Origin of the sequence: Pseudomonas sp. Irchel s3h14, assembly GCF_900187425.1 — a bacterium.
In the GTDB taxonomy this organism is placed as follows: domain Bacteria; phylum Pseudomonadota; class Gammaproteobacteria; order Pseudomonadales; family Pseudomonadaceae; genus Aquipseudomonas.
In genome coordinates this window covers 1-55,584 of sequence record NZ_FYDJ01000016.1, presented here as the reverse complement: position 1 = coordinate 55,584, position 55,584 = coordinate 1, and the positions used below count along the sequence as shown (strand labels likewise).

General features: G+C 60.4%; 54 protein-coding genes (1 of these 54 only partly in view). 29 read left to right on the top strand and 25 right to left on the bottom strand.

What is annotated here, in order from left to right:
* Nucleotides 1-647, top strand: the 3' portion of a protein-coding gene (locus CKW16_RS24115) for a M20/M25/M40 family metallo-hydrolase (protein ID WP_095131278.1). 595 nt of this gene lie to the left of the window's left edge; only the last 647 of its 1,242 coding nucleotides appear in the window; its start codon lies beyond the left edge, outside the window; its stop codon occupies nucleotides 645-647.
* A 276-nt stretch (nucleotides 648-923) separates the two neighbouring features.
* Nucleotides 924-1,226 carry a hypothetical protein gene (locus tag CKW16_RS24110; protein ID WP_095131276.1) on the top strand — a complete coding sequence of 101 codons (303 nt, stop codon included), beginning with the start codon at nucleotides 924-926 and terminating at the stop codon, nucleotides 1,224-1,226.
* 65 nt (nucleotides 1,227-1,291) lie between these two features.
* Here CKW16_RS24110 and CKW16_RS24105 read toward each other — a convergent pair whose 3' ends face one another.
* The 8 genes from CKW16_RS24105 to CKW16_RS24070 form a co-directional block, all read right to left on the bottom strand.
* Nucleotides 1,292-2,161 carry an oxaloacetate decarboxylase gene (locus tag CKW16_RS24105; RefSeq protein ID WP_095131274.1) on the bottom strand — a complete coding sequence of 290 codons (870 nt, stop codon included), beginning with the start codon at nucleotides 2,159-2,161 and terminating at the stop codon, nucleotides 1,292-1,294.
* A 130-nt stretch (nucleotides 2,162-2,291) separates the two neighbouring features.
* A complete protein-coding gene (astA, locus tag CKW16_RS24100; protein WP_095131272.1) occupies nucleotides 2,292-3,326 on the bottom strand; it encodes an arginine N-succinyltransferase in 1,035 nt (344 codons plus the stop codon).
* Nucleotides 3,327-3,387: 61 nt separating this feature from the next.
* Nucleotides 3,388-4,404 (bottom strand): arginine N-succinyltransferase, encoded by a 1,017-nt coding sequence (locus CKW16_RS24095; protein WP_095131270.1) that lies wholly within the window; start codon nucleotides 4,402-4,404, stop codon nucleotides 3,388-3,390.
* A 119-nt stretch (nucleotides 4,405-4,523) separates the two neighbouring features.
* Nucleotides 4,524-5,873 (bottom strand): APC family permease, encoded by a 1,350-nt coding sequence (locus tag CKW16_RS24090; RefSeq protein WP_095131268.1) that lies wholly within the window; start codon nucleotides 5,871-5,873, stop codon nucleotides 4,524-4,526.
* Nucleotides 5,874-5,930: 57 nt separating this feature from the next.
* A complete protein-coding gene (locus CKW16_RS24085; RefSeq protein WP_095131266.1) occupies nucleotides 5,931-6,683 on the bottom strand; it encodes an N-formylglutamate amidohydrolase in 753 nt (250 codons plus the stop codon).
* Nucleotides 6,667-7,998 carry a glutamine synthetase family protein gene (locus CKW16_RS24080; RefSeq protein WP_095131264.1) on the bottom strand — a complete coding sequence of 444 codons (1,332 nt, stop codon included), beginning with the start codon at nucleotides 7,996-7,998 and terminating at the stop codon, nucleotides 6,667-6,669. The genes CKW16_RS24085 and CKW16_RS24080 overlap by 17 nt, the downstream gene beginning before the upstream one ends.
* The gene (locus CKW16_RS24075; protein ID WP_095131262.1) at nucleotides 7,995-8,639 is read right to left on the bottom strand and encodes an isochorismatase family cysteine hydrolase; all 645 of its coding nucleotides are present in this window, start codon (nucleotides 8,637-8,639) and stop codon (nucleotides 7,995-7,997) included. Before CKW16_RS24075 ends, CKW16_RS24080 begins: the two co-directional genes overlap by 4 nt.
* A gap of 2 nt (nucleotides 8,640-8,641) precedes the next feature.
* On the bottom strand, nucleotides 8,642-9,496 hold the full coding sequence (locus tag CKW16_RS24070; protein WP_095131260.1) for a MurR/RpiR family transcriptional regulator: 855 nt from the start codon (nucleotides 9,494-9,496) through the stop codon (nucleotides 8,642-8,644).
* Nucleotides 9,497-9,837: 341 nt separating this feature from the next.
* On the opposite strand from CKW16_RS24070, the gene CKW16_RS24065 reads away from it, so the two are divergent.
* Both CKW16_RS24065 and cobF read left to right on the top strand, forming a co-directional pair.
* Nucleotides 9,838-10,410, top strand: coding sequence for a histidine phosphatase family protein (locus CKW16_RS24065; protein ID WP_095131258.1), 573 nt, complete (start codon nucleotides 9,838-9,840; stop codon nucleotides 10,408-10,410).
* Complete coding sequence (gene cobF / locus CKW16_RS24060; protein ID WP_095131256.1) at nucleotides 10,410-11,165, top strand: precorrin-6A synthase (deacetylating); 756 nt, start codon at nucleotides 10,410-10,412, stop codon at nucleotides 11,163-11,165. The genes CKW16_RS24065 and cobF overlap by 1 nt, the downstream gene beginning before the upstream one ends.
* 138 nt (nucleotides 11,166-11,303) lie before the next feature.
* Here cobF and ftrA read toward each other — a convergent pair whose 3' ends face one another.
* On the bottom strand, nucleotides 11,304-12,278 hold the full coding sequence (ftrA, locus tag CKW16_RS24055; RefSeq protein WP_095131254.1) for a transcriptional regulator FtrA: 975 nt from the start codon (nucleotides 12,276-12,278) through the stop codon (nucleotides 11,304-11,306).
* Nucleotides 12,279-12,379: 101 nt separating this feature from the next.
* Between ftrA and CKW16_RS24050 the strand changes: the two genes are divergently transcribed.
* Entirely contained in the window at nucleotides 12,380-12,814 is a 435-nt protein-coding gene (locus tag CKW16_RS24050; protein ID WP_095131252.1) for a rhodanese-like domain-containing protein, read from the top strand.
* Here the strand turns inward: CKW16_RS24050 and CKW16_RS24045 are convergent.
* A complete protein-coding gene (locus CKW16_RS24045) occupies nucleotides 12,782-13,456 on the bottom strand; it encodes a type 1 glutamine amidotransferase (RefSeq protein WP_095131250.1) in 675 nt (224 codons plus the stop codon). The two genes, CKW16_RS24050 and CKW16_RS24045, sit on opposite strands and share 33 nt — an antisense overlap.
* Before the next feature lie 235 nt (nucleotides 13,457-13,691).
* Between CKW16_RS24045 and CKW16_RS24040 the strand changes: the two genes are divergently transcribed.
* From CKW16_RS24040 to CKW16_RS24030, 3 genes are all read left to right on the top strand, one after another.
* Complete coding sequence (locus CKW16_RS24040; protein ID WP_095131248.1) at nucleotides 13,692-14,471, top strand: ABC transporter substrate-binding protein; 780 nt, start codon at nucleotides 13,692-13,694, stop codon at nucleotides 14,469-14,471.
* Between the two features lie 98 nt (nucleotides 14,472-14,569).
* Entirely contained in the window at nucleotides 14,570-15,682 is a 1,113-nt protein-coding gene (locus CKW16_RS24035; protein ID WP_095131246.1) for a succinylglutamate desuccinylase/aspartoacylase family protein, read from the top strand.
* 181 nt (nucleotides 15,683-15,863) lie between these two features.
* Entirely contained in the window at nucleotides 15,864-16,580 is a 717-nt protein-coding gene (locus CKW16_RS24030) for an alpha/beta hydrolase (RefSeq protein WP_095131244.1), read from the top strand.
* Nucleotides 16,581-16,583: 3 nt separating this feature from the next.
* Here the strand turns inward: CKW16_RS24030 and CKW16_RS24025 are convergent, their stop codons facing one another.
* Complete coding sequence (locus tag CKW16_RS24025; RefSeq protein ID WP_095131242.1) at nucleotides 16,584-17,171, bottom strand: hypothetical protein; 588 nt, start codon at nucleotides 17,169-17,171, stop codon at nucleotides 16,584-16,586.
* Between the two features lie 200 nt (nucleotides 17,172-17,371).
* The gene (locus CKW16_RS24020) at nucleotides 17,372-17,563 is read right to left on the bottom strand and encodes an antitoxin (protein ID WP_095131240.1); all 192 of its coding nucleotides are present in this window, start codon (nucleotides 17,561-17,563) and stop codon (nucleotides 17,372-17,374) included.
* Between the two features lie 556 nt (nucleotides 17,564-18,119).
* Here CKW16_RS24020 and CKW16_RS24015 point away from each other — a divergent pair.
* Nucleotides 18,120-18,488, top strand: coding sequence for a DUF6124 family protein (locus CKW16_RS24015; protein WP_095131238.1), 369 nt, complete (start codon nucleotides 18,120-18,122; stop codon nucleotides 18,486-18,488).
* A gap of 82 nt (nucleotides 18,489-18,570) precedes the next feature.
* Here CKW16_RS24015 and CKW16_RS24010 read toward each other — a convergent pair whose 3' ends face one another.
* The 4 genes from CKW16_RS24010 to CKW16_RS23995 form a co-directional block, all read right to left on the bottom strand.
* Entirely contained in the window at nucleotides 18,571-18,897 is a 327-nt protein-coding gene (locus CKW16_RS24010; protein ID WP_095131236.1) for a putative quinol monooxygenase, read from the bottom strand.
* A gap of 28 nt (nucleotides 18,898-18,925) precedes the next feature.
* Nucleotides 18,926-19,600, bottom strand: coding sequence for a glutathione S-transferase family protein (locus CKW16_RS24005; protein WP_095131234.1), 675 nt, complete (start codon nucleotides 19,598-19,600; stop codon nucleotides 18,926-18,928).
* 165 nt (nucleotides 19,601-19,765) lie between these two features.
* Entirely contained in the window at nucleotides 19,766-20,560 is a 795-nt protein-coding gene (locus CKW16_RS24000; RefSeq protein ID WP_095131232.1) for a hypothetical protein, read from the bottom strand.
* 234 nt (nucleotides 20,561-20,794) lie between these two features.
* Nucleotides 20,795-21,691: a LysR family transcriptional regulator gene (locus tag CKW16_RS23995; RefSeq protein WP_095131230.1), complete on the bottom strand. Its 897-nt coding sequence runs from the start codon at nucleotides 21,689-21,691 to the stop codon at nucleotides 20,795-20,797.
* Nucleotides 21,692-21,802: 111 nt separating this feature from the next.
* Here CKW16_RS23995 and CKW16_RS23990 point away from each other — a divergent pair, with 111 nt between their 5' ends.
* On the top strand, nucleotides 21,803-22,405 hold the full coding sequence (locus tag CKW16_RS23990; protein WP_095131228.1) for an NADPH-dependent F420 reductase: 603 nt from the start codon (nucleotides 21,803-21,805) through the stop codon (nucleotides 22,403-22,405).
* Nucleotides 22,406-22,630: 225 nt separating this feature from the next.
* Here the strand turns inward: CKW16_RS23990 and CKW16_RS23985 are convergent, their stop codons facing one another.
* The 3 genes from CKW16_RS23985 to CKW16_RS23975 are packed head-to-tail and all read right to left on the bottom strand — an operon-like array spanning nucleotide 22,631 to nucleotide 25,224.
* Nucleotides 22,631-23,812 (bottom strand): acetyl-CoA C-acetyltransferase, encoded by a 1,182-nt coding sequence (locus tag CKW16_RS23985; protein WP_095131226.1) that lies wholly within the window; start codon nucleotides 23,810-23,812, stop codon nucleotides 22,631-22,633.
* Nucleotides 23,813-23,823: 11 nt separating this feature from the next.
* Nucleotides 23,824-24,489, bottom strand: a complete 666-nt coding sequence (locus tag CKW16_RS23980; protein WP_010455523.1) for a CoA transferase subunit B — start codon at nucleotides 24,487-24,489, stop codon at nucleotides 23,824-23,826.
* A 36-nt stretch (nucleotides 24,490-24,525) separates the two neighbouring features.
* Nucleotides 24,526-25,224 (bottom strand): CoA transferase subunit A, encoded by a 699-nt coding sequence (locus CKW16_RS23975; RefSeq protein WP_095131224.1) that lies wholly within the window; start codon nucleotides 25,222-25,224, stop codon nucleotides 24,526-24,528.
* Nucleotides 25,225-25,375: 151 nt separating this feature from the next.
* Here CKW16_RS23975 and CKW16_RS23970 point away from each other — a divergent pair, with 151 nt between their 5' ends.
* A complete protein-coding gene (locus CKW16_RS23970) occupies nucleotides 25,376-26,272 on the top strand; it encodes a LysR family transcriptional regulator (protein WP_095131222.1) in 897 nt (298 codons plus the stop codon).
* A gap of 27 nt (nucleotides 26,273-26,299) precedes the next feature.
* Here the strand turns inward: CKW16_RS23970 and CKW16_RS23965 are convergent, their stop codons facing one another.
* The gene (locus tag CKW16_RS23965) at nucleotides 26,300-27,142 is read right to left on the bottom strand and encodes an NAD-dependent protein deacetylase (RefSeq protein ID WP_095131220.1); all 843 of its coding nucleotides are present in this window, start codon (nucleotides 27,140-27,142) and stop codon (nucleotides 26,300-26,302) included.
* Nucleotides 27,143-27,274: 132 nt separating this feature from the next.
* On the bottom strand, nucleotides 27,275-28,321 hold the full coding sequence (locus tag CKW16_RS23960) for a class I SAM-dependent methyltransferase (protein ID WP_095131218.1): 1,047 nt from the start codon (nucleotides 28,319-28,321) through the stop codon (nucleotides 27,275-27,277).
* Nucleotides 28,322-28,741: 420 nt separating this feature from the next.
* Between CKW16_RS23960 and CKW16_RS23955 the strand changes: the two genes are divergently transcribed.
* The 3 genes from CKW16_RS23955 to CKW16_RS23945 all read left to right on the top strand — a co-directional run bounded on the left by CKW16_RS23955 (nucleotide 28,742) and on the right by CKW16_RS23945 (nucleotide 31,808).
* The gene (locus CKW16_RS23955) at nucleotides 28,742-30,076 is read left to right on the top strand and encodes an acetamidase/formamidase family protein (protein WP_095131216.1); all 1,335 of its coding nucleotides are present in this window, start codon (nucleotides 28,742-28,744) and stop codon (nucleotides 30,074-30,076) included.
* A 144-nt stretch (nucleotides 30,077-30,220) separates the two neighbouring features.
* Entirely contained in the window at nucleotides 30,221-31,060 is an 840-nt protein-coding gene (locus tag CKW16_RS23950) for a DUF692 domain-containing protein (protein ID WP_095131214.1), read from the top strand.
* Nucleotides 31,053-31,808 carry a DUF2063 domain-containing protein gene (locus tag CKW16_RS23945; RefSeq protein ID WP_095131212.1) on the top strand — a complete coding sequence of 252 codons (756 nt, stop codon included), beginning with the start codon at nucleotides 31,053-31,055 and terminating at the stop codon, nucleotides 31,806-31,808. Before CKW16_RS23950 ends, CKW16_RS23945 begins: the two co-directional genes overlap by 8 nt.
* Before the next feature lie 57 nt (nucleotides 31,809-31,865).
* Here CKW16_RS23945 and CKW16_RS23940 read toward each other — a convergent pair whose 3' ends face one another.
* Complete coding sequence (locus CKW16_RS23940; RefSeq protein ID WP_095131210.1) at nucleotides 31,866-33,260, bottom strand: HAMP domain-containing sensor histidine kinase; 1,395 nt, start codon at nucleotides 33,258-33,260, stop codon at nucleotides 31,866-31,868.
* Nucleotides 33,238-33,921, bottom strand: a complete 684-nt coding sequence (locus CKW16_RS23935) for a response regulator transcription factor (RefSeq protein WP_095131208.1) — start codon at nucleotides 33,919-33,921, stop codon at nucleotides 33,238-33,240. Before CKW16_RS23935 ends, CKW16_RS23940 begins: the two co-directional genes overlap by 23 nt.
* Before the next feature lie 324 nt (nucleotides 33,922-34,245).
* Between CKW16_RS23935 and CKW16_RS23930 the strand changes: the two genes are divergently transcribed.
* A complete protein-coding gene (locus tag CKW16_RS23930) occupies nucleotides 34,246-35,184 on the top strand; it encodes a hypothetical protein (protein ID WP_095131206.1) in 939 nt (312 codons plus the stop codon).
* Between the two features lie 295 nt (nucleotides 35,185-35,479).
* Here CKW16_RS23930 and CKW16_RS23925 read toward each other — a convergent pair whose 3' ends face one another.
* Both CKW16_RS23925 and CKW16_RS23920 read right to left on the bottom strand, forming a co-directional pair.
* Nucleotides 35,480-36,091, bottom strand: a complete 612-nt coding sequence (locus tag CKW16_RS23925; protein WP_095131198.1) for a glutathione S-transferase N-terminal domain-containing protein — start codon at nucleotides 36,089-36,091, stop codon at nucleotides 35,480-35,482.
* Nucleotides 36,092-36,168: 77 nt separating this feature from the next.
* Complete coding sequence (locus tag CKW16_RS23920) at nucleotides 36,169-37,089, bottom strand: MurR/RpiR family transcriptional regulator (protein ID WP_033057626.1); 921 nt, start codon at nucleotides 37,087-37,089, stop codon at nucleotides 36,169-36,171.
* Between the two features lie 311 nt (nucleotides 37,090-37,400).
* Here CKW16_RS23920 and iolC point away from each other — a divergent pair, with 311 nt between their 5' ends.
* From iolC to CKW16_RS23850, 14 genes are all read left to right on the top strand, one after another.
* Complete coding sequence (iolC, locus tag CKW16_RS23915) at nucleotides 37,401-39,338, top strand: 5-dehydro-2-deoxygluconokinase (protein ID WP_095131196.1); 1,938 nt, start codon at nucleotides 37,401-37,403, stop codon at nucleotides 39,336-39,338.
* Between the two features lie 161 nt (nucleotides 39,339-39,499).
* Nucleotides 39,500-40,393, top strand: a complete 894-nt coding sequence (iolE, locus tag CKW16_RS23910; protein ID WP_095131194.1) for a myo-inosose-2 dehydratase — start codon at nucleotides 39,500-39,502, stop codon at nucleotides 40,391-40,393.
* The gene (gene iolB, locus CKW16_RS23905; RefSeq protein ID WP_095131192.1) at nucleotides 40,390-41,199 is read left to right on the top strand and encodes a 5-deoxy-glucuronate isomerase; all 810 of its coding nucleotides are present in this window, start codon (nucleotides 40,390-40,392) and stop codon (nucleotides 41,197-41,199) included. The genes iolE and iolB overlap by 4 nt, the downstream gene beginning before the upstream one ends.
* A gap of 44 nt (nucleotides 41,200-41,243) precedes the next feature.
* A complete protein-coding gene (locus tag CKW16_RS23900; protein WP_095131190.1) occupies nucleotides 41,244-42,746 on the top strand; it encodes a CoA-acylating methylmalonate-semialdehyde dehydrogenase in 1,503 nt (500 codons plus the stop codon).
* 25 nt (nucleotides 42,747-42,771) lie between these two features.
* Nucleotides 42,772-43,593 (top strand): TIM barrel protein, encoded by an 822-nt coding sequence (locus tag CKW16_RS23895; RefSeq protein WP_095131188.1) that lies wholly within the window; start codon nucleotides 42,772-42,774, stop codon nucleotides 43,591-43,593.
* Between the two features lie 172 nt (nucleotides 43,594-43,765).
* Entirely contained in the window at nucleotides 43,766-45,697 is a 1,932-nt protein-coding gene (gene iolD / locus CKW16_RS23890; RefSeq protein WP_095131186.1) for a 3D-(3,5/4)-trihydroxycyclohexane-1,2-dione acylhydrolase (decyclizing), read from the top strand.
* 42 nt (nucleotides 45,698-45,739) lie between these two features.
* The gene (locus CKW16_RS23885) at nucleotides 45,740-46,765 is read left to right on the top strand and encodes a Gfo/Idh/MocA family protein (protein ID WP_095131184.1); all 1,026 of its coding nucleotides are present in this window, start codon (nucleotides 45,740-45,742) and stop codon (nucleotides 46,763-46,765) included.
* Between the two features lie 143 nt (nucleotides 46,766-46,908).
* On the top strand, nucleotides 46,909-47,769 hold the full coding sequence (locus tag CKW16_RS23880) for a sugar phosphate isomerase/epimerase family protein (protein WP_095131182.1): 861 nt from the start codon (nucleotides 46,909-46,911) through the stop codon (nucleotides 47,767-47,769).
* Nucleotides 47,770-47,907: 138 nt separating this feature from the next.
* Nucleotides 47,908-48,960, top strand: a complete 1,053-nt coding sequence (locus tag CKW16_RS23875) for a Gfo/Idh/MocA family protein (RefSeq protein ID WP_095131180.1) — start codon at nucleotides 47,908-47,910, stop codon at nucleotides 48,958-48,960.
* A gap of 156 nt (nucleotides 48,961-49,116) precedes the next feature.
* Nucleotides 49,117-50,043, top strand: coding sequence for a sugar ABC transporter substrate-binding protein (locus tag CKW16_RS23870; RefSeq protein WP_095131178.1), 927 nt, complete (start codon nucleotides 49,117-49,119; stop codon nucleotides 50,041-50,043).
* 70 nt (nucleotides 50,044-50,113) lie between these two features.
* Nucleotides 50,114-51,679, top strand: coding sequence for a sugar ABC transporter ATP-binding protein (locus tag CKW16_RS23865; RefSeq protein ID WP_095131176.1), 1,566 nt, complete (start codon nucleotides 50,114-50,116; stop codon nucleotides 51,677-51,679).
* A 57-nt stretch (nucleotides 51,680-51,736) separates the two neighbouring features.
* Complete coding sequence (locus tag CKW16_RS23860) at nucleotides 51,737-52,759, top strand: ABC transporter permease (protein WP_095131174.1); 1,023 nt, start codon at nucleotides 51,737-51,739, stop codon at nucleotides 52,757-52,759.
* A gap of 327 nt (nucleotides 52,760-53,086) precedes the next feature.
* Entirely contained in the window at nucleotides 53,087-53,491 is a 405-nt protein-coding gene (locus CKW16_RS23855) for a TraR/DksA family transcriptional regulator (protein WP_007907888.1), read from the top strand.
* Nucleotides 53,492-53,671: 180 nt separating this feature from the next.
* Complete coding sequence (locus CKW16_RS23850; RefSeq protein ID WP_371918050.1) at nucleotides 53,672-55,297, top strand: methyl-accepting chemotaxis protein; 1,626 nt, start codon at nucleotides 53,672-53,674, stop codon at nucleotides 55,295-55,297.
* Nucleotides 55,298-55,584 lie beyond the last annotated feature (287 nt).

Here is a 55,584-nt window from a genome sequence, read left to right as displayed (position 1 = left end):
TCAACCTCGAACCCGGCCGCCCGGCGGATGGTCTGGTGGTGTGGCGCAAAGGCAGTGCCACCGCCGTGGTCGAGGTCAAGGGCAAGGCCGCTCATGCCGGTGTCGCGCCGGAGCTGGGACGCAACGCCGCCATGGAAGCGGCGCACCAGATTTTGCAGCTCGGCAAACTGGGCGACGCCGAGAAGAAAACCACCATCAACTTCACCGTGCTCAAGGCCGGCGACCGCACCAACGTCATTCCGGATCAAGCCACCGCCAAGGCAGACGTGCGGGCGGCGGTGCCGGAAGAGTTTGACCGGATCGAGAAGGACCTGGCGCGGGTTTCGAAAGACAAGCTGATTGCTGACACAGAAGTCACCACCACACTTCAGCGCGGATTGCCGCCGATGCCGCAAACGCCGGAATCCGATCGGTTGATGGCCATGGCTCAGGGGGTTTACGGGGAGATTGGCCGTAAGTTGACGGAAGAGGGCAGTGGTGGGGCGGCGGATGCGAGTTTGTCCGCGGGTGTGGGCACACCGACGCTGGATGGATTCGGGATTGTTGGCGGGAATATTCATACGCCGGAGGAGTACGCGGAGGTTGAGAGTGTGGCGCCGCGGATTTACTTGTTGTCGCGGATGATTATGGAGTTGGCTAAGCACTAATCATCACCGCTGATCGTTCCCACGCTCCCGCGTGGGAATGCCTCTACGGACGCTCTGCGTTCGGCTTCGGAAGGGACGCGGAGCGTCCCGGGCTGCATTCCCACGCAGAGCGTGGGAACGATCAACTTGTGGCGCACAACTTTCCAAGACGTTTCCCACAGAACTGCTCGTTGCAGTGCTGCAAGTTGGCCCTTTATGATCCCGGCTCGCGGTCAATCCCGCGACGATTTTGGCCGGTCGAATCCCAGGAATCCTTATTTATCAGGAGATGTTTCCATGTTCGACCAAGTCATGCCTCGTTACCTCCCCATCGACACCTACGACGCCGAAACCCCGGTGCTCTTCATCAACACCCACGAAGAACTCAGCGACATCGCCGCTTGTGCTGCACATCGCTTCACCGTGGTTCGCGATCTGGCGGACACCTTGTCCAGCCTGAACCTCAAAGACATTTCCGATTGCGATCTGACGCGCGTTACCCGGGCGGTTCATCTGCTGATGCGCGAAGGCTGCGCGATGCTGAATGTGGTTCAGGCGCGGGCGTTGCAGCGGGAGGTGGAGTTCAAGACTCCGGCCTGACAGGCGAGTAGTTCTGTGGCGAGGGAGTTAAGCTCCGTCGCCACCGGTAAACAATCTCGCTGTAGTTACTCCTTAACGCTCATAAACTCTTCCGCCCAACGGATGTATTCCTCAGGCTGCGTATAGGTATGAGTCAATTCGGTAGCGCTTAGGTCCGACGCCTGAGTAAAGATCTGCCGTTGTTCTCGCAGGCTGTCATACGTGGCCTTGATCGCGGCGAAGTAGGCACCATGGCCGTCGATGGTCACCCGCACCCCCAGCTCGGCCAGGCGTTTATCGTCGCGCAGCAGCGGGTTGCCGTAGGTGACCAGCATCAGCGGTACGCTCAGGTGCTCGGCGATTTGTTCGAGGTGGTCGAAGTCCCGCACGCCCACCATGCAAATCCCGTCCGCACCGGCCTGCTGGTAATGACAGGTACGGCTGATGACTTCCTGCACCGGCAGAATCCCGGCGTTGGTGCGGGCGATGATTGCCATTTCCGAGTCGACCCGTGCTTCCAGCGCCGCACGAATCTTGCCGACGCCTTCCGCCACCCCGATCAGGTCGGTGGACTTGCGGCCGAACTGGGCGGGCAGCAGCGTATCTTCGATGGTCAGGGCGGCCACACCGGCGCGTTCGAGTTCGACGATGGTGCGCATGACGTTGAGCGCGTTGCCGTAGCCGTGGTCGGCGTCGGCGATGACCGGCAGTTGGGCAACACGGCCAATGCGAGTGGCCTGCTCGGCAAACTCGCTGAGGGTGATCAGGGCGAAGTCAGGCGCACCCAGTACCTGCAACGATGCGACTGAACCGCCCAGGATCCCCACTTCAAAACCCAGGTCAGCGGCAATGCGGGCCGACATCGGATCGAAGACCGACGCCGTGTGGTAGCAGGCGTTGGAAGCGAACAGCTCGCGAAAGTTACGGCGCAAATCTTGATGAGAAAGCCTGGACATATGAGTTCCACCACTGCAATGGGAATGGAAGGGCTTGAGCAAAAGTGTCAACGCCGAAGGAACAAAAGGCTATCACGCGAGCGGAGGAAGGATGATGACGAATTTGCAGAGGCGGATGGACCACCGTCGGTCACGCCGCCACCGACTGCTGTTGTTGATTGAGCAGCAGCACGGCGCGTACCGAGTTGCCGGGTTGCAGTTGCAGGCGTTTGGCGGTGAGGCGGTCGACAATCAGGCTGTTGCCCACTTGCCTGGCCTGGGCGGCGGTGATGCGGCAGTTTTCCAGGCGACGGTTGTGGATCAGCCACACCGGGGCCTGCTCGTCGGGTGTGCCGATGGCCAGCAGCAGCGGTTGGCTGTCGCGCACGGTGCGGATATTCGAGATCGGGGCTTCGATCACCGGGCCGGCGTCGAAGATGTCGATGTAACCCTTATGGGCAAACCCTTCGGCGGTGAGGATTTTCAGTGCCGGTTCCGTGTTCGGGTGCGCCTTGCCGATCACGGCCTGGGCCTGTTCGGTGAGCAGGCAGGTGTAGAGCGGTTGGCGTGGCATCAGTTCAGCGATGAACGACTTGCTGCCCAGGCCCGACAAGTGATCGGCGTGGCTGAAATCCATCTTGAAGAAGTGCCGGCCCAGGCTGTCCCAGAACGGTGAACAGCCTTGTTCGTCGGCACTGCCACGCAGTTCGGCGATGAGTTTGTCGCCGAACAGGTGCGGAAACTCGGCAACAAACAACAAACGCCCCAACGACAGCAATCGACCGTTACTGCCCTGGCGTTGATCGGGTCGCAGAAACAGCGAGCAAATCTCCGATTGGCCGGTCATTTCATTGTTCAGGAACAACGTCGGAATCTGTCGCTGGATACCCAGGTCCGGTGACGAACTGACCGTGAGCCCGACCCGATAGTTGTACCAGGGCTCGCGCAGGCCCACGGCACCCACCAGGGCACTGACGCCCACCAACTGCTGATCGTCGTCTTCGAGTACGAAGAGGTAATCGGCATCGGCGCGTTCGACCTGTTCAGCGAAGGTTCGTTGGGCCCAGCGTACCCGGTGGGTCAGGCGTTCCTCGTTGGCCGGCAGGGTGGTGAAACCGGGGCCAGCCTGGTGCACCAGATTCAGCAAGGCGGGCAGGTCGGTTACGCGAACCGGGCGGACAATCATGATGCAACTCCTTCTGCACGCCTGCTCGGGCGCTGTCGTTGGGCACGGGGCCGGGTGATGCTCACAGGGCGATCAGCCGGATCGGGCTGCCTTCGGTGACGTTCAGGGCGGCGCACATCTCGGCGCTCAACCCCACAGGTTGCCCAGCCTGGTAATCCAGATCGGCGACGATGGCGCGATAGTCCTTCAGCGAATCGTTGCTCACCAGATAGCTGCCAAGGGCATCGATGGACGCACCCGGTTTTGCCGTGCCGGTCTGGCTCTGGGCGATAGAGCGGATGCCGGGAGTGCGCGCATACAACGTCGGACCGCCGTCGAACAGGTCGATGTAGCTGTTGGTTTCGAAGCCTTCGCGCTCGAGGATATCGAAGGCCTCCTGGCCATCGGGGTGGATACGGCCGATGCAGTCCTGCGCCGCCTTGGGCAGCATCGGCACGTAGATCGGGTATTGCGGCATCAGTTCGGCGAGGAAGGTTCGGCTTTCCAGGCCGCAAAGTCGCTCGGCTTCGGCGTAGGGCAGGTCGAAGAAATGCTTGCCCACCGCATCCCAGAACGGCGAGTGCCCTTCATCGCTGCTGAAGCCGACGATTTCGGTGATGACGGCTTCCGAAAAGCGCTGCGAGTGGGCGGCGATGAACAATAGCCGCGCCCGGGACAGCAGTTCAGAGAACCGTGTCCGCACCAGCGCTGCGTCAATATGAAAACCCCGCAGCAAGGTATGGCCGCTGAGGTCGTGGCACAACGACAACGCGGGTACGCCGTGCTCGATGTTCAGCTCCCGCGAGGCGCTGGTGAAGTGCCGGTTGCGCAGGCTGTAGAACGGCTCGCTGAAACCGGCGGTGGCAAGGATCTCCGAGCAGCCGACCAAGCGCTCTCGGGTCAGATCTTCCAGCACGAAGAAGTAGTTCTCCGGGCCATGACCCTCAACGTCTTTTTCGAATGAGGCGCAGGAGTCGAGAATCTTCTCGCGCAGGCATTCGGTGTCGTCCGGCAAGGACGTGACGCCTATCAGACTTTCGCGCGCCAGTTGCTGCAACTGGGGCAGGTCGGTTAACTCGACTGGGCGTAAGACCAGCATGGATGCACTCCTGTATCAAAGGGTTCGGCGGTTGGCACCGAACCTGACTATCACTGTCGGTTTCCACGCAATACATCGGCGGTCGCCTGAATGTTTGTCAGACGCCGCTCTTTTTCTTGTCAGCCGTTGCTTGGGTCGGGCAGTACCGTGCTGGCGCCCAGTTTGTTGAGTACAAACAGGTAGACCAGGCCCAGGGCAATCCAGATCAGGCCGAGTTTCTGTGCATCGACGCCCATGTTGTACATGATCGCCGCGACGATGATGAAGCCAATCACAGGGCAGATCAGGTGACGGATTACCTGTCCGGATTTCTGCCGCCGCCAGTAGTAGTTGATGACCGTCAGGTGCAGCAACATGAAACCGCTCAGTGCGCCGAAATTCACCAGCGAGGTGAGGGTGTCCACCGAGTTGATGAACAGGTAGCAGATCACCAGCGACAGCACGGCCACCAGGTAGATGCTCACGTACGGCGTGTTGTGTTTGGGGTGAACCTTGGCCAGTACCTTTGGCAGCTTGCCGTCTCGGGCCATGCCGAACAGCAGACGAGACACTGCCGCTTGGGAGGTGATTGCCACCGCCACACCCCAGGCCAGCGCCGTCGCCACGGCGGTCAGGGTTGCCAGCCAGCTGCCGGCCGCGAGTTCAGCGATGTCATAAAACGCCGTGTCAGCCGATTTGAAACCCATGCCGGCCGCCAGATCTGTCGCAATCCAGGTCTGCACGACGAAGATCACGCCCATGACCACCAGCGTAATCAGCGCGGCCTTGCCGACGCTGCGGCCCGGGTCACCCTTGATCTCTTCGGCGAGGGTGGAAATCGCATCGAAACCGAGGAACGACAGCACCGCAATCGACACCGCTTGCATCAGCAGGACGAAGTTGAACGTTTCGGGGTTGTACAACGGCGCCAGTGTCAGCTGACCGTTACCGCCGCCGCTGTGCAGCGCGTTCCAGGCGTAAAACAGGAAGATCCCCAGCACCACCAGTTGCGCCAGCAGAAAGATGATGTTCATCCGCGCGGTGAAAGTGATTCCCCGCAAATTGACGAAGGTCGCGCTGACCAGGAAGGCCAGGATGAAACCGACCTTCGGAATGTCCGGGTACAAATGATTCAGGGCCATGGCCGCGTACACATACAGCAGCGGCGGAATCAGCAGGTAATCGAGGAGCATCAGCCAACCGGCGATAAATCCTACGTGCTGGTTCAGGCCCCGTTGCGCGTAGGAATAAACCGAACCGGCAATCGGAAAGGCCCGAGCCATGCTGCCGTAACTCAGGGCCGTGAAGAGCATCGCCACCATGCCGATGATGTAGGCCAGCGGTACCAGCCCCGGGGCTTCGGCGTTGACGTAGCCATAAACACCAAACGGTGCGATGGGGATCATGAAGATCATCCCGTACACCACCAGATCGGTCAGCGACAGGCTGCGTTTCAACTCTTGCTTGTAGCCGAATTCTTCTATTTCCATGAAGCCCTTCTCCTTGGGATGAAAGCAGCTGCACGCTGCGAGTTTGAAGCGATTGTTTTACAACAGCGGCGCCAGGTATTCGGTAAAGCGAGTGACGTCTTCAGGCGTGCGCAGCAGGTCGTTGCGCACCTCGATCAACACTGATTCCAGGCCGCGTGCATCGCCGTGGACCGGCACGGTCATGTCGCCCAGCGGGTTGATTTTGTACGGCTCATTGCCGGCAACCTTCAATGGATGCTGGCTCAAGCCATCGATCAATCGCTGGGCATATTCCTTGGCCTCTCTATACAACACGCCAACTTCAAGCACGCGGGGCTGGCCGTGATAGACCGGCGTGAAACTGTGAATCCCCACCACCCGCACCGGCCGGCCTTGAGCGACACGCTCGTCGATCAAGTCTGTCAGGCGCGAGTGAAACGGCTCGAACAGGGATTGCCGACGGTACTCTTGGGTGGCTTTGTCCAGGTCCCGGTTGCCCGGTATCTGATAAATCTCGCTCTGCGCCGGAATGCTGTCCGGCGCTTGGCGCGGTCGGTTGAGATCGACCAACAGTCGCGAATAATTGGCCGCCAACAGGGTTGCGCCCAATGCTCGGGACAAACCCTCAGCCAGCGCCAGGGCGCCGATGTCCCAGGCGATGTGCTCGCGGGCCGCTTCGTGACTCAGGCCCAGGTTATTTAACCCGGCCGGAATAAAACGGCTGGCGTGCTCGCACACCAGAATCAACGGGTGGCCGGAGTCTTCCCGGCTCAGGGTGTACGCGGGCTCGGTGTATAGACCGAGCTCTGCAGATTCAGTACAGGCGCGCATAGTGTTCACAGCGTTCGGCGGACGACAGTTGTTCCGTCAGTGTCAGTTCCTCGGTTTTAAGGGCGAAGTAGGTATCCAGCAACGCGCTCGGCAGGGCTTCGATCAGTGCCTCGCTGTTGCGCAGGCAATCCAGGGCCTGGGCAAGGGACGCGGGCAGGGCGACGATGCCGCGCGCCTGGCGTTGTTCTTCGTTCAGGGAGTCGGGGACTTCATCGGTGATTGCGTTCAAGGCCAGACGCTGCTCGATGCCCAGCCGACCGGCAATCAGCAGCGCGGCCATGGCAAGGTGCGGTGAGGACGTGGCGTCCATGGCGCGAAATTCCAGGTTGTATTGCGACGCCACCGATTTGCCGCCCAGGCTTGTCGTCGGGCAGATTCTCAGCGCCGCTTCGCGGTTGCGTTGCCCGAGGCAAGCATAGGACGCGCTCCAGTGATGGGGCTGCAAACGCTCGTAGGACACCGGCGTCGGCGCGGTAAACGCACAGAGTGCGGGCAGGTGATGCAGGATGCCGGCGGCCCAGTGCTGGCCGAGAGTCGACAAGCCATTGGTGGTGCCGGCGTCGTACATCACCGGTTGGCCAGCCAGGTCCAGCAGGCTGACGTGCAGGTGCACGCCGTTGCACACCGCGTGCTCCGAGGTCTTGGGCGCGAAGCTCAACGCCAGGCCCATTTGCCGGGCGATCTCGCGGGTGATTTCACGAACGTTCACCGCGCGGTCGGCAGCGGCCACCCCAAGGGTCGGGCGACAGGTGATTTCGTATTGATGCTTGCCGTACTCGGGCAGGAACATTTCCGGCTCGACGCCACCGGCACGCAGGGCGCTGAGCAGCCAACCGCCAAACTCGGCACCCTGACGCTGGGCTTGCAGCGAAAACGCCAGGTGTTCAACTCCGCCGGTGTTCAAGTTGAATTCATGCTCGAACGCTGCATTGACCTGCAAGCCCAACTCGGCGCGATAACGTTCTACCTCGTTGCGCAACACCGTTCGCGGGCAGGCACCCCACGGGCGGCCATCGGTTTCGCGGATGTCGCTGTGAATAAAATCCAGCGCCGGCGCGTTGGCATCCGGGCCGTTACTGACCGTCACTCGGCTGACCGGATCGGGCATCAGCCGCAAATCTCCATAAGCGCCCCACGGGTTGGCGTAGGCGATGATGTCTTGCGGGGTCAGCGCGCTGTTGGCCGGCACCCAGCCACAACCCGTCTTTTGATAGTGCTCGAGTTCGTCCGTGGGAAAGGAGCGCCCGCGTGTCACACCGATCAGGTCGGTGGTGACGAGGGTGGTCATGGGCAGTGGCAACAGGCGCTCGCTCATGGCTGCATCTCCTGCAACCGGCCGAGCACAGTCTGGGTGTCGGTGATCCAGCAGTAACCCTTGATTGCATTCAGGCAGGCCTGATGCCGCGCGGGTGTGTAAGTCGCGCAGGCATCTTCCACCAGCGTCACCAGATAACCGCGGTCCGCGGCATCACGCACGGCCATGTCCACGCACTGGTCGGTGACGATGCCGGCGATGATCAGGTGCCGCGTCCCGAGGTTGCGCAGCACGTAGTCGATGTTGGTGGAGTTGAAGACTCCGGACGAGGTCTTGGGCAGCACGATTTCGTTTTCTGCCGGGGTCAGGTCGTCGATGATCCGCGCTTGCGGGCTACCCTTGGGCAAGTGCATGTCCGAGAGTTTGTGGTCCAGCGAGCGGTCGCGGCCATCGGCGGTGAGGCTTTCGATGATCGTGTGCAGTACGTTTTGCCGGGCGCTGCGAAAGGCGCTGAGCAACCGGCGTTGATTGGGCACCACCTGCATGTGGGTGCGGGTCAGGAAGTACTCGGCGTCCGGTCCGTTGAGGTGCGGGTCAAACTGCGGTTCAAGCCAGGCGCGTTGCATGTCCACCAGCAACAGCGCGGTGTGATCGGTGACGAATGGCAAATCCCGAGGCGAGTGGTGGGGGAGCGTGAACATCCTTATTTATCCTCCAGCAGGTGGGTGTCGAAGTCGGTCCGCAGGGCGTCGATGCCCTCCAGGCGATCGGCCAGATCCGGACTGCGCAGGGTCAGGCAGGCAATCAGCGCCTCGACCTGGGCCAGCGCCGGAACCATGGAGTCGAAGGCCGACACCGATTCCACCGGCGCACTGATAATCAGGTCGGCCATTTCCCGCAACGGTGAAGCATAGATGTCGGTGAACAACACCACGCGTGCATATCGACTTTTCGCCGCATTGGCCACGCGCAGGGCTTGTGACTGGTAGCGGCGATAGTCGAACACCAGCACCACGTCCTGACGCTGCACGTCGAACAATCGGTCGGGCAGTTGCGCGTTGTCTTCCAGGGCGAAACAGCCCCGACGCAGCAGGCGCAAGTGGTTGAGCAAATAATTGGCGAGGAAGCTGCTGAAGCGCCCCCCGAAGCAATGCACCTGATGGCGGGTGTCGAGCAGCCATTCCACCAGAATCCGCACATCTTCGGGTTGGGTCAGCGCATGGGTGTCCACCAGCGCTCGATGGCTGTCTGCCAGATAATGGCTCCAGGCGTCGCCTTTCTGAAGATGAGCACGAGGTTGCAACAGGGCACTGGGGGAGCGGAGGCGGTGGTCCATGTCGCTGAGCAGGGCATCCTGGAAATCGGCATAACCGCTGAAACCCAGTTTTTTGACCAGTCGCACGATGGTGGGATCGCTGACACCGGCATGTTCGGCCAAACGTGACATCGGGCCCAGTCCGTTACGCGGGTACTGGTCCAGCAAGGCACGGATGACTTTGCGTTCCGACGGCGTAAGGTCCAGGCCGGGATCGGTGATCAGGTCTCTGAGAGAAGGCATCCGGGCTCCTGCTGGATGGATATGTCGGTTTCATTTCATAAATTGCTAAAACAGTATTTATGTAGCGGACTCAACATGTCTAGTGAATTTTTCCATGGTTTTTTAAAGCCCCAAAACAGGGCGAAAAGCCCGTGGGGCTTGGGCTACATGGATGTCGACTGAGGTTGTAGGCCATTGCCCATAGTGGTGTCGGATATCGCCGATTTTTTCAGGTGTATTAAGTTTTAGAACCTGTATGGCCGGATCAAACGAAACGCCCTGGATCGCGCTTCTTGCGGCACAATTGGGCAATTATTTTCGGCGTGACGCCGTTTCAATTTCCATCGACAGAGTGATCCTTCGTGCAGGCGACCCGTTTGACCCTGATGTGCCACGCTCGAACCTTCGCACAAAAATTGGCGTGTTTTCCTACGAATGAGCCCATAGAGATGGATTGGCAATCGGCAAAGGGATCGCGTCGTGCTCAGTTCAAGGGGACGCCGCGACTGATGTGTGGCCCTGAACTGCGAACCCGGCAAACCGCCGAGCTGTTCGGCAGCGACGTGGAGATTGTCGAGGCATTGAGGGATTGCGATTTCGGGAACTGGAAAGGCGCGCGGATTGACGATCTGCAAAAATCCGCAGCCCAAGCGCTGCAGATCTGGCTCGATGACCCAAGCTTGGCGCCCCACGGTGGCGAGTCGGTGGTGCAACTCGGTGAACGGGTGGCCGCTTGGCTGAAAACACTGGAGGCCAAACCAGGACACATCGTTGCCATCACCCATCCGTTTGTCATGCGCGCCGCGCTGACGCAGGTGCTGCAAGGCGCAGCGTTTAACCTGATCGACGTTGAACCGCTGTCGGCCATCGAATTGCGGTTCAACGGCCGCTGGCGCTTACGCTTGCTGGGCACGGACCCTGAGGAAACACGTTGATGAAAAAACTTCTGGTCATCGGCATCGGCGCCGGCAACCCCGACTACATCACGATGCAGGCCGTGAAGGCGCTGAACCTCGTCGACGTGTTTTTCCTCATGGACAAGGGCCAGAGCAAAGACAAACTGATCGACCTGCGCCGCGAGATCTGCGAGCGCTACATCACCGATCGCGACTACCGCTTCGTCGAAGCCCACAGCCCGGAGCGCGAGCGCGGTGATGTGGACTACAAGGCCAGCGTGGAAGAGCTGAATCTGGCCAAGCAGCAGACCTTCGAACGGTTGATCAGCGAGGAAATGACTGATGACCAGTGCGCCGGTTTTCTGGTGTGGGGTGATCCGGCGTTGTACGACAGCACGATCCGGATCTTGCAGGCGATTCTGGCGTCGGGCCGATGCGTCTTCGAATTTGAAGTGATCCCCGGTATCACCAGTGTTCAGGCGCTGGCGGCGCAGCATAAGGTGCCGCTGAACCGCATTGGCCGCTCGATTGAAATCACCACGGGTCGACGGCTGGCGGCGGGGCAGGTGAGCGATGCCGACAGTTTGGTGGTGATGCTGGATGCAGAAGATTCCTACTATCGGGTGGCGGATCAGGAGACAGAGATTTACTGGGGGGCCTACCTGGGGACGCCGGATGAAATTCTGATCAGCGGCAAGCTCAAGGATGTGGCGGATGAGATCGAGCGGGTGCGCAAGGCGGCCCGGTTGGCCAATGGGTGGATTATGGATACGTATCTGCTGCGCAAGCCTTGAGAGCAGCGGTGTTTGGGCTGACGCCTTCGCGAGCAAGTCGGATCGCCGCACCGCCGCTCCCACAGTTGACCGAGTTGTATTGACGGACGCGGTCTATGTGGGAGCGGGCTTGCTCGCGAAGAGGCCCTAAAGAACACCTCAAGAAATCGCTTTTACCTCCCGCCCAAACCGCTCCCGATACACCGACGGCGGCACGCCGACCACGCTGCGAAACGCCACCCGAAAACTCTCCACCGAGCGATAACCGCAGCGCTGGGCAATCTGGTCGGTGTTCTGGCTCGTACTCTCAAGCAGCTCTCGAGCCCGGCCCAGGCGCTCATGCTGCAACCACGCCTTGGGCGGCATACCGGTGGCTTCAGTGAAGCGGCGCAGAAACGTCCGTTCGCTCATGGCCGCCTCACTCGCCAGCTCACGCACCTCCAGCGGTTCGTGCAAACGCTCGCGTGCCCACTGCATGACGCGCGACAAATCGCTACGCGGCGTAGGACTGACCGGTGTCGGAATGAACTGCGCCTGACCGCCGGTGCGTTGCGGCGACATCACCAGCCGCCGCGCCACCGAGTTGGCCACTTGCGTACCGAAGTCCCGCGCCACCAAGTGCAGACAGGCATCGATACCGGCGGCGCTGCCGGCCGAGGTGATCAGCTGACCTGAATCGACATAGAGCACGTCCGGGTCCACCAGAATGTTCGGAAAACGCTCGGCCAACTCAGCGGTGTAGCGCCAGTGCGTGGTGGCGCCGCGACCGTCAAGCAAACCGGTGGCCGCCAGCACGAACACCCCCGAGCAGATCGACAGCAGCCGCGCACCCCGCGCATGGGCCTGGCGCAGGGCCGCGATCAATGCCTCAGGCACCGGGGCGCTGCGATCGCGCCAGCCGGGAATGATGATGGTCCGGGCGTCCTCGAGCAGTTCCATGCCGCCATCGGCCAATACCTGAATGCCGCCCATGGCGCGCATCGGGCCTTGATCAACGGCGGCGATCCGGTGCTCGTACCAGGGGAAGTCGAACTCTGGACGTGCCAGGCCAAAGATCTCCACAGCGATGCCGAATTCGAATGTACAAAGGCCGTCGTAGGCCAGAATCGCGACCAAGCCAGGGGTGGGCTGCATTTGGCGGAAAGTTCCCGGTGAGTGTCTTGTGCGCCACTGTAGCCGCAAGCGTCGGGCGGATAAAGTCTTCTCACACCCACACAGACTTTGGAGTACAGCCCATGACCAGCCTGGTTCGCGAGATTCCCGCCGCCCCATCGGCCATCGCCCTGATGCATTTCAGCAACCGTCTGACCTTCGAAACCGACTGTTCCGACGTTCACGGCAGCCAACAGGCCGGCGAAGTGGATTTTGTCCTGGTGGACGTGCGCGGCCCGCTCGCGTTCGAGCGTGGCCATGTGCCGGGAGCGATCAATATTCCGGGGCGACTGCTGAGCGCTGAAGGTCTGGCGGCTTACCCGAAAACCAGCGTGTTCGTAGTGTATTGCGCCGGGCCCCACTGCAACGGCGCCAACAAGGCTGCTGTGAAACTGGCGGCGCTGGGTTACCCGGTCAAGGAAATGATCGGCGGGGTGACCGGGTGGCTGGATGAAGGGTTTGAGTTGAGTGTGAGGGTGCAACAGTCAGTGAGTGCCGTGATCGGTTGTGAGTGCTGATCGGGCCGAGACCTGCGCTGACCACCAACCATCCAGCGTCGCCTGCAACCACTCGAACACGGTTGCGTAGGCGGCGCTGTTCTGTTGACCCCGAGGCAGCGGTGATTCGTCGCCAAAGTGTTCATTGAGCGTGGCCACCGATTCAGCCGTCCACTCGGGATGAAACTGCAAACCCACCCGCGTCGGCCCGACGCAATACATCTGCTGCTCGCACTGATCACTGCTGGCCAGCAACTGCGCGTTTTGCGGCAGGTCGATGGCGTCCTCGTGCCATTCCAGCACCTGCAACGTCTGGCCATCGACAAAGGTCACGGGCGTCCATCCGGTTTCCGTACGATCCATCCGCCGCACATTCCCGCCCAGACTCAACGCCAGCAACTGCGCCCCCAGACAAATCGCAAACACCGCCGCGCCTTGATCCAGGCTGCCCGCCAACCACTGACGTTCGGCTTCCAGCCAGGCCGGCCCGCCGTTGGACTCATAAGGCCCGCCCAACAGAATCACGGGTGCTGCACTCACTGGCGGCAACTGGCCGAGGTCGGCGCGAAACACGTCCAGGGTCAAACCTCGGGACGCAGCCCACGTGGCAATGGCGCCGGGACCTTCGGCGGGGTGGTGCTGGATCAGGTTCAACGTGGGCATAAGGGCTCTCTTGTAGTTTTTGCTTGTAGGTTTTGTCTGAAAAAAGGGCTTGTCCTACAGTCTTTGCACCGGCTTGGCGCACGCTTCAAGGGACTTGAATCCGTCGGCCACTTTTCTATAACTATTTGTCGCTTAAATACAATTGACCCTCCGTGAGCCGCTCTAGACTGCCGGCCACTTCGGTCTTCACCTACCGAAAGCTGCCAATAAAAGCCTCCGCACACAGGAGTTATAAATGAAGAAGCTAGTGATGTTCGGTGCCCTGGCACTGTCGATGTTGTCCCTGACGGCTGTGGCCGAAGACGCCAAGCCGATCCGCCTCGGTATCGAAGCCGGTTACCCGCCATTCTCGATGAAAACCCCTGACGGCAAACTCACCGGTTTCGACGTGGACATTGGCGACGCGCTGTGCGAGCAGATGAAAGTGAAGTGCACCTGGGTCGAGCAAGAGTTCGACGGCCTGATCCCAGCGCTGAAGGTCAAGAAAATCGACGCGATCCTGTCGTCTATGACCATCACCGACGATCGTAAAAAGAACGTCGATTTCACCATCAAGTACTACCACACCCCGGCGCGCTTCGTGATGAAGGCAGGCTCCGACATCAAGGACCCGCTGACCGAACTCAAAGGCAAGAAAGTCGGTGTGCTGCGTGCCAGTACCCACGACCGCTTCGCCACTGAAGTGCTGGTGCCGGCCGGTATCAATCTGGTTCGCTACGGTTCCCAGCAGGAAGCCAACCTGGACATGGTCGCCGGTCGTCTGGACGCGATGCTGGCCGACTCGGTCAACCTGGACGACGGTTTCCTGAAAACCGACGCCGGTAAAGGTTTCGCTTTTGTAGGCCCGACCTTCGAAGACGCCAAGTACTTCGGCGGCGGCGCCGGTATCGCTGTGCGCAAGGGTGATACCGCCCTGGCAGAGAAATTCAACACCGCCATCACCGAAATCCGCGCCAACGGCAAGTACAAGCAAGTGCAAGACAAGTACTTCGACTTTGACGTTTACGGCCAGTAATCACGCCGTTCAAAAAAGTGGCAACCGTTGACGCGGTTGCCACTTTTTTTATGCCTTGATGATTTATTCTGCGCAGCACGCGAACACAGGAGCACCCCATGCAACGCATCGACCATTCACTGCCCTGGAGCCACTTGGGCACCGAACGCACCCTCAGCGTGTTTCGTTATGGCGCGGGCACTCGCAAGGTCTACATCCAGGCCAGCCTGCACGCCGATGAACTGCCGGGCATGCGCACGGCGTGGGAGCTGAAGAAGCGTCTGGCCGAACTTGAAACCCAGGGTCAGTTGCAGGGCGTGATCGAACTGGTCCCGGTGGCCAATCCCATCGGCCTCGATCAACACCTGCAAGGCAGCCACATGGGTCGCTTCGAGCTGGGCAGCGGCAAGAACTTCAACCGCTCCTTCGTCGAACTCAGCGCACCGGTGGCCGAGTTGGTTGGTGATCGCTTGGGCAGTGACGCGGCTGCCAACATCGCGCTGATTCGCCAGACCATGGGACAGGTACTCGACGGCCTGCCGGCATCGACCTCGCAGCTTGAAGCCATGCACCGTTTGCTTCTGCGCCACGCCTGTGAGGCCGATATCACCCTCGACCTGCATTGTGATTTCGACGCGGCGATTCATCTGTATGCCTTGCCGCAACACTGGCCGCAGTGGCAATCCCTGGCGGCGCGTTTGAAGGCTGGGGTGGCGTTGCTCTGTGAAGACTCCGGCGGCAGCTCATTTGATGAGTCGTGTTCAACGCCGTGGTTGCGCCTGGCCAGGGCTTTCCCTGAGGCCGCGATCCCGCCGGCCAACCTGGCGACGACGCTGGAGCTGGGCAGCATGGGTGATACACGAGTCGATCAGGCTCAAGCCAATTGCGAGGCGATTCTCGGCTTCCTCGCCGAGCAGGGTTTCATCAAAGGCACTTGGCCCGCGGCACCGAGCGAATGCTGCGAAGGCATGCCGTTCGAAGGCACTCAATGCCTGTTCGCGCCGCATCACGGGGTCGTCAGTTTCCTGCGCGATTCGGGTGAATGGGTGGAGAAGGGCGATGCGCTGTTTGAAGTGGTCGACCCGCTGAATGATCGAGTTACCACGGTTTGCGCCGGGACCAGTGGCGTGTTGTTTGCCATCGATCGTGGGCGCTACACCCAGCCGGGCACCTGGCAGGCGAAGGTCGCGGGGCGCGAGCCGATTCGGGTTGGGAAACTGATTAACGACTAAGGGGCTTTTTCACCGATCGTTCCCACGCTCTGCGTGGGAATGCAGCCCGAGACGCTCCGCGTCCCAGAAGCCGAACGCGGAGCGTCCGTTGAGGCATTCCCACGCAGAGCGTGGGAACGATCAAGCTGTCTCTCATAGTGTTAGGCTCTGCCCCGAATCCTGCACTTGTGAAGGAAGGTTTATGTTGAAGTTTCTCGCTCTGCTGACACTCTTGGCGTCCGCCGCCGTCCACGCTGAAACTCCGCTGCAAACCGATCTGCCGCTCAAGTACCTGGAGCAGGCCAGCCCCGAATCGCGCAATCAGCCCCTGGTGATTTTCCTCCACGGTTACGGCAGTAACGAGGAGGACTTGTTCGACATCAAGGATGAGTTGCCCGCGCCCTACAACTACCTGTCGGTGCGGGCACCGATGGTGATAGAGGAGGGCCGTTATCAGTGGTTCCGCCAGAAAGGTGATGGCGCCTACGACGGTGAGACGGATGATCTGAAGACCAGCGGCGCCGTATTGCTGGATTTTGTCGCACAGGCGGCGAAGAAGTATCACACCGAACCCAACAAGGTATTCCTGGTGGGCTTCAGCCAGGGCGCGATGATGTCCTACGAGGTGGCCCTGCGTCACCCCGAGGCGGTGGGCGGGATCGCAGCGTTGAGCGGGCGGATTCTGCCGGTGCTCAAGTCCGGACTGAAACCGGATGAAAAACGCCAGAAGCTGGCGATTTTCATTGGTCATGGCACCGCGGACACACTCCTTCCCTACAATGACGGCACGGACGCCGACAGCCTGTTGCAGAGCCTGTCACTCAAGCCTGAGTTTCATGCCTACCCTGGCGTCGGTCACAGCATCAGTGCTGTCGAAATGCGGGACTTGAGCGCCTGGTTGCAGCGTCTCAATCCCTGACGCTTACTTGCCGGTGACGATTTGTTTGACCAGCGTCTCGTGGCCAGCATTGTCGCTGAGGCGGGAAATCACCTGAACGATCGCCATGCGCGTGTTGGACGCGGCCATCACTGTGGTGTCGAGGGTTTTGCCGCCGCCCTGGGTGGCGGTGCTGTCGATCTGCCGCAGCCCCAGTCCGGTGCCTTTCTGGGTCAGGCTTTTTTCGCTGAGCTTGGTGAAGTCCGGCAGCGCGGTGGCTTGTTGGGTGGCGAAGTCAGACGCCACGGAGTCGAGGAACTGACCGTCGTTGTCTTTGACGTTGACGCCGCCGGGGATGGTGTTTTCAGCGGCGATCACCACGGTTTTAGTTGTCTGATTGGTGTACATGGTGCCCGTTGCCCCGGCGGTGCCGGTGGCTGCGTCGCCAGCAGGCAACGGGTTGGCGACGAAGCCTTTAGGCAGGGTGAACGTGAACTTGCCGCCGAGCATCGAGACTTTCTGTGCTGGCGCGGTATCGCTGGCAGTGGCCTTGGCAGCCTGCGCATTCAGCGCTCCCAGACTGGCAACCGCCGTCAACAACAGGACAGCGGCTTTTTTACTCAACAATGACATTCAGAACTCCAGGGGATGGTCGGTCTCGCGGTGGGGGGCGATCATCCCATGGAGGTTGCGGCGCATTCCAGCGCAGTCTAACGGACGGTCACGTTCCTTTGGCCAGCGCAATTACCTATGGCTACTTCTGGGCCAGCTCCAACCAACCACTGTTGGGTGGAGCTGGTGCCACAGTTCAGCCCGTGCTTCGGCGCCGCCACTCAACCAGCATGGCGCTTAGTGCGCTTGGCTTCGAGAAGGGATCGCATATCAGCCATTACCTGATCGTGCGGGATATTCGGGCGTGGATCATCGAGCGACGCCTGCACTTTGGCACGGAACCAACGGTCGTAGCTGGCGGCCAGCTCTTCGGTTTTAAACTCTGAAACGATGGGGGAAAGTTCGGCGTTCATAGTGCCCCTCCGGGATCAATACCTAGCAATCTCATCGGTATGTGGCTCGTTGTCGTGGGTATCAAGATGAAGTGCACCCCTGCCAAGTACCACGTGGCGCCATCTCTCTACCTGATGGGCGCCACCACACTAAACCTCTCGCTTGCGACAGCCAACCCCTAAAAAATGTCGGACGCCTCCTCAATTTTTTGAACGCCTTCATGCGTTTAATGGACGCGTTTAAAGACACCCGCTGTTACGTCCTAACGGCTACAACGCCTTGCGTCGTTGCCTACGCGTACGCCAGAATCCGCTGGCTTGTGCGCTTTGACCCCGGCCTCTATCGTTTACCTGCCACTGCTCATCAGTGGTCGGGTTTAGTCGCCCGGTGGTTATCGGTAAGGTGCATAAGCGCCATTCAGTCAGGTCGTTCTATGCCTGTACTTGATGGTGGTTGTGCGCAGGGCGCCCTTGGGCGCGCCGGGCTTGCTGATTCCACCGGTCGACTAACCTGCGTACAGCCGCCACCCTCTTTTAGTCGAGAGCGGTAGCGGCCCCAACTCTGGAAATCAGATCTATGTTCAAAGTAACGCCGAATCCCCCGAATACCCGTCCGGTACCCTACGACGTCTTTCGTGATCTTGACCCCAAGAAAATGACAGAGGCGGCCGACCGCGCACTCAGCTTCTACCTCGACCCCGGGGCGTCGAAAACGCAGATACCGCCCCGCAAGCCCAGCGCCATTTTCACCATCGACGCAGCGGTGGATGACGAAACGTTGCTCGTCGAGGCCTGCGAATCGTTGGCATCAGCCAGCGCCATGGTCAACGATCTCACCGACATAACGGACGGCCCACGACGCCAAACGATGCTGGTGCTACAACGGGTCATTATGTTGGGTGAGTTAGCGGTCAATCGATTACTGGACAACCACAAGCCTGGGTAGTCGCCAGGCGGGTAGCGAGGGCGCTTGCGCCCTCGCTGTTTCGCAGCATTCACGCGGCTCGTGGCCACGCTGGAAGGTCCGTTCAGACCCCACGTCGCACCGGATAGCTCTTGATCACATCCAGAAACTCAATGCGACGTTCGCTGACCAGCAACTGCGGGAGCAGTTGTTCATACGCTTGTCGATACGGCTTGCTCAGGTGACGCGTGATGAAGTCGTCCTTGCTGCAGTTCCAGGTTTCGTAAAGCACCAAGGTGTTCGGGTCGTCCTGGAGTTGGTGGACCCAGGTGTTGACGAAGTCCGGCTCGGCCGACATCTGGTGCACCACGTCCAGCAGCCGTTCTTTCATTTCGGCGAAACGTTCCGGTTTGGCCGGCAGGTAAACGATAAACGCGACTTGATCACTCATTTCATCACCTTCGAATGCTGTGAATGGGTTACTGCGCCTGGTTTTGCGGAAAGAGGTTGCGACGGGTTTCTTCGTCGAACTCGGCCTTCAACACCAGTTTCTCTTTAATACAGTGGGCACGTTGGGCGGCCGGACGGGCGCTGATTTCATCGAACAGGCGCTTGACGTTCGGGTACGCCGCCAAGCCGTTCTCGCCGAGGATGTACGGCGCGTAATTGGCCCAACCCCAGAGCGCCATGTCGGCGATGCTGTAGGTGTCGCCGGCCAGGTACTGATGGTCGGCCAGACGCTGATCGAGCACGCGATAGTGGCGTTCGACTTCCTTGAGGTAGCGGTTTTTCGCGTAAGGCAGGTCTTCCGGCGCGTGGTGCAGGAAATGCACCGCCTGGCCGGAAAATGGTGACAGCCCTGTCGCGATGAACATCAGCCAGGACAGTAGCTCGGCCTGACCTGCGACGGAGGTCGGCAGGAAGCGCTGATGTTTTTGCGCCAGGTGCAGCAGGATTGCCTGGGAGTCGAAGACGGTTGCGTCGCCATCGACCAGGGCTGGCACCTTGGCGTTCGGGTTGATTGCCAAAAAGGCCGGCAGGTGTTGCTCACCCTTGAAGGTGTCGACGCCGATCAATTCGTAGGGCGTTTGCAGTTCTTCAAGCAGCAGGGCGACTTTCATCGGGTTGGGCGAAGGGTGGAAAAAGAACTTCATGGTGTAGGCCTCAGTCAGTGGTTGGTTTTGAACTGAGGCTGATGTTGAAGTAAACCTGTTCGAATGACGTGCGAGCTATTTGCTTTACTCGTTCGAAACTATCGAACGTGTTATCGGCTCAGCGCGATGAGCGGGCGACATCCTGGCCCGATGACATCAAGGAGCTTAGCGTTTGATCGCCGTACGTCCTGCATCCGGCACCGGGCTCGCCGGCTTGGCCAACAAGCGCTTGGTCACCCCGAGCATACCCACTGACACCGCGACGCCCAGGGCAAACGCGGTCAGACCCATGCCTGGCAAGGCCAGCGCCAATACCAGGCAAAACGCGGCGAACGAATACATCCCGGTCGCGGTGGCCCGCAACAACGCGGCGGTAAACGCCGGTCCGCGGGTTTGCTGGGAGAACACCGCCATCACGCTGCCCAGCACCGGGAACACCGCGAGCAGGCCGCTCCAGCGTTCGCCAACGGTGCTGGCCAACAACGTGACCGCGAGGGTGAGCAGGGCGCCGGCAATCATGCGCAACAGCAATTTGTCGGACTTCGGCGCCGGGCCTGAAACAATCGGCTGTACCGAGGGAAACAGATACGGCGCCGCCAGCAGGGCGGTCGCGGCGGCGATCACCGAGAACACCAGGGACGGCGGAATCAACGACAGCACAACGGCCGCCGTGGCCCAGACCAACAGCGAAATCACCAGCGCCCACGGCCACTTCGCGCGTTGTGCAACCTGAGCGTAGGTCACGCAAAAGGCAATCATCGCGAACATTGCGGACAGTGCTGCCGTCGCCGATTGAGCGGCGAACACCTGGCCTTGTTCGATGGCGAGAAAAAACAGAATCGGTCCGACCACCACCGGCAACCCCGACAGCCAACCGGCGACACTGGGTCCCCAGCGTTTACCGGCCAGGGAAATCAGCAAGAGAAATCCTGGGATGACCAGCAGTTTGAGTATCAGCACGCACGCACCTCCGACCTGAGTGAGGCGGCAACGTTAGCATTGCGGGTGAGTGATTGCTCTATAGATGTCGTGATTTTGTATACAAAAATCAAGGTTTCAGATTCTGCAGTTTTTTTGCAGTGATCGTTCCCACGCTCTGCGTGGGAATGCCTCAATGGACGCTCCGCGTCCGCTTCGGCAGGGACGCGGAGCGTCCCGGGCTGCATTCCCACGCAGAGCGTGGGAACGATCAGTTCAGCGGGGTGAAAACGCCTCGACCACAAAGTCGATAAACACCCGGGTCTTGGCCGGCATTAACGTCCGGCTCGGGTAGTACAGCGAAATAGGCCCCGCGTCAGCGTGCCAGTCGGGCAGCAGGCGCACCAGTTCGCCACGCTGGATATTCGCCAGCACATCCGGCAACACCAGCAGCGTCACGCCCAGGCCGAGTATCGCTGCTTCGCGCATGGCGGCCGGGTCATTGAGCACAATGTTTTCATTCAGATTGGCCGGTGCTTCGTTGCCCGCGCCATCTTGCATCAGCCATTGGCGAATCCGCCCGGTGCGGGTGCCGCGCATCACAATGCCGGTGTGTCCGGACAGGTCTGTCGGACTGTCGGGCAGGCTGCGTTCTGCGAGGTAGGCGGGAGAGGCGACCGCCACCACATCCGCCGCCGCCAACGTCCGCGACACCACCCCGGGCGTCAACTTGAAGCCGCCGCCAATGGCCGCGTCATACCCTTCGGCAATCAAATCCACAGGGCGGTTTTCGAAGTGCCATTCCGGGCGAATCAATGGGTAGCGTGCCAGGAACGCCGGCAGCAGCGGCAAGACATGACCGATGCCAAACGTCGGCGCCAGACTGACCTTGAGCACGCCCGCCGGCTCGCCTTGGTCGCTGCTTACCGTGCTGATCGCTGTCTGCAACGCTTCCAGATTGCCGCCGATACTCGTCAGAAAGCGTTCCCCGGCTTCGGTCAGGGACAGCTTGCGGGTCGAGCGCTGGAACAGCCGCACGCCGATGTTGCGTTCGAGCATCGCTACGTTGCGGCTGACAGCCGCAGGGGTCAGCGCGAGCACCCGCGCGGCGGCGGAAAAACTGCCGGTTTCGGCACTGCGGACAAAAGATTCGAGGTTGGCGAGGGTTTCCATGGCAGGCACCTGCTAGTCATGCTTGAAGATCATTCAAGGCATTACCCGCTAATCAAGTGCTAATGGCAAGCGCAGTATTCACTCCAACGACAACCTTCGGAGTGAACAACCATGAGCACCATCGGAATCATCGGCGCCGGCGCAATCGGCGCAGCTTTTGCCAGAGCACTGTCGCGTCAAGGCATTGAGGTGGTTATCGCCAACAGCCGTGGTCCGCAAAGCCTGGCCTCGCTGGTGGCAGAACTTGGGCCAACGGCGCGTGCCGGAACCCGCGAGGAGGCCGCCGCACAAGCTATCGTGCTGGTTGCGGTCAACTGGTCGAAGTTGCCGACCGCGCTTGCCGGTCTGCCGGATTTTGGCGGACGGATTGTCATCGATGCCAACAACTCAATCGAGGCGCCGTCGTTCAAGGCGGTGGATTTGCAGGGGCGGACGTCCAGTGAAGTGTTTGCTGAGTGGGTGCCCGGTGCGCGGGTGGTGAAGGCGTTCAATCACCTTCAGGCGCGGTTTCTGGAAAGCGATCCGGCGGCGGAGGGCGGACAGCGGGTGCTGTTTCTCTCGGGTGATGATGCCGATGCGAAAGCTCAAGTGGCGGCGCTGATCGAACAGCTGGGTTTCTTCGGGATTGATCTTGGGGAATTGAGCATCGGGGCGCGGCTGGTGCAGTTTCCAGGAGGTCCGCTGCCGGTGCTGAATCTGGTGAAATTTGCCTGACGAACAGACAAAAAGAACCCGGTGCGACGTGAGTCGCACCGGGTGTTTTGCCAGACAGCGAACGGATATTCGTGGGTCCCCGCGCCGTCTGTTGAACGCTGTTTGATGTAGATCGTTCCCACGCTCTGCGTGGGAATGCCTCAACGGACGCTCTGCGTCCGCTTTGGGACGCGGAGCGTCCCGGGCTGCATTCCCACGCGGAGCGTGGGAACGATCATGTAAGGCTTATGCCCGTTCGATCGCCAGTGCCACGCCCTGACCACCACCGATGCACAGGGTGGCGAGGCCTTTCTTGGCGTCACGCTTGATCATTTCGTGCAGCAAGGTCACCAGCACCCGGCAACCCGACGCACCGATCGGGTGGCCCAGGGCGATAGCGCCGCCGTTGACGTTGACCTTGTTCAGGTCCCATTCCAGGTCCTTGGCCACCGCCAGAGATTGCGCAGCGAAGGCTTCGTTGGCTTCGATCAGGTCCAGTTGGTCGATGGACCAGCCGGCCTTGTCCAGGCAACGACGAGTTGCGCTGACCGGGCCGATACCCATGATCGCCGGGTCGACGCCCGCATTGGCGTAAGCCGCGATTTTCGCCAGCACGGGCAGGCCGAGGGCCTTGGCTTTTTCCGCGCTCATCAGGATTACGGCGGCGGCACCATCGTTCAGGGACGAGGCGTTACCGGCAGTCACCGAACCGTCCTTTTTGAAGGCAGGTTTCAGTTTGCCCAGGGAGTCGGCGGTGGTACCTGCTCGAGGTTGTTCGTCAACCTGGAAAGCAACCGGATCGCCTTTGCGCTGAGGAATCAGGATCGGCGTGATCTCATCGGCAAAACGCCCGGCTTCGATGGCGGCCGTGGCTTTCTGTTGCGAGGCCGCGGCGAAGGCGTCTTGTTGCTCGCGAGTCAGGCTGTATTTTTCAGCCAGGTTCTCGGCGGTGATGCCCATGTGGTAATCGTTGAACGCATCCCACAGGCCGTCGCTGATCATGGTGTCGACGATTTGCGCGTTACCCATGCGCAGACCGGTGCGAGCGCCCGGCATGACGTAATTGGACAGGCTCATGTTTTCCTGGCCGCCGGCAATGATCACGTCGGCATCGCCGCAGCGAATCGCCTGAGTGGCCAGATGCAGCGCTTTGAGGCCCGAGCCGCAGACCTTGTTCAGGGTCATCGCAGGCACGGTGAAGGGCAGGCCGGCCTTGATCGCGGACTGGCGCGCAGGGTTCTGCCCGGCGCCGGCGGTCAACACCTGGCCCATGATCACTTCATCGACTTCAGCAACGTCCAGACCGGTTTGCGCCAGCAGCTGACGGATCACCGCAGCACCGAGGTCAACTGCGGACACGTTGGCCAGGGCACCCTGGAAACTGCCGATGGCGGTGCGGGTGGCGGCGACAATGACGACTTCTTGCATGGAATGATTCCTCACTGGGCAGCGAACTGCATTTCCGGAACGTGATCCGGCACGATCAGTTTACCGGCGGTCTTGGCGACAATCTCCTCGACGCTGACGCCCGGTGCGCGTTCCTTGAGAATGAACGCGCCGTTTTCGATTTCCAGGTACGCCAGGTCGGTCAGCACGCGCTTGATGCACCCGGCGCCGGTCAGCGGCAGGCTGCATTTGGACAACAGCTTGGACTCACCGTCCTTGGACGCGTGGGTCATGATAACGATGATGTTGTCTGCGCCGGCCACCAGGTCCATTGCGCCGCCCATGCCCTTGACCAGTTTGCCGGGGATCATCCACGAGGCGATGTTGCCTTGCACGTCTACTTCAAAGGCGCCCAGCACGGTCAGGTCGACATGACCACCGCGGATCATCGCGAAGGACTCGGCCGAGGAAAAGATCGACGCGCCGATACGCGCGGTCACCGTTTGTTTGCCGGCGTTGATCATGTCGGCATCGATGGTTTCTTCAGTAGGAAAGGGGCCCATGCCCAGCAGGCCGTTTTCCGACTGCAGCATGACTTCCATGCCTTCAGGGATGTAGTTGGCGACCAGGGTCGGGATGCCGATGCCCAGGTTTACATAGAAGCCGTCCTGCATTTCGCGGGCGACGCGTTGAGCCATTTGTTCGCGGGAAAGTGCCATTGTTGTTATTCCTTCATTCGGTCCGGGGGCAGGGGATCACTTACGCACGGTGCGCTGTTCGATGCGCTTCTCGAACGTGCCGCAAATGACTCGGTCGACGTAGATGCCAGGGGTGTGGATCTGCGACGGGTCCAGCTCGCCGGGTTCGACGATTTCTTCGACTTCGACCACGGTGATCTTGCCGGCAGTGGCGGCCAGCGGGTTGAAGTTCTGGGCGGTGTGGCGGTAGATGACGTTGCCGAAATGGTCGGCTTTCCAGCCTTTGACGATGGCGAAGTCACCGGTGATGGATTCTTCCATCAGGTACTGGCGGCCATGGAATTCGCGGACTTCCTTGCCGTCGGCAACTGGAGTGCCGACGCCGGTGGCGGTGAAGAAAGCGGGAATGCCGGCGCCGCCTGCGCGCATTTTTTCGGCGAGGGTGCCTTGGGGGGTCAGGACCACTTCGATAGCGCCGCTGAGCAGTTGCTCCTCGAACATTTTGTTCTCGCCGACGTAGGACGCCACCACCTTGCGGATCTGCCGGTCTTCCAGCAGCACGCCGAGGCCGAAACCGTCGACGCCGCAGTTGTTGGAAACCACGGTGAGGTCACGTGTGCCTTTGCGCTTGATCTCGGCGATGAGGTTTTCCGGGATCCCGCACAGACCGAAGCCGCCGGCGATCACGGTCATGCCGTCTTCAAGACCTGCAAGGGCTTCCTCGTAGGAACTCACGCGCTTGTCGAAACCTGCCATATGCACCTCTTTTATTCTTTGTGGGCGGCTGGCTAGCCGTATGGGGATGGAGTGTCTCGCCGTAGTATTCATTTGTTAAGTTGATTTTTAAGGTTGATTGATAGATAAAACTCACCAATCGATCATCCGTACTACGTTGGAGCCAGTGCTCATGACAGTCAAGCAGATCAGGGCATTTTTGGCCGTGGCCCAGAGTTTGAGTTTTGCCGTGGCCTGCGAGCGGTTGCACCTGTCGCAATCGGCCTTGAGCCTGACCATCAAGGCGCTGGAGGAGGGGCTGGGCGGGCGCCTGTTCACCCGCAACACGCGCAATGTCGCGCTGACGGCGGAGGGAGAATCGCTGGTGCCACTGGCGCGTCGTCTGATTGCCGACTGGGACAATGCCGAGGATGAGTTGCGGCAACGATTCACCCTTCAGCGCGGTCGCGTCACACTGGCGGCGATGCCCTCATTTGCCGGCAACCTGCTGCCGCCGATCCTGAAAACCTTCCGCGCGCGCTATCCCAAGGTCAACGTCACAGTGAATGACGTGATCAACGAGCAGGTGCTGGAGATGGTGCGTGACCGGCAGGTTGAGCTGGGGGTGGCGTTTGAACCGAATCAGAGTTCGTCGCTGGCATTCACGCCGTTGTACATGGATCGTTTCGTTGCCGTGGTGCCGAAGGATTCACCTTTTGCCGAACGGGAAGACATCGATTGGCAGACCTTGCTCAAGGAACCGTTCATCACTTTGCAGCGTCCGTCGACGGTTCGGGTGATGCTCGAAGAGCACTTGCAGGCGCGCGGGATGAAATTGCCGGTGGAGTTTGAAAGCCATCAGTTGGCGACGGTTGGGCGGATGGTGGCGAGCGGGTTGGGGGTGAGTGCGGTGCCGGCGTTGTGTGTCGGGCAGATGCTGGAACTGGGTGCGCGGTGCATTACCTTGCGCGATCCGGTGGTGGAGCGGGCGATTGGGGTGCTGACCAAGCCGGGTGTGGAACTGTCGGCGGCGGCGCAGGCGTTGTTCGATATTCTTAAAGCCGAAAACCTCGGCCAACGCCCCCATTGATCGTTCCCACGCGGAGCGTGGGAACGATCAGAGTGAGAGACGTTGCGTCAGTAGGGGTAAAAGCTGCTCGCACGAAGCCTCAATCTTGAGATCAAGAAGGTCATCCGCCCGAGTCTTCCCCAAATTAATCGCAATCAGCGGCTTCCCCTGATCCGCCACCACCCGGCACAACCGAAACGCCGAATACGCCATCAACGAAGACCCGACCACCAACAACCCCGCAGCCTTTTCGACCGCCGCCATTGCCTTGGCCGCCGTCGCCTGCGCCACGTTCTCGCCAAAAAACACCACATCCGGCTTCATCCGTTCACCCGCGCAATGCGGGCAATGCGGCACCTGAAACCGCGCCTCAAACGCTGCATCCAGCAGCGTGTCGCCGTCTGGGGCTTGCACCGCATCCACGCCGGCCAGATACGGATTCTGCGCTTCCATCAATTGCTGGATCGAATCCCGTTCGCTGCGCTTGCCGCAATCCAGGCACAACACCCGGTGCAGGCTGCCGTGAAGTTCGATGACGTCATGGCTGCCGGCCTGATCGTGCAGGGTGTCGACGTTTTGAGTGATCAGGCCGCTGATCTGCTGCGAACTTTGCAAACTGGCCAAGGCCTCGTGGGCCACGTTCGGCTGGGCTTGGCGCACCCGCGGCCAACCGAGCATCGCCCGCGCCCAATAGCGCCGCCGGGATTCGGGCGCGGAGAGAAACTCCTGATACATCATCGGTTGCCGGCCACGCCGCACGCCCTGGTTGTCGCGGTAATCCGGAATGCCCGACGGGGTGCTGATGCCGGCGCCGGTCAGGACCACAAACGGCTGGTCAGCCATTAACTGCTGAAGGCGGTCGAGTTGTTCGCGGATGAGGCTGTCGAGCATTTCAACACTCCGGTGGATCATGAGTGTTTGCAGGGTAGCATTGGCCGACCACCCTGTAGGAGCACAGCTTGCTGGCGATGGCGATTTCAAATACGCCATCGCCAGCAAGCTGTGCTCCTACAGGGATCGGGTTTATTTACGCGCCTCCAGAATCAGGTTGAACGGTGTTTCCGTGGCCCGCCGGAACGTCTTGAACCCCGCCTCGGTGAACACCTTGCGCAGCCGCGCCTCACCAGCCTGGGCGCCGAGGCCGAGGCCGACCTCCTGGGACAGCGAGTTCGGGGTGCAGATGAAGGTCGAGGCGGCGTAGAACAAGCGGCCAACCGGGTTGACGTTGTCGTCGAGCGAGTCATTGGCGAACGGCTCTACCAGCAGCACCGTGCCGTCCGGTTTCAGTGCGTCATAAGCGTGCCGCGCCGCGCCCACCGGGTCGCCCATGTCGTGCAGGCAGTCGAAGTAGCAGACCAGATCATAGTCATCGCCGGGGAAGCTTTTTGCCGTGCCCTGGAAGAATCGCGCACGCCCGGCCACGCCACCTTCTTCGGCGCGCTGGGTGGCGACGGTGACGGAGGGCGCGTGGTAGTCGAAACCGACGAACCGCGAATCGGGGAACGACTGAGCCATGATCACGGTGGATGCGCCGTGGCCGCAGCCGATATCCGCCACTTTGGCGCCAGCCTCCAGTTTGGCGACCACGCCTTCGAGCGCCGGTAGCCATTCGGCGACCAGATGCGCTTTATAACCTGGCCGGAAGAACCGCTCTGTGCCGCTGAACATGCACGGATGGTGATCGCCCCAGGCGAGGGCACCGTCGCCGCGCATGGCGCTGACCAGTTTGTCCTTGTCATGGAAAAACGATGCGACCACCCCGACGCCACCCGCGATATAGACCGGTGAGTCTTCGATCGCCAATGCCATGGCCTGCTCTTCGGGCAGCCAGAACTGGCCGTCGCGGTGTTCCATGTAACCGGAAGCGGCGTGGGCGCTGAGCCATTCGCGTATCAGGCGGGGGTTGCAGCCGGTTTTTTCAGCGAGGGCTTCAGGGGTGACTGGCTGACTGTCGGCCATGGCCCGGTACAGTCCGAGCTCTTCGCCGAGGATGACGTTGGCGAGCATCGCCGCGCCGCCCATGTCGTTCACCAGTTTGCCCATGAAATCATTGAGTCTGGCCTCGTCCATCACGTGTGCTCCTTCAGCAGGATCACAGTCCAGAGGCCTTGTTTTTCGAGGCGTTCACCTCTGGACGGTGGTCGTGGGAATGAACAGGACGATAAGCACGCCCTGCGTGCACTAAGTTTAGTCCGGGGGCCGTGCAGCGCTGCCTTGAGCGACGAAAGCCCCGGTGGCGGCAACGCTGACCCCTGTAGGAGCCGGGCTTGCCCGCGATGGCGGTGTGTCAGGCGACAAATATGTTGGATGCGCCGGCCTCATCGCGGGCAAGCCCAGCTCCTACAGGGACCGCATGTATTGCACTGTATCTAACAGGCTTCTCGATACAGATCCCTGCAACAGCAGGCTTTGCCGAACACAGGCGAGATACAAACCTGCGATGAACTGCGTAGGCCGTTTGGCACCCTATACACCGTGAAGGGGACAACAATGACCACGCTCCTGCCTGAAACCGACCTGAAATCTACACCCGTCAATCGCCTGCGCGTCGACCAATACACCAGCGGCATCATCGGCCCAAGCCAGCCGATGCTCGGGCCACTGGCCGACGGCGGCACCCTGATCACCGGCACACCACCGGGCTGCTGGGGGCCGATGATCACGCCGGCCTTCGAGGGTGGCCACGAAGTGACGCAACCGGTGGCCATTGCCGGTGCGGAAATCGGCGACGCGGTGGCGATCAAGATCAAAAGCATGCGCGTCACCTCGCTGGCCACTTCGTCCGGGGTGATGAGCTTCGTTGAAGGTCGCTACCACGGCGATCCGTTCGTCTCCAAATTCTGCGCCAAGTGCGGCACCGAACATCCGGCCAGCCATGTCGAAGGCATCGGCGAGGACGCGATTCGCTGTAACAACTGTGGCGCCGAAGTCAGCGCGTTTCGTTTCAGCCACGGCTACGTGATCGTGTTCGATGCGCAGAACCAGGTCAGCCTGACCGTGAATCAGGACGTCGCCAATCAACTGGCCGGTAACGCAGCCGAGATGTCGGCGCTGCCGGAATTCGCCGCGCAACATTCGATCCTGTCCCTGGCGCGCGCCGACATCCCCGGCGTGGCGGCGCACATGCGGCCGTTCCTCGGCAACATCGGCACCACGCCGTCGCGTGATTTGCCCGACTCCCATAACTGCTCCGATTTCGGCCAATACCTGATCGGCGCGCCGCACCGTTTCGGCATGACCCGCGAAGAACTGCACGCGGCCAAGACTGACGGTCACATGGACACCAACTCGATCCGCGAGGGCTGCGTGTTGATCTGCCCGGTCAAGGTGCCAGGCGCCGGCGTGTACATGGGCGACATGCACGCCCAGCAGGGCAACGGCGAGATCGCCGGGCATGCCACCGACTGCTCCGGGGAAACCGAAGTGGTGGTGGAAGTGGTGAAGAACCTGACGCTGGAAGGGCCGATCCTGCTGCAAAACCTTGACGACTTGCCGCCCATGGCCCGGCCGATGAATGCCGGGCAGCGGCAGAAAGTCCGCGAGCTGGGCGAGCGCTGGGGCCAGCACGAGATCGAGCAGAGCGGGCCGATCACCTTTATCGGCAGCGGCGAGAACCTCAACGTCGCCGTGGAGAACGGCTTGAAACGCGCCGCCTCGGTTACCGGTCTGCCGTACGACGAAGTACTCAACCGCGCGACCATCACCGGCTCGATCGACATCAGCCGCTTGCCGGGCACCGTCCGCGTAACGTTCCTGTGCCCGATGACCGTGCTGGATCGCATCGGTATTGGCCATCTGGTGCGCGAGAAGTACGACCTGGCTTAACGCGCAACGGCGGGTCTGTACCACAGTGTGTACGGACCCGCTGGTGATACAACCGCTGCGATTTTCTGCCAGGGCGGAACACAGACCCGATACACCCTTTCGGTTAACTGTGGTTCCGCACTGACAATCATTGAGATCGACATCATGCAAACTCCCACCCTCTCAGCGAAGGCGACCGTCGGGCTCGGTTTGCGTCGCGGTTTAATGAAAGACCTTCAAGCAGCCCGCGTGGGCGATTTCGATTTTCTGGAAGTCGCGCCGGAAAACTGGATCGGTATCGGCGGCGCTCATGGCCACGCGCTGCGTGCCTTGGCCGAGCGTTATCCGTTGTCCTGTCATGGCTTGTCCCTGTCATTGGGCGGTCTGGCCCCGCTGGACGTCGGGTTTCTGCAGGAAGTCCGGGTTTTCCTTGATTACTACAACGTGCCGCTGTACAGCGAGCACTTGAGCTACTGCAGCGATGACGGTCACCTTTACGACCTGCTGCCGCTGCCCTTTACCGGAGAAGCGGTGCATCACGTCGCCGCGCGAATTCGCCAGGCCCAGGACATTCTCGGTCGGCGCCTGGCGGTGGAAAACGTCTCCTACTACGCTGCGCCACAACAGGATATGGACGAGGTGACCTTCACCAACGCGGTGCTGCGCGAAGCCGATTGCGACCTGCTGCTGGACGTCAACAACGTCTACGTCAACTCGATCAATCACGGTTTCGATCCGCAGACCTTTCTGGCCGGCATCGATTCGGACCGGGTGGTGGCCATGCACGTGGCCGGGCATTTCGATGAGTCCGACACCTTGAAAATCGACACCCACGGTGCTTCGGTGAAACCGGTGGTCTGGTCGTTGCTGGCTGAGGCTTACGCTCGATTTGGCGCGCAGCCGACGCTGCTGGAACGGGATTTCAACTTTCCGGCATTTTCCGAACTGGTGGTCGAGTTGCAGACCATTCGCCGCCTGCAAACCGAGGGGGTGAACCGTGGATAAGCCGAGCCTGTTTCAGCAGCAAAACACCCTGGGCCTTTACCTGCGCGATCCCGATCATTGCGCGCCACCAGCCGGGATGGACGTGACTCGGGCGCAGGTTTACCGCGACCTGATTTTCGCGAACCTGTCGTCGTTGCTCAGCGGGACCTTTCCGGTGCTGATCAAGATTCTCGGTGATGAACACTGGCGTTCACTGGTACGGATTTTCCTGCGCGACTACCGCGCGCACACGCCGAAATTCGGCGAGATCGCCCAGGAGTTTGTCGAGTTCCTGGCCTCGGAACCGCAAGCGTTGAGCGAAGGGGCGTGGCCGCCGTTCATGGTGGAACTGGCGCATTACGAGTGGATCGAGATGGCGTTGCAGCAGTCCGAGGCCGAACCGTTGCCGCTGAGCGATGCCGGGTTGTTGCTGGACCGACCGTTGCAGGTTTCGCCGCTGGCCTGGCCGTTGGCGTATGCCTGGCCGGTGCAGTTGGTGGGGCCGGATTATCAACCGGAGACGTCGCCGGCTCAGCCGACATTGTTGCTGGTGCGCCGGGCTGAGGACTGGAGTGTGAAGTTTTCTGCACTGAGCCCGTTGGCCTGGCGGTTGTTGCAGCGGATTGAGGAATTTCCTCAACTGGATGGTCGTGAGCAACTGGAAGGATTGGCGGTGGAGGCGGGGATGGCTGGGTCGTCGGAGTTTATGGAAAGTGGGGCGGTGTTGTTGCGGCAGATGCATGAAGAAGGAGTGGTGGGCTTGGCATGATCGTTCCCACGCACAGCGTTTGATCGCTGATCGTTCCCACGCGGAGCGTGGGAACGATCAATCGGGAGGAATCAAACTCTGCCGGCAATCCAGCACCAACCGCGCCCCTCCAAGTTCACTGGTGCCCACCTCAAGCGTAAACCCATGCAAGCTCACAATCGCCGCAACGATCGACAGCCCCAACCCGAACCCGCTTTTCTGGTTGCCGCCGTCGGCACGATAGAAACGCTGGAACACCGCCTCTCGTTCGGCCATCGGAATGCCAGGACCCGAATCGAGCACTTCGATCCGGGTAAATTCCCCCTCATTGATCCCCCGCAAAATCACCTCGCCACCTGGCGGTGTGAACTTGATCGAGTTGCTCAGCAGGTTCGCCACCGCTTCGAATAGCAACGCGCGGTCGCCATTCAGTGGCGGCAAGACGTCAGGCAGTTGCAGCTTGAAAACCAGTTCGCCTTCTTCCGCCAGTGGCAGATAAAAGTCATGCAGTTCCTGCAACAACGGCACCGGATCCAGCTGCACAAAACCCGAACGCCGCTGACGATCTTCCAGCTCGGAAATCCGCAGCAACCCTCGAAAACGCGCCATCAAGGTGTCCGCTTCACCGAGCACTGAGTCCAGTTGCACCGCCAGCGTCGAACCCTCATCAGCCTGTTGCTGAATCCGGTACAGCTGCGCCCGCAGGCGCGTCAGCGGCGTGCGCAGGTCGTGGGCGATGTTGTCGCAGACGCCCTTGACCTCGTTCATCAAGCGTTCGATACGCTCGAGCATGGCGTTGACGATGGCGGCGAGCATGTCCAGCTCATCGCGGCGATTGGACAATGGCAGGCGACGGGTCAGGTCACCGGCGATGATGGCCTCGGCGCTGGCCTGGATCGCACGAATCCGCCGCAACGGACGCCGCCGCAACAGGTGCCAACCAGCGATGCCGGGCAAGATGGTCAGCGTCATACCCCAGAGCAATGCATGAAGAATGATCCGGGTGACGGCAAACAACGAACCGTTATCCCGCACCAGCACGAGCCAGCGACCGTCCTTGGTCTGGGTCGCTACCGCATCGCAGCTGTCGGCGGGCAGGCTTGGGTCGTCAGAGTCGGCGCAGTCGCCGAGCATGTGAATCTTGCCATCCAGCGGCAGGCCTTTGGGCATGTGACGCAGGGCACCGCTGAGGTAGCGGTGCTGAGCATCGAACAGGCCATAAGCGTCGATGCCGCGAATGTCGAAGGTCATGCTGACGGCGAGGGCGTCCGCCAATTGTTCGCCCTGAAAGTGCGAAAACAAATGCTGACGTTGCATCAGCGAGTGTTTGGCCAGGTTATCCAGGTAGGCGGAAACTTCGTAGTACATGACCCCCATGAGAATCCCGCTCCAGAGCACGAACAGCGAACTGTAGAGCGCCAGCAAACGGCTGCTGGATGAGCGCCAGCCGTTAGAGGGGTTCAGCAATGACATAACCCGAGCCTCGCACGGTCCGAATCAGTGGGACATTGCCTGGCGGGTCGATCTTTTTGCGCAGCCGGCCGATGTGCACGTCGATCAGGTTGGTGCCGGGGTCGAAGTGGTAACCCCAGACCTCTTCGAAAATCATCATCCGCGACAGAATCTGTCCGGTGTTGCGCATCAGGAATTCCAGCAGCTTGTACTCGGTGGGCAACAGCGTCAGCAGCTGACCGTCGCGGCTGGCTTCGTGGCTGATCAGGTTCAGCTCCAGATCCGCCACCCGCAACGTGGTGACCTGGGAGGTCACGGTGTTCTGCCGGCGCAGCAGGACTTCAACCCGGGCGGCCATTTCATCGGTGGCGAACGGTTTGGTCAGGTAATCGTCACCGCCCGCGCGCAAGCCGCGCACACGCTCATCGACGTCGGAGAGGGCGCTGATCATCAGAATCGGCGTGGCCACGCCCATGGTCCGCAACGTGGTGACAATCGCCAGACCATCAAGCTCCGGGAGCATGCGGTCGAGGGTGATCAGGTCGTAGTTGCCGCTGACTGCGCGCGCCAGACCTTCGCGGCCGTTGTCGACCCAATCCACGTCGAGGCCGTGGCTGCTCAGTTCGGCGACGATTTCCCGGGCGGTCACGGCGTCGTCTTCGATGGTCAAGATGCGGGGCATAGGGCGGGCCTGATTAGGAGTACTCAACGTTGAGCGGCATTTTGCCAAGAAATGATGGCAGGCTTCCTAAATAAAACTTCATGTACAACGAAAAGATCGCAGCCTGCGATCTTTTGATCTTTCCATTTAAAACACCGTTTCTGGTCAATGCATAAAACCCGCCGCAACAGACAGTTCCTTGCAAATTGCATGGCCATTGGAAGTTCAAACTTTATAAATCATTGAAATCCAGAGTCTTATTTAAAGTTGGCGACTGGCACGGTGACTGCACTTCCTCCGTTGAAGAGTTGTAACACCATCTTTCCTGCCTGGAGCGATATAACAATGAATAGATCCTCTGATGGTTTCTATCCTGTCGCAGAAGAAACGAGCACGCTCTCTGGCGTGTCCTGGGGGGCGATCTTCGCGGGGGCCGCTGCGGCGGCAGCGTTGTCACTGATCCTCGTGTTGCTCGGCTTTGGCCTGGGTTTTTCGGCGGTGTCGCCGTGGGCCAATGAAGGGGTGAGCGCCAAAGGCCTGGGCATTTCAACGATTGTCTGGTTGGCGGCTACACAAATCGTGGCGTCCGGACTTGGCGGTTACATCGCCGGTCGTCTGCGGGTGAAGTGGGCGTACATGCACGGTGATGAGGTTTACTTCCGTGACACCGCCCATGGCTTTCTGGCCTGGTGCGTGGCAACGCTGGTGACGGCGACGCTGGTAGTCGGTTCGGTCAGCAGCATTGTCAGCGGTGGCGTGCAGGCCGGGGCGAGTGTGGTCGGTGGCGCCGCGAGTGCCGCGACTCAAGCAGCCGGCACGGCTGTCGGCAACACTGACAGTGACCCGTACGGTTACTTCGTCGACAGCCTGTTCCGCGATGATCGCCCGGCGGCGGTCAGTGATGACGCCGTTCGTGGCACCGTGACGCGCATCTTCGTGCGCAGCCTGAGCAACGACGGTCAACTGGCTGCCGAAGACCGCATCTACCTGGCGCAACTGGTTGCCCAACGGACCAACCTCACTCAAGCGGACGCCGAACGTCGTGTTGATGAAGTGTATGCCCGCACCCAGAAGGCCGTAGCCGACGCCAAACTCGCCGCCCAACAAGCCGCTGATACGGCTGCGAAGGTGGCTGCAATGACCTCGCTGTGGATGTTCATTGCACTGCTGATTGGCGCGTTTTTCGCCAGCCTTGCTGCAACTTTCGGTGGCCGTCGTCGGGATGCGGTCGAGTACCTCGAAACCGACGCTTATGTATCCACCACTTCAGTACCTGTTCGTTAACCCAGGAGAACTCTCATGCGCTCATTACTGCTGTTCTTTCTCGGCGTACCGATCCCGATCATCATCCTGATCGCTCTGTTCACCTGATACCACTGGAGCACATACCTCTGCCGCTTCTACCTTTGGTGGAAGCGGCGTTTTTGTGTGAGCGGGCTGGCGGCCACCTTGATGTTGAATGTGACTGCCTCTTCGCGAGCAAGCCCGCTCCCACAGTTGACGGTATTCTCCTGTGGGAGCGGCGGTGCGACGATTCGACTTGCTCGCGAAGGGGTCGGATAAGGCACAAAAAATCCATCTATTCGATCGGTGTACTGACAAACACCTCAAGCCCTTCGGCATACGCCGTAAACGCACTGATCTGTGGAAACCGATTCACATCCACCTGATCCGGCACCACCAGATTGGTGAAACTCCACGCCACCGCCAACGTAATCCCGTCTTGAGCAATCGTCCCGTCAGTCTTCAGCGGCTGCATTTCCAGCTCCCGCTCCAGCGCCGAATAGGCGGCCGCCAATTGTCCTTCGACCCGCTCCACCCACGGTTCAAATTGAATGTCCGCCGGCCGCAGGTTGCGTTCGTAGTAGAGCTGCACGGACTTTTCGCACGCCGCCAACGCCAGGCCGATCAGGCGCAACGAGCGCAGGCGTTGCGCGAGATCGCTGGGCATCAGGCTCTTGCCAGGACCGGCCATGGCTTCGAGGTAATCGAGGATCAACGTCGAGTCGATCAACACCTCGCCGTCGTCGAGCACCAGGGTGGGCGCCTTGACCACCGGGTTGATCTGCTGGAATTGCTCGAAATGCCGAAACACCGAAACCGACTGGTGTTCCAGTGGGATGCCAAGGCGTTTGGCAGAGATGGCGACGCGCCGCACATAGGGTGAATCCAGCATGCCGATCAGCTTCATTGAACCGCTCCTTCAGATGTCCATTTCGGGATGGACAACCTTAGTTTAGCTTCAGCGAGCTGCAAACGGCGTGGGCGCTAATCTTCGAAGCCGACCTGCTCGTGAATCTCATCGACCTTCAATTCCAGCCGATAGGCCACAGCGATAAACAGCGCCTGACACAGGCACAGCGTCGCACTCAACGAACGGAACGCAAACGAACTGCCTTCGTTGACCAGCAGCACGGTGTTGGCGCGCTTGGCCAGAGGCGAGAGGTTGCTGTCGGTGATGATCAGGGTTTTCGCCTGATGGTGTTGGGCGATGCGCAGGCAGTGCTGGGTTTCCTTGCCGTAGGGCGTGAAGCTGATAGCGATCACCAAGTCATTGGCGCGCACGCTGCGCATCTGCTCGCGGTAGCTGCCGCCGAGCCCCGAAACCAGATGGATGCGCTTGTTGGTGTGTTGCAGGTTGTAGACCAGGTAGTCGGCCACCGCGAACGAACGGCGCACCCCGACCACGTAGATGTTGTCGGCATTCACCACCAGGTCGACGGCCTTGTCGAAGGCTTGGTCATCGAGTTCCAGCCCCAGGCGTTCGATGCCCGACAGGGTCGCATTGATGCACTCGCGCGCCAGGTCGCCGCCGCTGGCCTTCTGCGACTTGTTGGCGATCATGCTGCGAATGCGCTGCTGGTAGTTCTGCACCGGCGTGGTCTTGTGGGTGTAGGCCTCGCGGAACAGCGCCTGCATTTCGCTGAAGCCGCTGAACCCGAAGCGCTGGGAAAACCGCACGATCGCCGACGGGTGCACTTCGCACTCGCGGGCGATGTCGCTGATGCGGTCGACCATGATCCGGTCGCTCTGCTGGCTCATGTAACTGGCGATGCGTTTGAGCTGGCGCGGCAGGCTTTCGTATTCGTTGGTGATCAGCTGCAGCAGACGCTCGGCATTGATCGGGGGGCTGGCGAGATCGCTGTCGGGCGTGCTCTCGGTCGTCGCCGGCTGATCGGTGCGGGTCATAAGGAATCCTTCTGGCTTGTTCTTATAGGGAGGACAGATGGCGTCATCCCCTGACAATAGGTTGGCTGTGCGCAGTCTACAGGGTAGGCCGGAATAAAATCTTGAGCTTGCGGGCAGTGTGAGGTGTGCTGAAACGATGCACTGCCACTGGAACGCCTGTACCAAAGCTTATTGGAAAAAATATTCCACGTAAAAAATATTTGGAATAATTATTGATTGTTCGGTCCCGGACGTTTTAGTCTGCATCCACCAAGAGTGTTCGGTGCGGCCACCGCCCCGAACGCAGGCTGATAAAAATAACAGGAGCCAGCATGGGCCAGACTCGTTTTGCCAGTGGGCGTCAATTGGATCTGATTTGCCTGGGGCGCCTGGGCGTCGATCTCTATGCGCAGCAAGTCGGGGCGCGGTTGGAAGATGTTTCAAGCTTCGCCAAATACCTCGGTGGATCGTCCGCCAACATCGCCTTCGGCACGGCGCGGCTGGGTCTGAAATCGGCGATGCTGAGCCGGGTAGGGGACGACCACATGGGCCGCTTCCTCGTTGAATCCCTGACCCGCGAAGGTTGCGATGTCAGCGGCATCAAGGTCGATCCGGAACGCCTGACCGCCATGGTCCTGCTGGGCCTCAAGGATCGTGAAACCTTTCCGTTGGTCTTCTACCGTGAAAATTGTGCCGACATGGCGCTGCGGGCTGAAGACATCAGTGAAGCCTTCATCGCTTCCAGCAAAGCCTTGCTGATCACCGGCACCCATTTCTCCACCGACGGCGTCTACAAGGCGAGCATCCAGGCGCTGGACTATGCCGAGAAGCACAACGTCAAACGGGTGCTGGATATCGACTATCGCCCGGTACTCTGGGGCCTGGCCGGCAAGGCCGACGGCGAAACCCGTTTCGTTGCCGACCAGAACGTCAGCCAGCACGTGCAGAAAATCCTCCCGCGTTTCGACCTGATCGTCGGCACGGAAGAAGAATTCCTGATTGCCGGCGGTTCCGAGGACTTGCTCACCGCGCTGCGTAATGTGCGGCGCCTGAGCGCGGCGACCCTGGTGGTCAAGCTCGGCCCGCAAGGCTGCACGGTGATTCACGGGGTGATCCCGGCACGTCTCGAGGACGGCGCCATTTACCCCGGCGTTCGGGTGGAAGTGTTGAATGTGCTGGGGGCCGGCGATGCGTTCATGTCCGGTTTCTTGAGCGGCTGGCTGGAGGATGCGAGCGACGAGCGCTGCTGCCAGTTGGCCAATGCCTGCGGCGGTCTGGTGGTGTCGCGCCATGCCTGCGCCCCGGCCATGCCGACCCGCGCCGAACTCGACTATCTGTTTAACAGCCCGGTGCCGATTACTCGGCCGGATCAGGACGCGGTGTTGCAGCGTCTGCATCAGGTCAGTGTGCCGCGCAAACAGTGGAAGCAACTGTTCATTTTTGCTTTCGACCATCGCGGGCAACTGGTGGAACTGGCGCACAAGGGCGGTCGCGACCTGAACGCCATCGGCGAACTCAAGCAACTGTTTATCAAAGCCGTGGAGAGGGTCGAAGCCGATTTGCGCAAGCAAGGCATCGACGCCGATGTCGGGCTGCTGGCCGATCAACGTTTTGGCCAGGACTCGCTGAACGCCGCCACCGGTCGCGGCTGGTGGGTGGCGCGTCCGGTGGAAGTGCAGGGTTCGCGGCCATTGGCCTTCGAACATGGGCGCTCCATCGGCAGCAACCTGATTGCCTGGCCGCAGGAACAGATCATCAAGTGCCTGGTGCAATTTCACCCCGACGACGAGCCGCTGCTGCGACTGGAACAGGAAGCACAGATCAAGGGTTTGTATCAGGCATCCCAGGTCAGCGGTCATGAACTGCTGCTGGAAATCATCCCGCCCAAGGATCATCCGTCGACCCATTCGGACGTGTTGTATCGAGCGCTGAAACGCCTCTACAACCTGGGCATTTACCCGGCGTGGTGGAAGATCGAAGCGCAGAGTGCCGAAGAGTGGAAGCAACTCGACGAGCTGATTCAGGAGCGTGATCCGTACTGCCGTGGCGTGGTGTTGCTGGGGCTGAATGCGCCAGCGGCGGCGTTGGCCGAAGGGTTTCAGCAGGCCAGCCAGAGCCAGACTTGCCGTGGGTTTGCAGTCGGCCGGACGATTTTCCAGGAACCGAGCCGCGCGTGGATGGCCGGTGAAATCGACGATGAAACGTTGATCCGCCAGGTGCAGGGGACGTTTGTCGAACTGATCGACGCCTGGCGCACGGCCCGGGCCTGAAGAAACACCGCAGTACCAATGTGGGAGCGGGCTTGCTCGCGAAAGCGGTGTGTCAGGCGACAAAAATGTTGAATGTGCCGGCCTCTTCGCGAGCAAGCCCGCTCCCACAGGGGTTCCGTGCCGGTCTTACTGATTTGTGTAAAACAATAAAAGGTGCAGCCATGCCCGCTATTCGAATTGGCATCAACCCGATCTCCTGGAGCAACGACGACCTGCCGTCCCTCGGTGGCGAGACGCCGCTGAGCACCGCCCTGAGTGAAGGCAAGGAAATCGGCTACGAAGGTTTCGAACTCAACGGCAAATTCCCCAAAGACGCCAAGGGTGTCGGCGATGTACTGCGCCCTTACGACCTGGCGCTGGTGTCCGGCTGGTATTCCAGTCGTCTGGCCCGCCGCTCGGTGGCCGAAGAAATCGACGCCATCGGCAGCCATGTCGAGCTGTTGGCGAAGAACGGCGCCAAGGTGCTGGTGTACGGTGAAGTCGCTGACTCCATTCAAGGTCAGCGCATCCCGCTGGTTGAACGCCCGCGTTTCCACACCGAACAAGCCTGGCAGGAATACGCCGACAAGCTCACCGAACTGGCGCGCTTCACCCTGTCCCAAGGCGTGCGCCTGGCCTACCACCATCACATGGGCGCCTACGTCGAATCCCCGGCAGACATCGACAAGTTGATGGCGTTGACCGGCAGTGAAGTCGGCCTGCTGTTCGATTCGGGCCATTGCTACATGGGTGGCGGCGAACCGTTGCAGGTGCTGCGCAAACACATCGAACGCATCTGCCACGTGCATTTCAAGGACGTGCGCAAACCGGTGGTGCAACTGGCGCGCAACAATCTGTGGAGCTTCCCGGACTGCATCATCAACGGCACGTTCACCGTGCCCGGCGATGGCGACATCGATTTCGGCGGCTTGCTCGACGTGCTGCTGGCGGCCGGTTACCACGGCTGGCTGGTGGTCGAAGCCGAACAGGATCCGGCGGTGGCGCCGAGTTATGTCTATGCCAAAAAAGGCTACGACACCTTGCGTGCGCTGCTCGACGAGAGGATTGCATTATGAGCCTGCTGGTCAAAAGCAACGCCCGTGGCCGGACCATGGTCGAGCTGGGTAAAGGTGAGCTGGAATACGTCGGCTTCGCTGCTTACCGCTTGAGCCTGGGCGAAACCCTGCCGGTGTCGGCCGGTGATAAAGAACTGTGCCTGGTGCTGCTCAGCGGTCGAGTCAGCATCAAGGGCGAAGCGCCGGGGCAGGGTGCGTTCGACTGGGACAACATTGGTGATCGTCAGTCGGTGTTCGAAGACAAATCACCCTTCGCCGCGTACTTGCCACCCGGCAGTCAGGCGCAAGTGGTCGCGCTCAGCGATGTGCAAATCGCTGTATGCGCCGCGCCCGGTTCGACCACCAACGGCCTCGGTCCACGGCTGATCAAACCCGACACCATGAAACGTAGCGTGCGCGGTAAAGGCGCCAACACCCGATACGTCTGCGACATTCTGCCGGACACCGAGCCGGCCCATTCGCTGCTGGTGGTGGAAGTGCGTACGCCGTCGGGTCACTCCTCGAGCTACCCGCCGCACAAGCACGACACCGACGACCTGCCGCACCAGAGCTTTCTCGAAGAAACCTATTACCACCAGATCAACCCGCCCCAGGGCTTCGTGTTCCAACGGGTCTACACCGACGATCGCAGCATCGATCAGGCCATGGCCGTGGAAAACAGCGACCTCGTGGTCGTGCCCAAGGGCTATCACCCGGTCAGCGTGCCGTACGGCTACGAGTCGTACTACCTGAACGTGATGGCCGGCCCGAAACGTGTCTGGCAGTTCCATAACGATCCGCAGCACAGCTGGCTGCTTGATCTCTGAACTAAAAAGCCTGAATTCCAACCTCTGCACGGAGAACACGATCAATGAGCAACGCCCCGATCATCGGCCATTACATCCACGGTCAAGTGCAAGACAGCAGCAGCGAACGGTTCAGCAATGTCTTCAACCCGGCCACCGGCAGCGTCCAGGCGCGAGTCGGGCTGGCCAGCCAGAAGACCGTAGACGAAGCCGTCGCCTCGGCCCTGAAAGCGTTTCCGGCCTGGTCCGAACAATCGTCCCTGCGCCGTTCGCGGGTGATGTTCAAGTTCAAGGAATTGCTCGACCAACATCACGATGAGCTGGCAGAAATCATCAGCCGCGAACACGGCAAGGTGTTTTCCGACGCCAAGGGCGAAGTCACCCGGGGCATTGAAATCGTCGAGTACGCCTGCGGTGCGCCGAACCTGCTGAAAACCGAGTTCAGCGACAACATCGGCGGCGGCATCGATAACTGGAACCTGCGTCAGCCGCTGGGCGTGTGCGCTGGCGTCACGCCGTTCAACTTCCCGGTGATGGTGCCGCTGTGGATGATCCCGCTGGCGCTGATCACCGGTAACTGCTTCATCCTCAAGCCGTCCGAGCGCGATCCGTCCGCCAGTTTGCTGATGGCCCGATTGTTGAGCGAAGCCGGTTTGCCGGACGGTGTGTTCAACGTGGTTCAGGGTGACAAGACCGCCGTCGACGCGTTGCTGCAACACCCGGACATCGAGGCGATTTCCTTTGTCGGCTCGACGCCGATTGCCGAGTACATCCACCAGCAAGCCACCTCCCGCGGCAAGCGTGTGCAGGCACTGGGCGGGGCGAAGAATCACATGATCGTCATGCCTGACGCGGATCTGGATCAAGCGGCCGATGCCTTGATTGGTGCCGCTTACGGCTCGGCTGGCGAGCGCTGCATGGCGATTTCGATTGCCGTAGTGGTGGGCGATGTCGGCGACCAACTGATTGCCAAACTGCTACCGCGTATCGATCAACTGAAAGTCGGCAACGGCCTGAAGGGCGACAGCGACATGGGGCCGTTGGTGACTGCCGAGCACAAGGCCAAAGTCGAAGGTTTCATCGATGAAGGCGTGGCCCAGGGCGCGCAGCTGATTGTCGATGGCCGCAACTTCAAGGTGCCGGGCGCCGAGAACGGCTTCTTCGTCGGCGCCACGCTGTTCGATAACGTCACGACCGAGATGAGCATCTACCAACAGGAAATTTTCGGCCCGGTGCTGGGCATCGTGCGGGTGCCGGACTTCGCCAGCGCCGTCGCGTTGATCAACGCCCATGAGTTCGGCAACGGCGTGTCCTGTTTCACCCGCGACGGCGGCATCGCCCGAGCCTTCGCCCGTACGATCAAGGTCGGCATGGTTGGCATCAACGTGCCGATTCCGGTGCCGATGGCCTGGCACTCTTTCGGCGGCTGGAAACGCTCGCTGTTCGGCGATCACCACGCTTACGGCGAAGAAGGCATCCGCTTCTACAGCCGCTACAAAAGCGTGATGCAGCGCTGGCCTGACAGCATTGCCAAAGGCCCTGAATTCAGCATGCCGACGGCCAACTAATTCACCTGTGCGGAGAACAACAATAATGAGCAAACCCCTGCGTTTCGCCCTGAACCGTATGGTCGCCCCACGTTTGTCCCTGCCGGCGTTCATCGAGTTGGCGGTGACCCTCAAGGCCGACGCCATCGAAATTCGCAACGACCTTAAAGGTATCGAGATCGAAGACGGCACCGCGCCCGAGCGCGTCCGGGAGTTGTGTGCCGCCAAAGGCATTGCCGTGCTGTCGATCAACGCGCTGTATCCGTTTGATGTGTGGAATGACGAGCGCCGTGCACAAGCCTTGAAGCTGGCCGCTTATGCACGTAATTGCGGCGCTCAAGGGTTGGTCATGTGCCCGCTCAACGACCGTGCCGACCCGCGTAACGAGGCCGCACGCGCTTCGGGTCTGCGCACGGCGTTGACTGAACTGGCGCCGATCCTGCGCGAACACGGCATTCTCGGTTTCATCGAACCGCTGGGTTTCGAAGAGTGCTCGCTGCGCCGTAAACGCACGGCAGTGGACGCGATCGCCGCCATCGGCGGGCTGGATGTATTCCGTCTGGTTCACGACACCTTTCACCATCACCTGGCCAGCGAGCATGAGTTCTTCCCCGAGCTGACCGGGCTGGTGCACATCTCCGGTGTCGAGGATGCCGAGGCACCGTTGGCGACCATTCGCGACGGCCACCGGGTGCTGGTGGGCGAGGGCGACATCCTCGGCAACGCGGCGCAGATCGACACCTTGCTCGGCAGCGGTTACAGCGGCTACCTGTCGTTCGAACCGTTTGCCGACAGCGTCCATGGCCTGGCGGATATCCAGCAGGCGATCGGCGCGAGCATGGAACACCTGCAAAAATCCCTGGCCTGACACTGTTATCAGGTTGATGGAGATCCAATGTGGGAGCGGGCTTGCTCGCGAAGACGGCGGCACATCCAATATTGATGTCGCCTGACACACAGCCTTCGCGAGCAAGCCCGCTCCCACAGTTGATCGCATTTCACAGCACACACCGGATTTAGCTTCAAAGGAAGGTGCAAGCATGACTACGACACGACTGACCATGGCCCAGGCCCTGGTGAAATTCCTCGATAACCAGTACATCGAGGTCGATGGGGTTCAAAGCAAATTCGTCGCCGGGATCTTTACCATTTTCGGTCACGGCAACGTGCTGGGCCTGGGCCAAGCCCTGGAGCAGGACAGCGGCGACCTGATCGTCCATCAGGGGCGCAACGAGCAAGGCATGGCCCACGCGGCCATCGGTTTCGCCAAGCAACACCTGCGGCGCAAGATCTACGCCTGCTCCTCATCAGTAGGCCCGGGCGCAGCGAACATGCTGACCGCTGCCGCGACGGCGACCGCCAACCGCATTCCCTTGCTGCTGTTGCCCGGCGATGTCTATGCCTGCCGCCAACCGGACCCGGTGCTGCAACAGATCGAGCAGTTCCACGACCTGAGCATCAGCACCAACGACGCATTCAAGGCCGTGAGCAAATACTGGGACCGCATCAACCGTCCCGAGCAACTCATGACGGCAGCGATCCACGCCATGCGTGTGCTCACCGACCCCGCCGAAACCGGCGCGGTGACCCTGGCCTTGCCACAAGATGTGCAAGCCGAGGCCTACGACTACCCCGATTACTTCCTGCAAAAACGCGTGCACCGCATCGAGCGTCGTCCGGCGACTGAAGCGATGCTGGGTGATGCGCTGGCGCTGTTCAAAGGCAAGCGCAAGCCGCTGATCATTTGCGGTGGCGGGGTCAGATACTCCGGCGCCAATTCCGTCTTGCAGGCGTTTGCGGAGCGCTTCGATATTCCCTTCGCCGAAACCCAGGCCGGCAAGAGTGCGGTGGTGTCCAGTCATCCGCTGAACGTTGGCGGCATTGGCGAAACCGGTTGCCTGGCCGCGAACCTGTTGGCCAGGGATGCGGATCTGATCATCGGTGTCGGCACCCGCTACAGCGATTTCACCACCGCGTCGAAATCCCTGTTCCAGCATCCGGATGTGCAATTTCTCAACCTGAACATCAGCCCCTGCGATGCCTTGAAACTCGACGGCGTGCAACTGTTGGCGGACGCCAAAGTCGGCTTGCAAGCCTTGGCTGAAGCCTTGGGCGATTACCGTTCGGCATGGGGCGATCAACCGCGTCAGGCCAAGGCGCAACTGGACGAGGAAGTCGACCGTATCTATCAGGTCGAATACCAGAGCAAAGACTTCATCCCGGAAATCAACGACCACATGGACCCGGCGGTGCTGCGCGAATTCATCGAGCTGACCGGTTCCTGCCTGACCCAGAGCCGCGTGCTCGGCGTGCTCAATGAAACCCTCGCCGATGATGCCGTGATCGTCGCCGCCGCCGGCAGCCTGCCCGGTGACTTGCAGCGCAGCTGGCGCAGCAAGGGGGTGAACACCTATCACGTCGAGTACGGTTATTCCTGCATGGGTTATGAGGTCAACGCCGCGCTGGGCGTGAAACTCGCCGAGCCGGATCGAGAGGTCTACGCGCTGGTTGGCGACGGCTCTTACATGATGCTGCATTCCGAGCTGGCGACCTCGATTCAGGAGCGGCGCAAGATCAACGTGGTGTTGCTCGACAACATGACCTTCGGTTGCATCAACAACCTGCAGATGGAACACGGCATGGACAGCTTCGGCACCGAGTTCCGGTTCCGCAACCCGGAAACCGGCAAGCTCGACGGCGGTTTTGTGCCGGTGGATTTCGCTATGAGCGCGGCGGCTTATGGCTGCAAGACCTACAAGGTGAACACGGTTGAAGAACTGCAAGCGGCATTGGCCGATGCGCGATTGCAGACGGTGTCGACGCTGATCGACATCAAGGTTCTGCCCAAAACCATGATTCACAAATACCTGTCGTGGTGGCGGGTCGGCGTGGCGCAAGTCTCCACCAGCGCCCGCACCGATGCAGTGGCCAAGACCCTGAATGAACGACTGGCCAAGGCCCGTCAGTACTGATTGCCCCTGAAACCAACAACAAATTTTCACAGGAGAATCTTCATGTCATTGCTCTCTAATTCACTGCGGATCGGCGTCATCGGCACCGGGGCCATCGGCCAGGATCACATCCGTCGTTGCAGTCAGACCTTGCTCAATAGCCAGGTAGTAGCTGTAACCGACATCAACTTGCAGCAAGCCGCGAAGGTCGTTTCAGACCTGAAACTAACCGCCGAGGTCTATCCCGACGGCCACGCGCTGATCAAGGCGCCAGAAGTCGAAGCGATCCTCGTCACCTCCTGGGGCCCGAGCCACGAAGAGTTCGTGCTGGCGGCGATTGCGGCGGGTAAGCCGGTGTTCTGCGAGAAGCCGCTGGCGGTCACCGCTGAAGGCTGCCGCAAGATTGTCGAGGCCGAAGTGGCCCACGGCAAACGCTTGGTCCAGGTCGGTTTCATGCGCCCTTATGACGAAGGTTATCGGGCACTGAAAGCCGTGATCGACAGCGGTCAGATTGGTGAGCCATTGATGCTGCACTGCGCGCACCGCAACCCGACAGTGGGTGAAAACTACAAGACCGACATGGCGATCACCGACACGCTGATCCATGAGCTGGATGTGTTGCGCTGGTTGCTCGATGACGATTACGTGTCGGTGCAAGTGGTGTTCCCGCGCAAGAGCAGCAAGGCCCTCGCGCATTTGAAAGACCCACAGATCGTGCTGCTGGAAACCGCCAAGGGCACGCGCATCGACGTGGAAGTGTTCGTTAATTGCCAATACGGCTACGACATCCAGTGCGAAGTGGTGGGGGAGACCGGCATCGCCAAACTGCCCGAGCCGTCGCAGGTTCAGATGCGCAGCGGGGCGAAGTTGTCCAACGCGATTCTGATGGACTGGAAGGATCGGTTTATTGCGGCGTACGACGTCGAGTTGCAGGCGTTCATCGATGGTGTGCGCGCTGGCCAAGTTGGCGGCCCATCGGCATGGGATGGCTTCGCCGCTGCCGTCGCAGCAGACGCGTGCATCGAAGCACAGAACAGCGGGGCAATCGTCAAAGTTGCTCTCCCTGACCGCCCACACTTCTACGGCTAACCCCCGTAATGATCGTTCCCACGCTCCGCGTGGGAATGCAGCCCGGGACGCTCCGCGTCCCAAAAGCGGACGCAGAGCGTCCATTGATGCATTACCACGCAGAGCGTGGGAACGATCAGCGTCGGGTGAAGGAGAACAAGAACATGCGCATCGCACTAGATCCCTACATGTACCGCACCCTGTCCCTGGGCAAGATGGTCGATAAGGTCGCCGAACTCGGTTACGAACACATCGAACTCTCGCCCCGGGAAGATTTCCTGCCGTTCTACAAAGCTCCGCGGGTCGACAAGGCGCGGATCAAGGAGTTTCGCAAAGCCCTGAGCGATACCGGGGTCAAGCTCTCTTCCTTGTTACCGATGTACCACTGGGCCGCTGCCGACGAAGGCCTGCGTGTTGCCGCCGTACGCAACTGGAAGCGTGCGATCCAGATTGCCGTAGAGATGAATTGCGAGCTGGTCAACACCGAGTTCACCGGCCAGTCAGATAACCCGTTGGTGTGCGAGAACCAGTTCATGCGCTCCATGGACGAGCTGATCCCGGAGTTCGAGCGCGAAGGTATCAAGCTGGATATCCAGGCGCACCCTTACGACTTTTGTGAACGCAACAACGAATCGGTGGACATCATTCGCGGTCTGGATCGCGAGTGGATCAACTACCTTTACGCGGCCCCGCACACCTTCTTCTATGACGACGGCAAAGGCGATATCGCCTCGATGCTCAAGTATGCCGGGTCGAAGCTGAGCCACCTGATCATCGCCGACACCTACAACCACAAGGCTTCTTCCGGCTTGCGCTACATCGTCAACCCGCCGGGTGTCGTTGCCACCGTGCACCAGCATCTGGACATCGGTCAGGGCGAAGTCGATTGGGATGCGTTTTTCGGCACCCTGCGCGAGATTCAGTTCGACGGCATCGCCACAGTCTCGGTGTTTGCCTGGGAAGACCGGCCGGATGAGTCCAACCGGATGATGCTTGAACGCGTCAAAAGCGAACTGTACCGCTAATTTGTGTACACCGATCGTTCCCACGCTCTGCGTGGGAATGCATCCCGTGACGCTCCGCGTCACATAACGGCGGACGCAGAGCGTCCATGGCGGCATTCCCACGCAGAGCGTGGGAACGATCATTAGAGGAGTTGATTCATGCGTATCGGACTTGTCGGTTACGGCCATGGTGGCCGGTTTTTCCATGCTCCGCTGATCAGCAGTTTGCCGGCGGCGAAGTTCGTCGGTGTGGTCACCCGTTCACCGGAACGCCGACAGTTGCTGGCGGCCGAGCACCCTGGGGTGCCAGCGTTCGACAGCATCGGCCAACTGGTGGAGGCCGGGATCGATGTGCTGGTGGTGTCCACGCCGCTCAAGGGCCGTCCGGCGCTGGTGCTCGATGGCATCGAACACGGGGTGGCGGTGGTCAGCGACAAACCGTTCGCCGCTGACGCGCAGCAAGCCCAAACCCTGATCACCATGGCCGAGCGCCAGGGCGTGCAGCTCAGCGTCTACCAGAACCGTCGCTGGGATTCGGATTTCCTGACCGTGCGCAAACTCATCGAGTCCGGTGCGCTGGGCCAGGTCACCCGTTTTGAATCGCGGATCGAGCGCTATTCGCCACAGGCGGTGAACAACGGCAGTGGCGGCGGATTCTTGCGGGATCTGGGCAGTCATCTGGTGGATCAGGCGTTGTTGCTGTTCGGTCCGGTGACACGGGTCTACGCCGAACTGGATTACCTGGAAAAAGGCCAGGTCTTCGATAACGGCTTCTTTATGTCCCTGACCCACGCTAGCGGTGTGACCTCACACCTGGGTGGCAGTTGCCTGCAAAACACCCCCGGCCCGCGCTTTCGGGTGACCGGCACCCAAGGTTGCTACAGCGTCGATGGCCTGGACGGGCAAGAAGCATCGGCACTCGCCGGGCTCTCGCCAAAATCCGAAGGTGAACGCTGGGGCGTTGAAGAGCATCGCCGCTGGGGCTGGTTCGAACAGGGCGAAGTGCGCGAACGGGTTCCCTCCGAGCGCGGTTGCTGGAATCAGTTCTATTTACAGCTACAAACCGCGTTGCAGAGCGGTGGCCCACTGCCTGTGGATGCCCGTGATGCACTGGCGACCACCCGCGTGCTAGACGCTGCGCGACTGAGCGCCGAGCGGCATCAAGTGGTGGAATTGAGCCCGTTCAAGAGCCATGGAATAAAATCAGAATAAAATTCTAAAATGAGTTGATATAGAAATTATTTTCTAATAAAGTCATTTTCAGCGACCTGCCTCGCTACCTGTTTCAACCCTTTTCCCGCTTGCCTGCTTACTGAAATCGTCACGCCTCATCCATAAAACCAACAAGAATGTGGAGAAAGACTTTTCATGAAGACCAAGATCCGCTTCGCCTCACTTGCCTTGTCCCTGATGTTCGCCAGTGGTGCGGCGCTCGCCGATATGAAGATCGGCGTCAGCATGTCCCAATTCGATGACACCTGGCTGACCTACCTGCGCGAATCCATGGACAAGAAAGCCAAGTCCTATCCCGAGGGCGTGCAGCTGCAATTCGAAGACGCCCGCAGCGACGTGGTCAAGCAGTTGAGCCAGGTCGAAAGCTTCATCAGCCAGAAGGTCGATGCCATCGTGGTCAACCCGGTGGATACCGCCGCCACCAAGAAAATCACTGAAGCCGCCGTCAAGGCCGGCATCCCGCTGGTCTACGTCAACCGTCGCCCCGATGACCTGAAGCTGCCCAAAGGCGTGGTCACTGTCGCCTCCAACGATCTGGAGGCCGGTGAAATGCAGATGCAGTACCTGGCCGACAAAATGGGTGGCAAGGGCGACATCGTGATTCTGCTGGGCGACCTCGCGAACAACTCCACCACCAACCGCACCAAGGGCGTCAAAGACGTTCTGGCCAAATACCCGAACATCAAGATCGAGCAAGAGCAGACCGGCATCTGGTTGCGGGACAAGGGTATGACCCTGGTCAACGACTGGCTGACCCAGGGCCGCAAGTTCGACGCGATCGTGTCCAACAACGACGAGATGGCGATTGGCGCGGCCATGGCCCTGCAACAGGCCGGCGTCGAAAAGGGTAGCGTGCTGATCGCCGGTGTCGACGGTACGCCCGATGGTTTGAACGCGGTGAAGAAGGGTTCCCTGGCCGTCTCGGTGTTCCAGGACGCCAAGGGTCAGGCGGACGGTTCGATCGACACCGCCGTGAAAATGGCCAAGAACGAGCCGGTTGAACAGGCCGTGTGGGTGCCATACCGTTTGATCACCCCGCAAAACGTCGACACGTTCAAATAGCCCGTCCGTTCAATAACAACAATAAATACGCAAGGTTGCGACCGCGACCTTGCTGATGGAGTACCTGATCATGTTCGCTTCAGCGACTGCTTCGAGCACCCCGTTGGTGGGTATCCAGCCAGCTGCAACACCTGTCGATGAGCCGTACCTGCTGGAGATCATCAACGTCAGCAAGGGATTTCCCGGTGTGGTGGCCTTGTCCGATGTGCAGCTTCGGGTACGCCCCGGTTCCGTGCTGGCCTTGATGGGCGAAAACGGCGCCGGCAAATCCACCCTGATGAAAATCATTGCCGGCATCTACCAGCCGGACGCCGGTGAATTGCGCCTGAGGGGCAAACCGGTGGTTTTCGAAACGCCATTGGCTGCGCTTCAGGCCGGAATCGCGATGATTCACCAGGAACTCAACCTGATGCCGCACATGAGCATCGCCGAGAACATCTGGATCGGCCGTGAGCAGCTCAACGGTTTCCATATGATCGACCACCGCGAGATGCACCGCTGCACGGCGAAACTGCTGGAACGCCTGCGGATCAACCTCGATCCAGAAGAACTGGTCGGCAACCTGAGCATCGCTGAACGGCAGATGGTCGAGATCGCCAAAGCGGTGTCCTACGATTCCGACATCCTGATCATGGATGAACCGACCTCGGCCATCACCGACAAGGAAGTTGCGCATCTGTTCTCGATCATTGCCGACCTCAAGAGTCAGGGCAAAGGCATCATCTACATCACCCACAAAATGAACGAAGTGTTCAGCATCGCCGATGAAGTGGCGGTATTCCGTGACGGCGCCTACATCGGCTTGCAGCGGGCTGACAGCATGGACGGCGACAGCCTGATATCGATGATGGTCGGCCGCGAACTGAGCCAGTTGTTCCCGGTGCGTGAACAGCCGATCGGCGATCTGCTGCTGTCGGTGCGCGACCTAAAACTGGACGGCATTTTCAAGGATGTTTCCTTCGACCTGCACGCCGGCGAGATCCTCGGCATTGCCGGGTTGATGGGCTCGGGACGGACCAACGTCGCCGAAGCGATTTTCGGCATTACCCCGAGCGACGGTGGCGAGATTCGTCTCGACGGCGAAGTGGTGCGCATCAGCGATCCGCACATGGCGATCGAGAAGGGCTTCGCGTTACTGACCGAAGATCGCAAGCTCAGCGGCCTGTTCCCGTGCCTGTCAGTGCTGGAGAACATGGAAATGGCGGTGTTGCCGCATTACGCCGGCCACGGTTTCATCCAGCAAAAAGCCCTGCGCGCCCTGTGCGAAGACATGTGCAAGAAGCTGCGGGTCAAAACCCCGTCGCTGGAGCAGTGCATCGACACCTTGTCCGGCGGTAATCAGCAGAAGGCATTGTTGGCACGCTGGCTGATGACCAATCCACGGATCCTGATTCTCGACGAGCCGACCCGCGGTATCGACGTCGGCGCCAAGGCCGAGATCTATCGGCTCATTTCCTACCTCGCCAGCGAAGGCATGGCGGTGATCATGATTTCCTCGGAGCTGCCGGAAGTGCTCGGCATGAGCGACCGGGTGATGGTCATGCACGAGGGCGACCTGATGGGCACCCTTGACCGCAGCGAAGCGACCCAGGAACGAGTGATGCAATTGGCCTCGGGCATGTCCGCGGTTCACTAATGGATGCTGGCGCTGGTTGTGGCCAGCGTCGGCGACGCGATAGAAGGGTGAGTGTTTATGAACGCGATACTGGAAAACAAGCCAGCAACGGCACCGGTCAAGAGTCGCCGGCGCTTTCCGACCGAGTTGAGTATTTTCCTGGTGCTGATTGGCATCGGCCTGGTCTTTGAAGTGTTTGGCTGGATCGTGCGCGACCAGAGCTTCCTGATGAACTCCCAGCGTCTGGTGCTGATGATTCTGCAGGTGTCGATTATCGGTCTGCTGGCGATCGGCGTGACCCAGGTCATCATCACCACCGGTATCGACCTGTCCTCCGGCTCGGTGCTCGCGCTGTCGGCGATGATCGCTGCCAGTCTGGCGCAGACGTCGGACTTCACCCGGGCGGTGTTCCCGTCGCTGACTGACTTGCCAGTGTGGATCCCGGTGATTGCCGGGCTCGGGGTGGGACTGCTGGCGGGGGCGATCAACGGCAGCATCATTGCCATTACCGGTATCCCGCCGTTCATTGCCACCCTCGGCATGATGGTTTCGGCTCGTGGCCTTGCGCGTTACTACACCGAAGGCCAACCGGTGAGCATGCTCTCGGATTCCTACACGGCGATCGGACACGGCGCGATGCCGGTGATCATTTTCCTGGTGGTCGCGGTGATCTTTCACATCGCCCTGCGTTACACCAAGTACGGCAAATACACCTACGCCATCGGCGGCAACATGCAGGCGGCGCGTACCTCGGGGATCAACGTCAAGCGGCATCTGGTGATCGTCTACAGCATCGCCGGGTTGCTGGCAGGCCTGGCGGGTGTGGTGGCGTCGGCACGGGCCGCGACCGGGCAGGCCGGGATGGGCATGTCTTATGAGCTGGACGCGATTGCCGCGGCCGTGATCGGCGGTACCAGCCTGGCCGGCGGAGTAGGGCGCATCACCGGCACGGTCATCGGCGCACTGATCCTCGGGGTCATGGCCAGCGGTTTCACCTTCGTCGGCGTTGATGCCTACATTCAGGACATCATCAAAGGCCTGATCATCGTGGTCGCAGTGGTCATCGATCAGTACCGCAACAAGCGCAAACTCAAGCGCTGAGCCTCAGATAAAGCAGCAATGCGCCACGCCTGACCCGCGTGGCGCAGCCGTTTGTCTTCTATATACAGCCGCTCGATTGAATTTCTTGCTATAAACGCACTCCGATAACCGCCGAAAAGACTGCCATAGAGCACTTTCAGGGCTTTGTCGGACAAATTCGCTGTCTTTTCAGTTGCTGAGGCCTCAAGTCGGCCTTAGACTGCCGCCCCTCGTAAATTGAGTGCCGGGTGGCGCTTGGAATTACACGGCGCCGTTCCGATGGCCGACCCAGGTCAGCCGGAACGCTCCCTAATTCGCCTTAATGCACGTTTTTTTATAGAGATATCAATGACAAAGGACAAGTTGCTGGCCATGCCGGCGGATGACTACATGAATGCCGAGCAACATGCTTTTTTCTCTGAGCTGTTGCAGAACATGAAAGTCGAAACCCATGAGCGCATCGAACAGAACCGCATCGCCATCGAAAGCCTGGACACCCCGGCCGATCCGGCCGACGCAGCTTCTGTTGAAGAAGAACGCACCTGGCTGGTGAACGCGATCGATCGCGACCAACGCATGCTGCCTCAGTTGGAACAGGCTCTGGAACGCATCAAGGAAGACAGCTTTGGCTGGTGCGACGACAGCGGCGAGGCCATTGGCCTGAAGCGCCTGCTGATCAGCCCGACCACCAAGTACTGCATCGAAGCTCAAGAGCGTCACGAACAGATCGACAAGCACCAGCGTCAGGCCTGATTTCGTAACGCCCCGCATCGCGGGCAAGCCTCACTCCTGTCAGGAGCAAGGCTTGCCCGCGATGCTTTTTTTCGTCTGCGAAAAACCCGCGCACTTCTATTGATCTGCTGCAATGCCCACTACTAATGGACCATAGATAATGGCCTTGTAGTGGCGTTTAATGCCGATACAACAATTAGAATGGCTCGGGGGATGACGAAGATGACGCGTGACGGATCTGTGGTTGCAGCAGTGTCTGCACCCGTACTTTTGCCGAAAAACCTTTGGCTGACGCCGACTCTGCAAAGCATCGCCCTGATGCTCTTGTTGTGCGGTATGACGCTGGGCGGCTGGTCGCTTTACCTTGGCTTGCCATTGGCGGTGCTGGTGATCTGGCTACCTCGCTTGCGCACGCGCGCCATCCCTGAGGCAACCCCCGTCGACAGCGCCAGCGCGATTGCCGAGTTGACTCGCGATCTTTCCTACACCACCAGTCATAACGCGTTGTCTGCCGCCGGTGTGGCCTTTTCGGTCAAGCAACTGGCCGGCAAACTGCAATCGCAGCTCGGTGCCGCGGCGCAGATTGTCAGCAACGCCGAAGTGATGATCGCGACCGAACAAGCCACCTCGACACTCAGCCGGGAAGCGCTCAGTGCGGCCAGCGAGGCGCATCGGAGCAGCGCGGCAGGACGTACGGAGCTGATCGAGTCCATCGCCCGCATGCATCAACTCAGTCAACGCGCCAGTAACAGCCGTGAACTGATCGAAGCCCTGAGCCTGCGCAGTGATGATATCCAGCGGGTCACGCTGGTGATCCAATCCATCGCCAGCCAGACCAATCTGCTGGCATTGAACGCGGCGATCGAGGCGGCGCGGGCCGGCGAGCATGGTCGCGGATTTGCGGTGGTGGCCGATGAGGTTCGCGGTCTGGCCGCGCGCACGGCGACGGCCACTGGCGAAGTCGGGGAAATGGTCGCTGATATTCAGCAACGCACCGCGCAAGTGGTGGAGCAGATCCGTCAACTGTCCAGCGATCTCGACACCGGTGTCGAGCAGGTCGAGCACACCGGTCAGCACCTGGAGAACATTGCGCGTCTGGCTGCCGGCGTCGAAAGCCAGGTCGGGGAAATCGCCAGTGGCGCCGACACCAACCGCGAACAACTCGACAGCCTGTTTCACGCCATCGAACAGATGCGCAGCGACTTGGCGATCAGTGATCAACAGACCCAGCGCCTGGCCCAGGCCGCGGTGCAAATGGAAGGTCAGGCCGAAACCATCAGCGAACGCCTCGCCGAAGTCGGGCTGGATGACTACCACCAACGGATTTATGACCTGGCCCGCGAAGGCGCGAGTCAGATCGCGGCGCGCTTTGAAGCGGATATCGATGAGGGCCGAGTCAGCCTCGATGACCTGTTTGACCGCAATTACCAAACCATTCCCAACACCAGCCCGGCCAAATACCAGACCCGCTTCGATCGCTACGCCGATCAGGTCTTGCCGGCGATCCAGGAACCCTTGCTGCCGCGTCATGAAGGCCTGGTGTTCGCCATCGCCTGTACGCAGCAGGGCTATGTGCCGACCCACAACAAGGTCTTCAGCCAACCACTGACCGGTGATGCGCAGGTCGATACCTTGCAGAACCGCACCAAACGCAAGTTCGCCGACCGCACCGGGATCCGCTGCGGCAGCCATCAGCAGGCCGTACTGCTGCAAACCTACACCCGCGACACCGGTGAGCTTATGCACGACCTCTCGGTGCCCATCATGCTCAAGGGCCGGCATTGGGGTGGTTTGCGATTGGGTTACAAGCCGGAAAGCCCTCGTTGATAGACCGTGATGCTGTTCACTTAGGGTTGTTGGGGTACATATCCGTTTCTGCGGTGATGGCTGATTACGGTTTCGCTTTTACAGCGAGTCACTTGGAATAGCCCCAAGTAACCAAGGGCTCTTGCCCCGCCATTCGGTGCCTCGCTGTGGCTCGGCATGCCCTCACTCCGGCATTGCTCCGGGGGCCCGCCGCCATCGGCCATCCATGGCCGGGGGCGGCTACCGCGGCATCCTTGCCGCGGTGCCCCCTGCGCAACGCCTGCGTTCGGCCTCTGGGAAAGGGGCAG

Excerpts from the sequence above, each read along its gene's own strand:
- CKW16_RS24110 (WP_095131276.1), top strand. The coding sequence starts at position 924 with ATGTTCGACCAAGTCATGCCTCGTTACCTCCCCATCGACACCTACGAC.
- CKW16_RS24105 (WP_095131274.1), bottom strand. The coding sequence starts at position 2,161 with ATGTCCAGGCTTTCTCATCAAGATTTGCGCCGTAACTTTCGCGAGCTG.
- astA (WP_095131272.1), bottom strand. The coding sequence starts at position 3,326 with ATGATTGTCCGCCCGGTTCGCGTAACCGACCTGCCCGCCTTGCTGAAT.
- CKW16_RS24095 (WP_095131270.1), bottom strand. The coding sequence starts at position 4,404 with ATGCTGGTCTTACGCCCAGTCGAGTTAACCGACCTGCCCCAGTTGCAG.
- CKW16_RS24090 (WP_095131268.1), bottom strand. The coding sequence starts at position 5,873 with ATGGAAATAGAAGAATTCGGCTACAAGCAAGAGTTGAAACGCAGCCTG.
- CKW16_RS24085 (WP_095131266.1), bottom strand. The coding sequence starts at position 6,683 with ATGCGCGCCTGTACTGAATCTGCAGAGCTCGGTCTATACACCGAGCCC.
- CKW16_RS24080 (WP_095131264.1), bottom strand. The coding sequence starts at position 7,998 with ATGAGCGAGCGCCTGTTGCCACTGCCCATGACCACCCTCGTCACCACC.
- CKW16_RS24075 (WP_095131262.1), bottom strand. The coding sequence starts at position 8,639 with ATGTTCACGCTCCCCCACCACTCGCCTCGGGATTTGCCATTCGTCACC.
- CKW16_RS24070 (WP_095131260.1), bottom strand. The coding sequence starts at position 9,496 with ATGCCTTCTCTCAGAGACCTGATCACCGATCCCGGCCTGGACCTTACG.
- cobF (WP_095131256.1), top strand. The coding sequence starts at position 10,410 with ATGAAAAAACTTCTGGTCATCGGCATCGGCGCCGGCAACCCCGACTAC.
- ftrA (WP_095131254.1), bottom strand. The coding sequence starts at position 12,278 with ATGCAGCCCACCCCTGGCTTGGTCGCGATTCTGGCCTACGACGGCCTT.
- CKW16_RS24050 (WP_095131252.1), top strand. The coding sequence starts at position 12,380 with ATGACCAGCCTGGTTCGCGAGATTCCCGCCGCCCCATCGGCCATCGCC.
- CKW16_RS24045 (WP_095131250.1), bottom strand. The coding sequence starts at position 13,456 with ATGCCCACGTTGAACCTGATCCAGCACCACCCCGCCGAAGGTCCCGGC.
- CKW16_RS24040 (WP_095131248.1), top strand. The coding sequence starts at position 13,692 with ATGAAGAAGCTAGTGATGTTCGGTGCCCTGGCACTGTCGATGTTGTCC.
- CKW16_RS24035 (WP_095131246.1), top strand. The coding sequence starts at position 14,570 with ATGCAACGCATCGACCATTCACTGCCCTGGAGCCACTTGGGCACCGAA.
- CKW16_RS24030 (WP_095131244.1), top strand. The coding sequence starts at position 15,864 with ATGTTGAAGTTTCTCGCTCTGCTGACACTCTTGGCGTCCGCCGCCGTC.
- CKW16_RS24025 (WP_095131242.1), bottom strand. The coding sequence starts at position 17,171 with ATGTCATTGTTGAGTAAAAAAGCCGCTGTCCTGTTGTTGACGGCGGTT.
- CKW16_RS24020 (WP_095131240.1), bottom strand. The coding sequence starts at position 17,563 with ATGAACGCCGAACTTTCCCCCATCGTTTCAGAGTTTAAAACCGAAGAG.
- CKW16_RS24015 (WP_095131238.1), top strand. The coding sequence starts at position 18,120 with ATGTTCAAAGTAACGCCGAATCCCCCGAATACCCGTCCGGTACCCTAC.
- CKW16_RS24010 (WP_095131236.1), bottom strand. The coding sequence starts at position 18,897 with ATGAGTGATCAAGTCGCGTTTATCGTTTACCTGCCGGCCAAACCGGAA.
- CKW16_RS24005 (WP_095131234.1), bottom strand. The coding sequence starts at position 19,600 with ATGAAGTTCTTTTTCCACCCTTCGCCCAACCCGATGAAAGTCGCCCTG.
- CKW16_RS23995 (WP_095131230.1), bottom strand. The coding sequence starts at position 21,691 with ATGGAAACCCTCGCCAACCTCGAATCTTTTGTCCGCAGTGCCGAAACC.
- CKW16_RS23990 (WP_095131228.1), top strand. The coding sequence starts at position 21,803 with ATGAGCACCATCGGAATCATCGGCGCCGGCGCAATCGGCGCAGCTTTT.
- CKW16_RS23985 (WP_095131226.1), bottom strand. The coding sequence starts at position 23,812 with ATGCAAGAAGTCGTCATTGTCGCCGCCACCCGCACCGCCATCGGCAGT.
- CKW16_RS23980 (WP_010455523.1), bottom strand. The coding sequence starts at position 24,489 with ATGGCACTTTCCCGCGAACAAATGGCTCAACGCGTCGCCCGCGAAATG.
- CKW16_RS23975 (WP_095131224.1), bottom strand. The coding sequence starts at position 25,224 with ATGGCAGGTTTCGACAAGCGCGTGAGTTCCTACGAGGAAGCCCTTGCA.
- CKW16_RS23970 (WP_095131222.1), top strand. The coding sequence starts at position 25,376 with ATGACAGTCAAGCAGATCAGGGCATTTTTGGCCGTGGCCCAGAGTTTG.
- CKW16_RS23965 (WP_095131220.1), bottom strand. The coding sequence starts at position 27,142 with ATGCTCGACAGCCTCATCCGCGAACAACTCGACCGCCTTCAGCAGTTA.
- CKW16_RS23960 (WP_095131218.1), bottom strand. The coding sequence starts at position 28,321 with ATGGACGAGGCCAGACTCAATGATTTCATGGGCAAACTGGTGAACGAC.
- CKW16_RS23955 (WP_095131216.1), top strand. The coding sequence starts at position 28,742 with ATGACCACGCTCCTGCCTGAAACCGACCTGAAATCTACACCCGTCAAT.
- CKW16_RS23950 (WP_095131214.1), top strand. The coding sequence starts at position 30,221 with ATGCAAACTCCCACCCTCTCAGCGAAGGCGACCGTCGGGCTCGGTTTG.
- CKW16_RS23940 (WP_095131210.1), bottom strand. The coding sequence starts at position 33,260 with ATGTCATTGCTGAACCCCTCTAACGGCTGGCGCTCATCCAGCAGCCGT.
- CKW16_RS23935 (WP_095131208.1), bottom strand. The coding sequence starts at position 33,921 with ATGCCCCGCATCTTGACCATCGAAGACGACGCCGTGACCGCCCGGGAA.
- CKW16_RS23930 (WP_095131206.1), top strand. The coding sequence starts at position 34,246 with ATGAATAGATCCTCTGATGGTTTCTATCCTGTCGCAGAAGAAACGAGC.
- CKW16_RS23925 (WP_095131198.1), bottom strand. The coding sequence starts at position 36,091 with ATGAAGCTGATCGGCATGCTGGATTCACCCTATGTGCGGCGCGTCGCC.
- CKW16_RS23920 (WP_033057626.1), bottom strand. The coding sequence starts at position 37,089 with ATGACCCGCACCGATCAGCCGGCGACGACCGAGAGCACGCCCGACAGC.
- iolC (WP_095131196.1), top strand. The coding sequence starts at position 37,401 with ATGGGCCAGACTCGTTTTGCCAGTGGGCGTCAATTGGATCTGATTTGC.
- iolE (WP_095131194.1), top strand. The coding sequence starts at position 39,500 with ATGCCCGCTATTCGAATTGGCATCAACCCGATCTCCTGGAGCAACGAC.
- iolB (WP_095131192.1), top strand. The coding sequence starts at position 40,390 with ATGAGCCTGCTGGTCAAAAGCAACGCCCGTGGCCGGACCATGGTCGAG.
- CKW16_RS23900 (WP_095131190.1), top strand. The coding sequence starts at position 41,244 with ATGAGCAACGCCCCGATCATCGGCCATTACATCCACGGTCAAGTGCAA.
- CKW16_RS23895 (WP_095131188.1), top strand. The coding sequence starts at position 42,772 with ATGAGCAAACCCCTGCGTTTCGCCCTGAACCGTATGGTCGCCCCACGT.
- iolD (WP_095131186.1), top strand. The coding sequence starts at position 43,766 with ATGACTACGACACGACTGACCATGGCCCAGGCCCTGGTGAAATTCCTC.
- CKW16_RS23885 (WP_095131184.1), top strand. The coding sequence starts at position 45,740 with ATGTCATTGCTCTCTAATTCACTGCGGATCGGCGTCATCGGCACCGGG.
- CKW16_RS23880 (WP_095131182.1), top strand. The coding sequence starts at position 46,909 with ATGCGCATCGCACTAGATCCCTACATGTACCGCACCCTGTCCCTGGGC.
- CKW16_RS23875 (WP_095131180.1), top strand. The coding sequence starts at position 47,908 with ATGCGTATCGGACTTGTCGGTTACGGCCATGGTGGCCGGTTTTTCCAT.
- CKW16_RS23870 (WP_095131178.1), top strand. The coding sequence starts at position 49,117 with ATGAAGACCAAGATCCGCTTCGCCTCACTTGCCTTGTCCCTGATGTTC.
- CKW16_RS23865 (WP_095131176.1), top strand. The coding sequence starts at position 50,114 with ATGTTCGCTTCAGCGACTGCTTCGAGCACCCCGTTGGTGGGTATCCAG.
- CKW16_RS23860 (WP_095131174.1), top strand. The coding sequence starts at position 51,737 with ATGAACGCGATACTGGAAAACAAGCCAGCAACGGCACCGGTCAAGAGT.
- CKW16_RS23855 (WP_007907888.1), top strand. The coding sequence starts at position 53,087 with ATGACAAAGGACAAGTTGCTGGCCATGCCGGCGGATGACTACATGAAT.
- CKW16_RS23850 (WP_371918050.1), top strand. The coding sequence starts at position 53,672 with ATGGCTCGGGGGATGACGAAGATGACGCGTGACGGATCTGTGGTTGCA.